Here is a 51736-nt window from a genome sequence, read left to right as displayed (position 1 = left end):
GATAGATTTTGAAGAAAGTAGGGTAAAAATCAAAGACGTTCACCCTACGCAAGCTAACTCAAGGTCGCTTTTATAAATATAAATGTATAAAAAATATTTGGAAGTTAACACAGAATCTAAAGCCAATGGATAATACCTTTTTAAGTATACGGGCTAAAGCCCGTTCCTATTGAATTAAAGCGTAGTATCATAATATTTTACGTTTTTCTGTTGTTGTATGGTATACTATGATATTTAAAAAGAAAACCGTCCTTACAGACGGTTTCATATTTTACCAATTTTTATCAATCATATAAATAATCTGTGTCAAAGCCGTAGCGCCCAGTAAAAGCTCTCTTCGGTTCACCTTTTCAAAAGTATCTTCTTCTGTGTGGTGAATATCGAAATATCGCTGCGAATCCGGCATCAGCTCAGCAGCTGGAATTCCCATGTCGTGAAGCGGATAAAGGTCTGTTCCTGAAAACCGCTCTTCAAAGTTGTAAACTCCGTAGGGAAGAAAAAGATTCGACCAGCTTTTAATCTGATTTCTTTTCGCATAGTCCATATCCAGAGCAATGCCTCTTGGGGCAAAGCCTCCGGCATCGGATTCAATAGCAAAAAGATGTTTTTCGTTTTTCTCTTTTACCGTTTTACCATACTGGATTCCACCTTTTACTCCGTTTTCTTCATTGGCGAAACAGACAACCCTGATGGTGTGGTTATTTTGAATACCCAGCTTTTTAAAGGTTCTTAAAACCTCAATGCTTTGTACAATTCCGGCTCCGTCATCGTGGGCTCCTTCACCTACATCCCAGGAATCAAGGTGTCCACCGACAACAATAACACTCTGGTCTTTTTTACCTGTGATTTCCCCAATAACAGAGTGGGAGAGCTTTTCTCCTTTCATTCCGCAGTTGGAGTTTAGTTTTGCATTAACTTTCTGGCTTTTCAGTAAAGCTTCCAGTTCATCTGCAGTCGTGCTTCCGATGGCTACCGCAGGGATTTTGGAAACTTTGTCTTCATAACGCATTGCTCCGGTGTGAGGTACATCATCAAAAGCAGAGGACAGTGATCTTACGATGGCAAATTTGCCTCCTTTTTTAGCGGTTAAAGCAGCAGCAGTTGTTCTGTATTTGGAAGCATCACCATAGGCTTTGAAAGTCTCTACAAATGACTGGCTGAAAGGGTAGTTGAAGAACACGATTTTATCTTTCACTTTTTCAGGAGGAAGTCTGTCATATTCTTCCATAGATTTTACCATGATGATTTCTCCCGAAACATCTTTTCCTCCTGTTCCTTCAGAATTCCCAAGGGAAAGCATTTTAAGGGTTTTCCATTTTCCGTTGGGAGTCTGGATGTTCAGAGATTCTTTTCCTCTTTCCCAGACAGGAATCATCACTTCCTGAAGCCATACTTTATCAGCTCCGGCATCACGAAGTTTCTGTTCTGCCCATTTTACAGACTTTTCATAGGCTTCGGATCCGCTTAAGCGGTGGCCTATATTTTTTGTAAGCTCTCTAAGCTCTGTATATCCTTTTCCGTTGTTCAGGATTTCTGTAGAGATTTTTCTGAACTGGACTGAATCTTCTTTAGACTGGCCAAATGCAGCCATTCCAAAAAGTAATAATGAAGTTCCTAATATCTTTTTCATTGTTTACCAATTTTTGTCAATCATATAAATAAGTTGTGTCATTACCGTAGAACCCAATAATAATTCTCTCCGGCTGACTTTTTCAAAAGTGTCTTCTTCGGTATGGTGAATATCAAAATAGCGTTGCGGATCAGGAACGAGTTCAGCTGTAGGAACTCCCATTTCGTGAAGCGGGGCAATATCCGACCCTGAATATTTTCCTTCAAAGTTGTAAACGCCATAAGGCAAAAACAGATGTACCCAGCTTTTGATCTGGTTTCTTTGAGGTTCATTCATTTCGAGGGAAATTCCCCGTGGTGAAAAACCTCCGGCATCAGATTCAATGGCGAAAATATGTTTCTCGTTGTTTTCTTTGACCATTTTACCATATTGTTTTCCGCCTTTTGTTCCATTTTCTTCGTTGGCAAAACAAACGGCGCGGATCGTATGATTATTCTGAATCCCTAATTTTTTAAAGGTTCTTAATACCTCAATGCTCTGCACAATTCCGGCCCCGTCATCATGGGCTCCTTCGCCGACATCCCAGGAATCAAGATGTCCGCCGACAACAATAATATTTTGGTCTTTTTTACCTGTAATTTCACCAATAACAGAGTGGGAAAGTTTTTCTCCTTTCATTCCGCAATTGGAATTAAGCTTTGCGGTGACTTTTTGATTTTTTAATACTGCTTCAAGTTCATCAGCTGATGTATTTCCGATTGTTATAGCTGGTATTTTGGAAATACTTTCGTCATAGCGCATGTTACCTGTGTGCGGAACATCATCGAAAGCAGAGGAAAGAGACCTTACGATGGCAAATTTCCCTCCTTTTTTAGCCGTTAATGAAGCGGCAGTTCTTCTGTAGGGGTTTGCATCACGATAAGAAATGAATGTCTGTACATTTTCCTGACTAAAAGGATAGTTGAAAAACACAATTTTATCTTTCACTTTTTCAGCAGGAAGTCTGTCATATTCTTCCAGTGATTTTACCATGATGATTTCTCCGGAAAGATCTTTTCCTCCGGTTCCTTCAGAATTTCCAAGGGAAAGCATTTTTACACTTTTCCATTTTCCATTAGAAGTTTTAATCTGTAATGATTCTTTTCCTCTTACCCAAACCGGAATCATCACTTCCTGAAGCCATACTTTGTCAGCTCCGGCATCACGAAGTTTCTGGGCTGCCCACTGTACGGATTTCTCATAGGCTTCTGAACCACTTAAACGGTTACCTATAGTTTTGGTAAGTTCTCTCAGTTCATTGTATCCTTTTCCGTTGTTCAGAATTTCTGTGGAGATTTTTCTGAACTGGACAGAATCTTCTTTAGACTGACCAAATGCGGACATTCCAAAAAGAAGTAATAAAGTTCCTGTTATCTTTTTCATTGTTACCAGTTTTTATCAACCATAAAAATCATCTGTGTTATGGCGACAGCTCCAAGAAGAAGCTCTCTTTTATTTACTTTGTCAAAAGTATCCTGTTCGGAGTGGTGATAATCAAAATATCGTTGTGTGTCTACCACGAGCTCTGCTAAAGGAATATCGAGTTTTTTTAAAGGTGAAATATCCTGAATGGCTTCTGTCTGGTCAAAATCATAAACGCCATAAGGAAGAAAATATTCTTTCCATGGATACACCAGTCTTCTTCTCTGCGGGGACATATCTAATGAAAACCCACGGGGAGAATATCCTCCGGCATCAGTTCCTAAGGCAAATACGTGTTTTTCGTCTTTCTTTTTTACATATGCTGCATACATCTCACGACCTTGCCCTCCGTTTTCACTGTTGGCATACAAAACTACACGGATGGTGTGGTTATTTTCATATCCAAGTGCTTTGAGCGTTCTTAACACTTCGATGCACTGCACAACGCCAGTTCCATCATCTACTGCACCTTCACCAATATCCCACGAATCCAGCTGAGCACCTAAAACAATTACTTTAGAATCTTTTTTACCTCCAATTTCAGCAATGATATTGGGATTTGTAGTGTCACCTTTTGATTCGGCGGTCATATTGATTTTAGCTGTGACTTTTTGTTTCTTTAAGGTTTTCTCCAATTCGTCTGCAGATCTTACACCAATTGATAAAGCTGGAATTTTAACTTTATCATCTGGTTCGTAGTAAATCATTTTAGCATGAGGAGTATCGTCACTAGCAGTCGTCAGTGACCTTATAATTAATGCTTTTGCACCTGTTTTAGCAATCACAGAAGCGGAAATTAGTTTTGATTTTGCGGCCTGTAAATAGGAATCACTTGTATTAATAATTTTCGGGTCCATAGGAACATTCACAAAAACTATTTTATCTTTTAACTGACCTATTGACATGGCATTCAGCTCTGATGTGGAATTGATTAAAACGATTTCGCCCACCAGATCTTTTCCGCCTGTTCCTTCAGAATTTCCGAAAGAAAGCATTCTGATGTTTTTCCAGTCTCCATTTCCGGCTTTGATTTGTAAAGATTCTTTTCCTCTGATCCAGACTGGTGCTTTAGCTTCCTGTCTCCAGATCATATTAATCCCGATTTCCTTGAATTTTTTTTCTGCCCATTCTACGGCTTTGGTATAACCTGGAGTTGCACTGAAACGTGGACCAATTCTTTTGGTGAGCTCTCCAAGATTATCATAAGCAGTACCGTTAGTCATAATTTCATCTGAAATTTTTCTGAATTCATCGTGATAATTAAATCTGGCAACAGTACCTTTTTTTGCCGGGCCTTTTTGTGGTTTTTTTTGAGAAAATAAAAATCCACTCAAAAAGAGTGGAAGTATAATGAATATTTTTTTCATTTATTATTTACTTATCTTTTCCATTGATAAAAGTAGGAAAAAAATAGTAATTTATTAAGGTTTCATGTCGTACATTAACAAGGCTGTAATTAATTTTGGCTCAATAAATGTACATTTTGGAGGCATGCTTAATTTCAGGTCTGAAATTTTAATCATATCATTAAAACTTACAGGATAAATTCCAAAACCAACTTTACCTTCACCTTTGTCTACTTTTTCTTTTAAAAGATTGATTCCATTGATATTGGATGTTCCTTTCACATAAGAAATAAGCTCAGAGCTGTCCGGATCTTCAATTTTCAGAATGTTTTTGAAAATATACTTATCTAAAAGATGGTGATCCAGATTATCCAGAGACATTTCTTTGGAACGAAGATCATGCTTCACGTGAAGAGAATAGAACTTCCCATCCATATACATTGAAATATGGAATTTTTGAGAAGGATAGTATGATGCTTCTCCTTTTTCGTGAATCAGGAAATATTTCTCAAGTTCTTTGAGGAAATCTGCCGGAGAAATACCATTCAGGTCATGTAAGATTCTATTGTAATCATGAATCTTTATCGACTGGTTGGAAACAATGAAACTGTATACAAAGTTGTAATGCTCTGTACCATTATGTTTCTTGTTTTTCTCCTTATGGTATTTTGCATTGATTGCTGTGGAACCAATTCTGTGGTGTCCGTCGGCAATATAAAACGAATCAATCTGATCAATCACTTCTTTAAATTGCTGTAGCTTCAGACGGTTATCTATTCTCCAGATTTTATGTCTGATACCCATTGAATCAACATGGTTGAAGATAGGAACATTTTTTTCTTCATGATTCATCAGCAATTCAATTTTTGAATTGGCAGGGTAGGTAAGAAGTACAGGTTCTGCCTGCAGATTTACTTTTTCAAGGTAGTGAGCCAGTTTCTCCTTTTTCTGCGGGATGGTACTTTCATGTCTTTTGATTTTTCCATTCCAGAAATCTTCGATACTTGCCAATCCCAGAAGTCCTCTGAACATCTGTTTGTTGGGATAGATCTGCTCATAAAGATAGTAAGACGAATTGTCCTGGACCAATTTCTTTTCTTCCAGAAGTTCTTCAAATGTAGAACGGATCTTTCGCAGGTTCCGGTCAATATCTTTAGATTTACTTACAACATAGGGTTTAATCATATTGATGTAAGTATTTTCAACTTGAGCTTTCTCCGCAATCTCTTCCTGGGTGAAATTATCCAGTGGATGGGTAGGGAAAGTACTCTCAAAGTCTCTATGAGGTCTTATTCCACGGAAAGGTTTAAAAACAGGCATATTTATCTTATAGTTTCTTTTTGTAGCTTAATAATTTGTTCTGCAAGTTCGATACCGATTTTCTCTTGCGCATCCACTGTATTGCCTCCTACATGAGGGGAAAGTGATAATGCAGGATTCATCAGTAAAGGCAGTTCCGGATTGGGTTCGTTTTCAAAAACATCCAGTGCTGCTCCGGCTACTTTTCCTGACTCGATAAAATCGATAAGTGCCACTTCATTGATGACACCACCTCTTGCAGTATTTACAATATAGACTCCATCTTTCATTTTTTCAAACTGAGGGGTGTCTATAATATACTCATTCGTTTTCGGCGTATTGATACTGATGAAGTCTGCATCTTTAAGGAATGCATCCATATCATTGGTGGAAGTGATTTCAAAGTTCACAGACTGTCCGTTGAAGAAGTTCAGCGTAAGAACTTCTGTTTTCGGGCTTCTGGTCAGAACAGTTACTTTCATTCCTAAAGCGATTCCTATTTTTACAACTTCCTGGCCAATACTTCCAAAGCCGATTACTCCTAATGTTTTTCCTGAAAGTTCATACGCATTACTGAAAGACTTTTTCATGGCGTTGAAATGAGTTTCTCCTTCCAGAGGCATCAGTCTGTTGGATTCGTGAAGGAATCTTGCCAGTGAAATAAAGTGGCCAAAAACAAGTTCTGCCACTGATTTTGAGGATGCTGTGGGGGTGTTGATTACTTTAATGCCTTTACTTCTGGCATATTCCACATCAATATTATCCATTCCGATACCGCCTCTTCCAATGATTTTAAGGCCGGGGCACGCATCAATCAGATCCTGTCTCACTTTCGTTGCACTTCTTACCAGAAGAACATCCACATTATTATCGTTGATAAAATTAATAACGTGATCCTGAGCCACTCTATTGTCCAGAATTTCAATTCCGGCTTCTTTTAAAGTGTGTTCTCCTGCTTTTGAAATTCCGTCGTTTGCTAAAACTTTCATGAATTATTTGATTTAAAGATTGAAAGAATTGCCATTTCAACATTTTAAAACTGGGGCGCAAATTAATAAATTTTAATGAACTGCCTTTAATTCTTTCAATCTTTGAATTTTTTACTATTTAATTTATTTGAAAGACTTCATTACATCTACCAAAACCTGTACGCTTTCAATAGGCAGAGCGTTGTATAAACTTGCTCTGTAACCGCCAAGACTTCTGTGTCCGTTTAAGCCGCTGATCCCTGCTGCTTTCCATGCATTGTCAAATTCTTCTTTCTTGCTTTCATCTGTAATTTTGAAAGAAACATTCATTAGCGAACGGTCTTCTTTTACGCAGAAAGTTTCAAATAACGGGTTGCTGTCGATTTCATCATATAAAAGCTTAGCTTTAGCTTCATTTCTTTGTTCTGTAGCAGCGATTCCTCCGTTTCTTTCAAGATACTGAAGGGTAAGCAAAGAGGCATATACAGGAAATACCGGTGGCGTATTGTACATGGATTCCTTAGCAATGTGCTGGGAATAATCCAGAATAGAGAACATATTTTCTCTTCCTGTTTTACCAAGAATTTCTTTTTTAATAACCACTAAAGTAACGCCTGCAGGTCCCATATTCTTTTGAGCACCGGCATAGATCAGGTCAAATTTTGAAAAATCCAGCTGTCTTGAGAAAATATCAGAACTCATATCACATACCATCAGCGTATCCACTTCAGGGAAAGATTTCATTTGAGTTCCGTAGATGGTATTGTTGGAAGTACAGTGAAAATAATCGTATTCTGCACCTACCGTATAATCTTTAGGAATAAAAGAATAATTTTCTTCTTTTGAAGAACCTACCACATCTACCGTTCCTACTTTTTTAGCTTCTTTGATGGCTCCTGCTGCCCATGTTCCTGTATCCAGGTAAGCGGCTTTTCCACCTACTTTCATCAGGTTGTAAGGAACCATTGCAAACTGCAGGCTAGCTCCGCCTCCTAAATAAAGTACCTCATAATCATCACCAAGATTCATCAATCTTTTTACAATGGCACGCGCTTCGTCCATTACCGCAACGAAATCCTTGCTTCTGTGAGAAATTTCAAGAAGAGACAATCCGATGCCGTTAAAGTCAAGGATAGCCTGTGCTGATTTTTCAAATACCTCCTGTGGTAAAATACATGGTCCTGCGCTGAAGTTGTGCTTTTTGTTCATATTTTTATTTTTTGGGTGCTTTGGGATTTCAATATCCTTCAGCTTTATTTTGATTTATTGGATTTTGGGTCAAAAAAACCGCCTCACGGAAATGAGACGGAATTTTTTATTCGCCGTGTAAGAATGCTTTTTTATTAAGAAGAGCTTCTTCAGATTCTACATGATCTTCGTCTGGCACACAGCAGTCTACCGGACATACAGCTGCACACTGAGGTTCTTCGTGGAATCCTTTACATTCTGTACATTTATCTGTTACAATGAAATAGACATCATCACTTACAGGTTCCTGTGGTGCATTAGCATCTACAGTAAGTCCGGACGGCAGAGTAATTGTACCTTGAAGAGCCGTACCGTCAGAAGCTTTCCAATCTACAGCTCCTTCATATATTGCATTGTTTGGGCATTCAGGTTCACAAGCCCCACAGTTAATGCATTCATCAGTTATTTTAATAGCCATCGCTAATTTTTTTTAAATTTGCACAAAATTACAAAATTTTACCCAATTTTACAGTAATTATGAATACCGAAAATCAAGTTTTAGGACTTATTAAATTAAGTGATTATATAAAAGCGTTTTTAGCGAAGAAACCAGAAGATCACAATGAAGATGATTCTGATATTGAATTATTGTTGAAAAGGTCAGAAATAGAGAATCCGTGGTTTACTATTGATAATCAGAAATTTGCTTTACAGCAATGGACAGATCTTCTGACTGAAGAAAACATCAAAAACTGGCTTGGAAATTATTCAATCTCTAAAATTTCAAAAAGAGTTGGACTTATTTTAGCAGGAAATATTCCTTTAGTAGGGTTTCATGATGTAATTTCTGTAATTCTGGCCAACCATATTCCTGTCATTAAGCTGTCTTCAAAAGATAAGTATATGATTCCGTTTTTATTGAAGAAATGGAATGAGTTTTCCAATGAAAATGTAGCTTTTGAGTTTGTTGAAAAATTAGAAAATTTTGATGCCGTTATTGCAACAGGAAGTAATAATACAGCGAGATATCTGGAATATTATTTTAAAAATCACTTAAATATTATCCGTAAGAACAGAACTTCTGTGGCGGTGTTGAAGGGAGATGAAACGGATGAAGAACTGCAGTTTTTAGCAAAAGATATTTTCCAGTATTTCGGATTGGGGTGCAGAAATGTAACGAGAATTTTTATTCCGCAGGATTTTGTGATTGACAGGCTGTTTGAGAACTTCTTAGGATTCCAGGATATTATCAATCATAACAAATATGCCAACAATTATGATTATAACAGAGCGGTTTATCTTTTAAATCAGGATAAATTCTGGGATAATAATTTTGTGATGCTGAAAGAGGATGATAAGCTGTTCAGTCCGCTTTCTGTAATTAATTTCAGCAGATATGAATCGCTGGATGATGTGAAACGTTTTATTGCGGAAAATGAAGAAAATATTCAGTGCGTTGTGGCAAAAGAAGAGTTGGGAATGAATGCGATTCCGTTTGGTGAAGCACAAAATCCGGGACTTGATACCTATGCTGATAATGTAGATACAATGAAATTTTTAGAACTGGTCTGATTTTCGTATCTTCCATCACTTATTTCACCAGAACAAAAATGAATACTATGAAAAAATTATTGCTGGGACTGGCTCTTGTGGGCGCACAGTTGATTTTTGCACAGAAAGTAATGGGTGCAAAGGTTGAAAACAGTCCCAAAAAAGAACAGCAGGCTGCCATAAGTAAGGAAAAGATCAGTTTATATAATGATAATTTCCTGAAATTTGTTGAAGCTTTACAGGCTTCTGACCGCAAGACTATTGACGGGTTACTCTCTGAGAAGGTAAAAGAAATCGTAACGGATGATGTTCTTAAGAAGGTCAAAGACGGTATTGATCCCAATAAAAAGCTTGAAATTTTAAAAGCAGGATATTATAAAACAATGGATGGTACCAGTCATCCAAGTATTAAATATAAATACTCAGGAGAATCTTCCAAAGAAGCGATTACAGCGGTATTTGAAGATGACGGTAAGATTCTGGGTGTTTTACCTGCGAAATAGATGGAATTTATTTTCGATTAACAAAAAAATATTAACTATGATGACAGATGTTTTAGTCGCCCATTCTTCAGATGTGGAGAAGGCGAATTTTTACAAGAAGACGTATTTGCATGTTGCTTTATCGATTCTTGCATTTATTGGAGTGGAAACGATATTATTAAAAACGGTTCCGGTAGAATTGATTGCGATGATGTTTGGTCAGAGATATATCTGGCTATTGATTATCGGGGTTTTCTGGCTGGCTTCTGTTTTGGCTTCTAAATGGTCACTTTCACAGAGCAAATCTACCCAATATTTAGGATTAGGATTTTATATTCTGCTGGAAGCGATTATTTTCATGCCGCTGCTTTTTATTGCTACTAATATTGAAGGTGGAGCGAATGTGATCTTCCAGGCTGCTACGTTAACTCTTGCTATGTTTGCAGGTATTTCTGCGGTGGCATTCACTTCTAAAAGAGATTTTTCTTTCTTAAGAAATATCATTGTAATTGGTGGATTTATTTCCATCGGACTGATTGTAGGAGGGATGATCTTTGGTTTTAACCTTGGACTGTGGTTCTCGGTAGGAATGGTAATTTTAGCTTCAGCTACTATTCTATATCAGACAAGCAAATTAAAAGATTCATTTGGAACTAACCAATACGTAGGAGCAGCATTACAGCTTTTTGCTTCGATTATGCTTTTATTCTGGTATATTCTGAGTATTCTGATGAGCAGAAGAAACTAATTGATAAGTTGTCTTAGCTTTAAAAATATAGTCCCGGTGATTTTTCATCGGGATTTCTTTTTTATTTAAACACAAAATTTAAACACAAAGTTCACAAATGTTTTCACGAATAACACGGATGATTGTGTATAATTTATTTGTGCTATTTGTGAAGGAATATTTGTGTTATTTGTGGTTTTTAAAGATTAAACAGAAAGTTCACAGATGTTTTCACGAATAAACACAATTTAATAAGATCAATAGGAAAGGGCTATAATCCAGAGCGTAGACGAAGGAAGCCCGCTTACTTAAAAATCCATTATCCATTGGCTTTAGCCGAAAACTTATAATAATATTTAAATATATTTTTGCCCACAGATTCCACAGATTAACACGGATTGACACGGATGCTTGCGTGTATTTATTTGTGTTATTTGAGGTTTTTAAAAATTAAACACAAATGTCACAAATGTTTTCACGAATAAACACAATTTAATAATATCAATAGGAAAGGGCTATAATCCAGAGCGTAGACGAAGGAAGCCTGTTTACTTAAAAATCCATTATCCATCGGCTTTAGCCGAAATTTATAAGTATCCACAGATTCCATATTGACACCGGTGCTTGCATATAAATGAATTATAATATTGGTGAAATTTGTGAAAAATATTTGTGCTATTTGTGTTTTAAACTAAAAACCCAAAAAATCCTGATGAAAAATATCACCGGGATTTTAATTGGTTATTCTTTACAATATTGATGCAACTTTCAGCCTCATGTGACCGGTTAAAGTCCTCTGAAGTACATTTTACAGTTGAAAAAAAGATTCTAAAGAATAGAAAAAAGTATAGTAATGAGGAGAACCTCAGGTATTGTATAGTTTGTGTTTTTACAGTCTTTAGATTAAAAATAATCGAAAGAAGTTATTTGTCAATTGATCCTAAAACCTTCTGAGCAAACGAGTTTAAAGCATCTTTCTCGCTCATTCCGTTTTGTACATTGGAGTGAACTTCCAGCGCTCCGCAGATGTTGGTAATCAATTCTCCTGCAACATTCAGATCTTCTTCACTTGTTCCTCTGAACTCGCAGAAACTTTCCAGTACTTCTAATGTTTTTTCAAGGTTTTCAGGAGTCTGATTCTGATAAAACTGTCTGATTACGGGTAATTTCATTATGCTAATTCATTAAAAAGGTTAATTAAACTTTCTGCCTGGTTAGATTGAACCTGGTTCACCAGTTCTCCGTTTTTAAAGATGGCGAAAGTAGGTAAGTTGTCTACTTTTGCTAATTTTCTGCTTTCAGGAAGCTTTTCTGCATCTACATATAAAAATGGAATAGAATCATTTTCAGATGCTAATTTTTTGAATTTCGGCTTCATGATTCTGCAGTTTCCGCACCATGTTGCGCCATATTGAACCACTACTTTTTCGTTTTCGTTAACTATATTCTGTAATGTATCTTCGGTTAATTCTGTGTACATAAGTTTATTTTTTTTAAAAATAAACAATGTAACAATCTAAAAAATTGACCAATCTAACAATTCAAGAAATGACTTTTCAAATTGTTATACTGTTAGATTGTTACATTGTTATATTTAAATTAAGATATTAATTTTTTGCTAAGTATTCTGCAGTAGAATTTCTGTCAGCTTTCATTGCTTCTTTTCCTTCTTCCCAGTTTGCAGGGCATACTTCACCATGTTTCTGTACGTGAGTGTAAGCGTCGATTAATCTTAAGAATTCTTTTACGTTTCTTCCCAAAGGCATATCGTTTACCGCTTCGTGGAAAATTTTTCCGGTTTCGTCGATAAGGTAAGTTGCTCTGTAAGTTACGTTAGAACCTGTGAAAACTTCGTTTCCATCTTCATCATATTCAAAATCCTGATCAACAATTCCTAATGTGTTAGCCAATTGTCTGTGAGTATCAGCTAAAAGCGGGTAAGTTACTCCTTCAATTCCTCCGTTATCTTTTGGTGTGTTCAACCAAGCGAAGTGTACTTCGTTGGTATCACAAGATGCACCGATTACTTTAGTGTTTCTTTTTTCGAACTCACCTAAAGCCTCCTGAAAAGCGTGAAGCTCAGTAGGACATACGAAAGTGAAATCTTTAGGGTACCAGAATAAAAGAACTTTTTGCTGGTTGTTTACTGCTTCATCAAGGATGTTGATTCTTAAATCGTCACCCATCTCAGACATTGCGTCAATTGTTAAGTTTGGGAATTTTTTTCCTACTAAAGACATAATTTTTCTGTTTTTATATTTAAATTTCTTATGCAAATATATAAAAGATTCATCTATCGAACAAACTAAAGTTGATAAATAAAATCTATAATTGTTTTTGACGTGTTGTTAAATAAAAAAGCCCTGTTTAACAGGGCTTTTTGTTTATTTTAATAACCAAATATTTCAGTTAAATTAAGTTTTTTTACTTCGCCTAATTTCTGCATATCGGCCTCATTCACTTTGTCCTGAGAAGCGACAAGGCAGTAGGTGTAGTTTTTATTTTTCATCTCTTTATCGTGGAAAGAATTGATATCTGTGAAAGACAGTTTTGGAGCCTGCTCATAAACATTCTTTCTCATATCAAAGTTGTTTCCAAGCTTTTGAGATTTCAGATAAGAGAAGATGATTCCGTCCTGTGTGATTCTTTCAGAGGCAATAGATTTTTTCAATCCGCTTTTCGCTGTTTCGAATAACTGCTCAGATTTCGGAAGGGTAGTCAGGAGCTCATTCATGGCTGTTGTAGACTCATTGAATTTGTCTGCCTGTGTTCCTACATAGGCCATGATCATATCTTTGTCTGTTTTCTTGCTTGGAAGGGCAAAGTAAGAATAAGTGGAGTAGGCAAGCGCCTTAGATTCTCTGATGGTCTGGAAAACAATAGATCCCATTCCTCCTCCGAAATAGTTATTGAATAAACTTACCGTTGGAGTAGCAGATGGATTGTATTGGTCAGAATTTCTTACCCAGAAGATTTCAGCCTGCACCATGTCATAATGGGCAAACAATACTTTGTTCTTGTCTGTCGGGATCTGTGCAAAAGTTTTAGACTTAGGCAGATCTTTCAGGGTTGCAGGAAGTTTGTGGACAGGTTTCAAAGCTGCTACCACTTCATTTCCTGATTTGGGTCCGTAATACAGTACTTTGTGTTTGAAATTGAACAGATCATGAAGAACATTAATTAAGTCTTCTGCTTTCAATGCATCAAGCTCAGCATCGCTCAGTACATTGTTGAAAGGGTTTTGAGGACCGTATTGGGCATAACTTCTCAATCCGGCCATAATTACTCCTTTATTCTGTTTTGCGTTCGCTCTGGCTTTCTTCAGCCTAACTTTGTAAGCATCAAGAGCTGCCTGATCTGCCTGACAGTTTTTGATTAAATCTTCAAATAAAGAAATGGTTTTATCAAAGTTTTCATTCAGACCTTCCAGTGATACGTAAGTTTCTTCGTTTCCTGCACTTACATTGAAGCTTGAGGCAAGTTTATAGAATTCCTTACTGATGATCTCCGAAGATTTGTCTTTCGTTCCCAGGTACTGAAGATATTCTGCTGCCAATGGAAGAATTTTATTGTTCCATTTTCCTGAATCAAAGTGGTAATACATTCTGAATAAAGCATTGTCTGTATTTTTTACAGAAAGTACATCCACATCAGCTAATTTGTTTTTAGCAATGTCTTTGTCATAATTCAACCATACCGGAGCGATAGGGTTTTCAGGCATCTCGTCGATTTTTTTAAGGAAAGGAGACTGGTCTTCTCTGTTAACGGAAACCGGAGTAATCGTTGGTTTGTCAACTTTTACAATGCTCTTGTCTTCGCCTTTTCTTTTGTAAACTGCAACGTAGTTATTGTTCTGAAGATACTTGGATACGAAATCCATGATATCTTTTTTCGTCAGTTTTGAAATTTCGTCCACATATTCCAGCGATGTTTTGTGGTCAATGTCCGAAGTGAATTCATCCATCAGAATGCTTGCTCTGGTTGAGTATTTTTCATCTTTCTGAATGATCCCTTTCTTCTCATTGTTAACGATAGACTGAATCAGGTCGTCCGAAAACTCGCCCTTTCTCAGTTTATCAATTTCCTGAAGAAGAAGATTTTTTACTTCATCCAGAGATTGCCCTTCAGTGGGTTTACCCTGTAAAAGCAGAACGGAGTAATCCTTCAATGCATAAGAACCAGCATATGCACCCAGTAATTTCTGTTTTTTTACCAGATCAAGATCGATCAATCCTGCTTGTCCATTAGTAAGCATGTTTCCAACAAGATTCAGCATTCTGGCATCTTTGGTAGAAGCTCCAGGAAATCTGAAACCAAGCATTACGTTTTCAGGATTCGGTCCTACCACTTCTTTTACAACCGGAGTAGTGATCGGTTTTTCCTGTCCTACCTTATATTCAGGGATCGCCTTAGGCTTCATATAAGAGAAAGCCTTATCAATTTTTGCAATCACTTCATCCGGATTAAAATCTCCGGACATGATGATTCCCATGTTATTAGGAACATAATAATTGTTATAATATTCTCTGATCGCATGCAGGGAAGGGTTTTTCAGGTGTTCAATGGTTCCGATGGTGGTTTGCTTTCCGTAATTGTTGTTAGGGAAAAGGTTGGCAAACATCGTATCAAAAACTTTATCTCCGTCATCATCAAGAGATCTGTTTTTTTCTTCGTATACGGCCTCGAGCTCTGTGTGGAAAAGTCTCAGAACCGGTTCCCTGAATCTTTCTGCCTGTACTGCAAGGAATTTGTCAAGAACATTCGCAGGTACATCTTCCGTGTACACCGTTTGTTCAAAAGAAGTGAAGGCGTTGGTTCCGTCAGCTCCCATACCAGCCATCATTTTATCATATTCATTGGCGATTGCAAATTTTGCAGCCTCTCCGGAAACCCTGTCAATTTCTTTGTAGATTTCTTTTCTTTTGGCTTCGTCCTTATTCTGATTGTACTTTTCGTAAAGAGCATCAATCTGGTCTAAAAGAGGCTTTTCTTTTGCCCAGTCTTTAGATCCGAACTGATTCGTTCCTTTGAAAAGCATATGCTCCAGATAATGGGCAAGACCGGTGTGGTCTGCAGGATCTGTTTTACTTCCTGCTTTTGTGGCAATATAAGTCTGGATTCTCGGATCCTTGTTGGTAGGACTTAAAATAACCGTTAATCCGTTTTTCAAAGTGTAATACCTTGCAGAAGTAGGGTCATTGGTTACGTACCTGTACTTGTAGCCGTTCGAGGTAGCTTCTTTCCACTGGAAATCCTGGCCAAAAGCATATCCGGCAAAACTTGCAGCGGCAATACTTGTAGCGATGGTTAGTTTTTTTAACAGATTCATTGCTGTCGTTTTATTTGGGGTTATTAGTTTTTTGTTAATTGAATTTCTCCAACAAGTCTTTAATTCGTTTCATAGCTTCTCTTAAATCTTCTTCAGAAGCGGCATAAGAGAATCTGATACATTCCGGACTTCCGAAAGAGAACCCGCCTACACATCCAACATGAGCATTTTCCAGAAGGAACATGGCAAAGTCGTCAGAATTTTTAATTTCTGTTCCATCTAGGGTTTTTCCGATATAGTACGAAATATCAGGGAAGAAATAGAAGGCTGCCTTTGGAAGCACTACTTTGAATCCCGGGATTTCTTTGATCAGTTCATAGACAAGATCTCTTCTTTTTTTGAAGGCATCAATCATGTATCTGTATTCGGAAGGATCTGCTTTCAGAGCAACGATAGACGCTCTCTGTGCTACCGTATTGGCCCCGCTGGTCATCTGTCCCTGTACTTTTTCACAAGCTTTTGCCAGCCATTCAGGACATGCTGAATACCCGATTCTCCATCCTGTCATAGCGAAAGCCTTTGACATTCCGTTGATTACGGCTGTCTGTTCATAGACTTCAGGAAACTGGGCAATCGAAGTGGTATTCGTTTCGTAATTGATGTATTCATAAATCTCATCAGAAATGATCGTTATCTGAGGGTATTTGGCAATTACTTTGGCGATGGATTTTAATTCATCATAAGTGTAGTATCCTCCTGACGGATTACATGGCGAGCTGAAAAGTACCGCTTTGGTTTTCTCTGTAATAGCTTCTTCAAGCTGTTCGGCAGTCACTTTGAAATCGGTAACATACGAGGTAGGAAGTATTACGGAAGTTCCACCCATCATTTTTACCATTTCATCATAACTTACCCAGTAAGGTGCTGGAAGAAGAACTTCATCGCCATCATTGATAATAGCTGCCAGAACATTGATGATAGCCTGTTTGGCTCCGTTGGAAACACAGATCTGGGAAGGTTTGTATTCCAGATTATTATCCCTTTTTAATTTATAAGCAATAGCCTCGCGCAATTCCAGAAATCCCGGAACCGGAGAATAGTGGCTGTAATTTTGATTGATGGCATCGAATGCTGCCTGTTTGATATTGTCCGGAACATCGAAATCCGGTTCGCCAAGAGTTAAACTGATCACATCTATTCCGTTGGCTTTCATTTCTCTGGCTTTGTTTGACATAACAAATGTCTGTGAGTATCCTAATCTTTTTACTCTATCTGAAAGTTTATCCATTGTATTTTTTTGAATTTTAACAAATATATAATAAAAACGTGGTGTGGAGGTAATAAAAATAGGGGTCTTTTAAAGATTTTTATCAGGTTTTTGTCAAATTGTCTTCTGGGTTATAAAAATATTCTATTTTGAAGTAAGAGATTGATTTCAATCTTATTTTAGCCAAAAAATCGTAATTCAAAATAAATTATTGCAGGGAATAATTTTGCAGTGTAGGTTTTGTATCTTTAAACAATCTAAGACCGCTTCTATGAAATATTCTGTTTTTTTATTGCTCATTTCATGTTCTTTTTTCTCTCAAAAACATTCAAAAGATGATGAAGTGAAAAAATATGTCTCGCAGGTGAATGAAGATTCATTAAAATCATATATCGGGAAGTTGGTAAGCTTTGAAACCCGGCATACCTTAAGTTCAACAGATGACCCAAAGCGTGGAATAGGTGCGGCAAGGAACTGGGTGATCAGGAAATTCAATGATTATGCTAAAAATTCAGATGGAAGAATGGAGGTGTATCTACAGCAGGAAGATATTCAGCCGGATGGAAAGCGAATTGATAAAATAGTAAACCTTGGAAATGCTGTTGCCTTTCTGAAAGGAACAGATCCGAATGATAAGAGAATTTTCCTGATCGGAGGGCATCTTGATTCAAGAGTTACTGATGTGATGAACAGAACTTCCAAAGCGCCTGGTGCCAATGATGACGGCAGCGGAGTAAGTGCTGTGATAGAATCTGCAAGAATACTGAGCAAATCTTCATTTCCGGCATCTATCATTTTTGTGGCTTTTTCGGGAGAAGAACAATCTTTGTTAGGTTCAAAGCAATTAGCTGAGAAAATTAAAAGAGAAAATGGGCAACTGGAAGCTGTTTTGAATAATGATATGATCGGTAATCCCAAAGCAGGAGAAACAGGAGAGATCAATACCCGTATTCTTCGTGTATTCAGTGAAGGCCTGCCTTATAAAGATCTGGATAAAAAAGCGATGACGATCAGAAATCTTGGTTTTGAAAACGATAGTGAATCCAGACAGCTGGCCCGCTATATCAAAGAAGTTACGGAAGAATATGTGAAAGGGCTGGAGATCAAACTGATCTACAGAAATGACAGATTTCTGCGCGGAGGAGATCACACCAGTTTTGTGAATAATGGATTTCCTTCTGTAAGACTGACCGAGTATTATGAAAATTACGACCATCAGCATCAGGATATTAGGGTTGAAAACAATAAGCAGTACGGTGATCTTCCTGAATTTATCGATTTTAAATATCTGAAAAAGAATGTAGCAGCCAATATTGCTGTTCTTGCCAATCTTGCAAAATCTCCTTCAAAACCGGAGAAAGTTGACATGGATGTAAAGGAGCTGACAAATTCCACTACTTTACATTGGGAAAAGCCAAAATTCGGAATACCAGCAGGGTATTATGTGCTGGCAAGGGAGACAGACAGTGCGGTGTGGCAGAAAAAGATATTCACCACAGGACTTTCTATGAAGATTCCGCTTTCTAAAGACAATTATATTTTCGCCGTACAGAGCGTGAGCCCGTCAGGAAACCTGAGTGTCCCTGTTATACCGGGAATTGCAAAGTGATGGATTGTGCTGGAAACAAGAATTTACATCAGGACCAGGAAAAGTTGATTTGAATACAAGAGAAATAAAACTTATTTTTGCGGTTTATAATAATTCACATGTCTGCATCGTTACTATTAAAATATTTCCCGGATCTTACTGAAAAACAGAAAGAACAGTTCTCCAAATTGGAAAATCTGTACAATGAATGGAATGAAAAGATCAATGTAATTTCCAGAAAAGATATGGAATCACTGTATGAAAAGCACATTCTGCACTCGTTGGGAATTGCAAAAGTGATGGAATTTGCACCGGGAACCAAAGTTTTGGATATCGGAACCGGAGGTGGTTTTCCAGGGATTCCTCTGGCGATCCTTTTTCCTGAAGTAGAATTTACCCTGATTGATTCTATTGGAAAGAAAATCAGTGTAGTACAGGCTGTGGCAGACGGAGTTGGATTAACCAATGTTACCGCTATTCATGGAAGAGCAGAGAAGCTGAAAGAAAAATTCCACTTTGTAGTCAGCAGAGCAGTAACCCAGATGCCGGAATTTTTAAGATGGCTGAAAGGGAAATTTGAAAAAGAACAGTTTAATCCTAAACATAACGGAATTTTATATTTAAAAGGCGGTGATCTTGCTGAAGAACTTGCCGGAATTAAATGTGAGATATTCAATCTTAAACACTATTTTGATGAAGAATTTTTTGATACCAAGAAAGTAGTTTATGTATCAAAAGGTAATTTTAATTCCTGATTTTTATGTAAATAAGGAATAATTTTTGCTAATATTTGTTAATAATCAGAAAAGTAAAGGTTATGAAAAAACTTTTAAATATTGGATCTTCAGTATTCCTGTTGGGCGTGCTTCTGGTTTCGTGTAATGATGATGATTACCATACCATCGAATCTATTGATAAAATCAAGATAGACAGCGTAAAAATTGTTAATGATACCATGGACGTTTACGCGATACAGAGCATAAAAACGTATTCCACCTATCCGTCTCACTGTGAAGGCTTTTACGGATATGATTATGTTTACAATAATAACCTGGAAAGAACAGTTACTTCCTATAAATATATTACCAACGGCCCTTGTACACAAGGGAAATATGTGGGAGCAAATCAGATTAATTTCAGCCCGCAAAGCAAAGGAACCTATACTTTTAAATTCTGGAATGGAGGAAACAGCTGGATTACAAAAACCATTGTAGTAAAATAATGAAGTTGACTTTCGTATTGTGTTTACTGGCAGCGCAGGTGGTGTACGGGCAGAAAATTTTCTGGGAGGAAGGCAAAAAGCTAACCTGGGATAACTTTAAAAGTCCGGTTAACAAAAAAAAGAATCCTGATGTAGCAGCATATACCCATTGTGGCTGGGAATTTTATGCTGAAAAATCTTCTGATCCGAAGGCTCCGGTTACGATTACCATCAAAACCCTTTTTCATGAGGATAAATCATGGAAAGATGCCAAAAGAATGAATGATTATATTCTCCTTCATGAGCAGAAGCATTTTGATATTGCAGAATTATTCGTGAGAAAATTCAGAAAGGCTGTTGCTGAAAAAATTAAAAATTCTGGAGATTATAATAAATATTTCAAAGCCATTTATGACGGAATCGCTATTGATTATAAAAACTTCCAGATGTCCTATGACGGCGAAACCCGTCATGGAATTGATAAAGAAAAACAAACCGAATATAATCAGTTGATTTCTGAACAACTAGATAACTTAAAAAGCTATAAAACCCTTTGAAATTCCTCAATAAGATCATCCACGAACTGCTGGCACAAAACACTGACCTTTCTGCGTTTAATATCATTCTGCCCGGAAAACGTCCCATTGTGTTTATCAGACAGATCCTGGAGGAAAATAACTATTCGGGGTTTCTCCCCAATTTTTTTACGATTGAGGAGCTTATTAATAAAATAGCAGATCATCAGACGATTCAGGGGATTCCGTTATGGCTTTTCTCGTTTGATGTTTACAGAAGCCTGAATCTTATTCCCAGAGATGATTTTTCCGATTTTCTGAAATGGTTTCCCACCTTACAGAAGGATTGGGATGATATCCTGAAATTCTCAGATAGCGACCAGGCAGTTCTGCAGTATATGTTTGATGAAGAAAGAATCAAAGAATGGGCTCAGGACCTTGGTGAGGATGACGATGTTCCAAGAAAGAAGTTTCTTAATTTCTGGCAGAATATGAATGTTTTTCTCCCGGTTTTAAAGGAGAGACTGCAGGAGAGAAACTGGGCTACTTCCGGAATGATTCATGAGGCGGCTAAAGCCAGAATTGCTGATTTTGCGAAAAATACCAAAGAAGAATTTGTTTTTTGTGGCTTCAATGCCTTTACTCCGGTAGAAGAAAAGCTTGTAAGAAGCCTTTTACAGTGGAATAAAGCGCAGTGTTTCTTTCAGGCAGACCGTTATTATTTTAATGATGAAAGACAGGAAGCCGGAAAATTCCTTAGAAATCATAAAACATGGAAAGAATTTGATGATAACAGAGCTTTTCAATGGATAGAAGACGATTTTAATCAACCTAAAAAAATTAAGGTATACGAAGTGTCCGGGAATGTAACCCAGACCAAAGTACTGCCTGAGATCTTTAAAGAGATCAATAATAAAACCTACTCCAATACGGCAGTTGTACTCCTGGATGAAAACCTTCTTCCAGCCAGTCTTGATGTGATGCATGGTGTTGATAATTTGAATATTACAATGGGATTTCCGTTGAAAAATTTGTCTTTCTCCAATGCAGTGAAACGTCTTTTCTACCTGCAGAAGCAATTGGAAAAAAACAAACTGTCTTATTATTACAGAGATGTCTTTCCTATTTTGGAAGAACTGCCGAAATCTCTAGAAGATGAACAGATTATCAATGAGTTTAAAGCTAAAGTAGAAGAGCGGAATATCGTTTATATTTCCAGAAAACTTTTACATGAACTGCTGAGCGGACTGTCTTATTATGGTCTTCTTCAAAAAGCAACTGGAACCAACGGCTACCTGGATATGCTTATTGAGTTCTGCCAGCAGGTAAAATGGCTCGAAATAGATGATATTCAGTATGAGAATGTCTCTCACTTTGAAAATGCATTCAGAATCATCAAAAACCAGCTGACTCCCTACAATATTGAGATCAAAATGGAAACGCTGGAAATCCTGATCAACCAGCATATCAATTCTGAAAGTATCGATTTTCAGGGAGAACCTCTGAGAGGACTTCAGATCATGGGATTACTGGAAACGCGTCTCCTGAACTTTGAAAACGTTATTCTGCTTTCTGTGAACGAAGGGAAACTTCCTCTTGGAAATTCCCAGAATACCTATATTCCTTTTGATATCCGAAGGTTCTTCGATCTTCATACTTTTCTTGAAAATGACAGCATTTATGCCTATCACTTTTACAGACTGATTCAGGATGCGAAGAATGTACATTTACTATACAATGCTTTAAGTTCCGGAGTCAATACCGGAGAGAAGAGCCGTTTCATTACACAGATCGAAATGGAAAGTTCTCATGAGATCGAACATCTCATTATTGAAAATTCCTCTGAACCTATTGCCACCAAACCGATAGAAATTTCCAAGACACAAATTGTACAGGAACGTCTTCAAAAATGGAAGGAAAAAGTATCTGCTTCCCACCTGACGAGTTATCTTTACAATCCGATTGATTTCTACCTTTCCAAGATTTTAAATACTTCGGAAACGGATGAAATTGAAGAAGAACTATCGATAAAAAATTACGGAAATCTGGTTCATTATTCACTTCAAGAAGTGTATGAGGTGTTAAAGGGTAAGGTTTTAAAAGAAAGTGATTTAAAGAATTCAGTTAAAGCAGTAGATGAATATATAAATATTGCTATTGAAAAACTGAAACACCAGCCGGAATTTTATGAAAAAGGGATGAATTATATCCATAAGGCCATTGCTAAAAAGGTCATTGAAAATGTGCTGAATCATGATCTTGAACTCATAAAGCAAGGTAATAAACTGGAGATTATTGATATCGAAAGAAGGTTTGAAAACATCGATTTTCCTCTTGATGGAAATGATAAAATTTCTTTTTTTGGATTCATTGACCGGATTGATAAACTGAACGGTACTCTGAGAATTATTGATTATAAAACCGCCAGGACTAAAAATCTTACTGTAAAGATAGATCAGGATAACGTAGATGAATATTTCCATAACAGCGACAGGAAGCAGGCCCTTCAGCTTTGTATTTATCATTACGTGGTACAGCACCTTCCTGAGTTTTGGGGTTTCCCGATTGAAACCGGAATCTGGAGTTTTGCAGATGCTAAAAAGGGAATGGTTGCCCTGCAGTTTGATAAAGGAAATATTGATGATGCCATGAAATCAGTTAAAAGTCTTATTCTTGAAATCCTGAATCCGGATATCAATTTCGTGGAAACGATAAAAACATATTAAAAATTTTAGTCTTAGTATATTTTTTCTCTCTGTTTATTCTTAATAAATAAGCTGGCTTAGAATCGTTTACTTCACGAAATGTTGTGATAAAGCAGGTAACTTTTTGTGTATCTTTACTACTTATTAAAAACTTATAAAGTTTAAATCAGATACATTAAGCAGCACCAATGAAAAAGATCCTGATATTTTTAGCCATTGCTTTTTCTCTCATTATCAAATCTCAGCAAAAGAATGATTCCCTGAATATTGTGCTTCAGAATGTAACCAAAGATACTAAGTTTGGCCTTGCGCTCAGTGGCGGCGGTGCGAAAGGATTTGCCCATATCGGGATTTTGAAAATGATCGATTCATTGGGAATTAAAGTAGACTACATTACAGGAACCAGTATGGGAGGAATTCTTGGCGGATTATATGCGATGGGGTATAATGCTGACCAGATGAAGCATACCATTTATAAAATGGACTGGAACAGAATTCTGAGTAATAAAATTCCTTATAACAAAGTCAATATCAGTGAAAAAGATGAATATGACAAGTATATCCTTGAATTTCCTGTAGTTAGAGGGTTTCCGACTCTTCCAAGCTCTTATATTGAAGGGCAGTACATGGGAGAAGTTCTTAATACGCTTACTTTCAACGCAAAGCATATCAACGATTTCAGTAAACTGAGAATTCCTGTGCAGCTTACATCTTCCGATATTGAAAATGGCGGTCTGGTAATGCAGAAAGAAGGATCATTACCACTGGCTATTCGCTCTACGCTGGCTATTCCTGCCGCTTTTGCTCCTGTTTATATTGATGGAAAGCTTTTGGTTGATGGCGGTCTGGATCGTAATTATCCGGCCAATGAAGTTCGTGAGATGGGTGCCGGTTTTGTGATCGGAGGCTACACCGGATTCAGACTTTTTACGAAAAAAGAGATTGAAAATCCGATGAAGATGATCTATCAGACTCATGCCATCCGCTCTGTAGAAGATTTTAAACATCAGAAAGAATTATCAAATATTCTGGTCGACTTTGTAGATCCACTGGGAGAAATTACAACGAAAGATTTTGCCAAATTCAGAAGGATCATAAAAATAGGAGAGATGGAGGCGAGAAAGCATCTTCCTGAGTTTGTCGCCCTGGCAGAAGCTCAGCGCAAAGCCGGAATTAGGTATGAGCATACAATGATTGAAGAAGTGAAACTGCCTACAACAAAATTTACTTTTAACGAAGAAGACGGAACACCCATTACAGATGCTGCAGAAATTGAAGTGCTGAAAAAGCAGATGGGGCTTACGGAAGGGAAGTATTACGATGTAAAAACCATTAATGAGGCTATAGACAGGGTCTTCGGAATGCGGCAGTATGTAAAGGTGTATTATACCTACACGAATGTAGACGACGGTCTTGTGATGAATGTTTTTGTGAAAAGAGCAAAAAAGGGAGCATTTAAACTGGCGTTGCACTATGATACGGAACAGTCCGTCGGAATTATTGTCAATTATACGTACAGAAATATTCTCCTGAACAGATCCAGGTTTCTGGCAACAGTAGATATTTCCGAACGTTTTAAAGCTAAAGTTGCTTACCAGCAGTTTTTAGACAGTGGTGAACGTTTATGGCTGGATCTGGAAGCTAAAATGGTTCATCTTAAAAGTAATGACCTGAACTTCAGGTTATATGATATAAGTGAAGATGGCGGCGACCGTTTTCCGAACCATATGTACCGTAACATAACCGGAAAAATTGCACTGAATTATAATATCAATCCCAATTCTTACCTGTCTCTGGGAACGGAATTCAGTACGGAAAGAATGTACAGCTTACTGGATAAAGTAGATCAGTCAAAAGTAGATAATTATAGCAAAAAGCTCTATAATCACAGCAATTTCAATACTTTCCTGAAATTTGAACAGAATAATCTTAATAAAAGGTATTTTACAACCAGGGGGAATCATCTTCAGGTGAGCACAAGATTTTACTATGGAGATCAGTATGAACTTTATGATCTGAATACAGTACAGCCTCTCCTTTATCTGATTCTTAATCCGAAAGAGTCTTACTATTTTGAACCTAAAAATCTCGTTTCATTTACACTGAATGAGAACTTTTTCTACCCCATCACAAGAAGACTGACAGTAAAAGCGAATGTGTTTCTAGGAACGAGTTTCGGTTCCAAGAAAGAAGATAAGGTTCCGTATTTGTTTTTGAATCAAAAGTATAACCTGGGTGGGAGTGAATATAATTATGATCTGCTAAGCCCCGAATTCAACGGGCTTCGTCAAAAAGAACTTCCGATGACTTCTGTGGCTAAGGCTGCTGTGTCATTTCAGTACAGAATTATGAAAAAACTCTATCTTACTCCTTCATTCAGCTATGGAAAGGTGAGTGAAGAGTTTTCTCCTTTTAATGACAGTTTTGATATGTTTGGGTACGGATTGAACCTGGGCTACGAATCGCTTATCGGTCCTATCAGCATGAATATTTCCAGAAACAGTCAACTTGATTTTTCAAGAATATATTTTAGTGTCGGATTTAAGTTTTAAGGATATGCTCCATTTATAATATTTAAAAAAGGCACTTCATCTGAAGTGCCAAAAATTAACTTGAAATAAAGATATAGAGGAGTGATTGATTTATAGTTTTACTTTTTTACTGATGATTCTTTCATTAGAAAGAGTGACTTGTACAAGATATACTCCTGATTCTAAGTTTCTGGATTCAAACACTGGTTTATTAACGTTCTGCTGAACGATCAGAGAGCCAGATATACTGTAAATAGTAATATTTTTAATATCATTGGTGGATGCAGCTACAATTTGTTGTCTCTGAGTATAAATATTAGTACTGTTTTCCGATGATATTGTTCCTCCCACCGATTTACTGAACTGAAGGTTATAGTATGGAGTAACAACTTCAAACGTATAGTTTTTGCTTTCAAGATTCTGAATATTGATTCCTCCGGTTTCCCGATACTGTTTTTTGGAAATACTTTTGATCAGGGTTTTATTTTCATCAAAAATATGTACAGCAGTAAGTTCCTCCTGATCTACTTTTAATTGCAAAAGGGATGCATTCACAGATTGTACAATTTCGTTTTCGGTAACTTCCTGAGGTGTGTTTTTGATGTATGGAATTATTTTATTTTCATTGTTTTCTGATACTTTCAATAAATAAACTCCATCTTTTAATGTTGATAAATTTTGATCATCGGCTGTTCTGCTCTGTGCTTTTTCTTTATTGAAATCTGTAATTTCAACCAGCTGCATACTGCCCAGGTCCGGTTTTATCTGTGAAGACAGTAGGGAAGGGTTTTCAGAAGTTTTCTCCGGTTGCTTACCGAAAATTGAACCTGCAATAGCCCATTCATTAAGAAGGCCGCCGCTTCTCAGGGTATTGAATTTCGCATTGGAAGCTAAAGTGAAGGGCAGAATTCCTCCTACATGTCCTAATGGGCCCCAATAAAAGGAATCCAGTTTATATTTATTCAGATCCCACCATGGATAATAACCACGCTGAACCTCAATAGTTTTAGAAGTGTTTTCAGGCGGAATCGCTAGATCGACAGTTGAATGACCCAATGTCATAGGCGTTTTATTATACCAGTCGTATACATCCTTAGGTTTCATACATAGCCTTAGCTTGTTATTGGAATTGTTGGTAACATCATTGACGAAACTGGTGGTAAAGAGCTTTCTCCATATAACAGGGCCCCACAAAAGTCCGCCGTTATCCTGAACGACATGATAGTTGTATTTGTCCAGATATTCTGCAGAAATAACTTCTGAAATGTCATTATTATAGGTTTTATATCCCGTATTGTTGCAGGTATGAAGGACATTCGCCAGGAATGAGGTGAAAGGATAAATATCTTTTTCAAGGACTCCTTTATTTAAAGTTACTCCTGAAAAATCATATGGCCCATCACCCATGTAAGCATATTTGAATTTAATATTACCGGGATTTGAAATGCTTAATCTTTTTAAAGTAGACATAGCAGCGTGGGCGCCCTGAGAATATCCGGCTAAGAAATATTCGTCATAACGTTTAATATTGAGTTGTGCCAATACTTTATTCGCTGCGGTTATAAAATCTATGGTAGCACCCGCTTCTGTGGCATAATCTACATAAGGGTGAGTACCATCTCCAGTTCCCATCCCTACGTAGTCGGGCGCCATCAAAATATATCCGTTGAGTACATAGGATAATTCAACAACAAATCCTGCTGTTAAAGCCCCTTTGAAATTAGACGGAACATTGTGCCTGCTGTCTGTAGTTCCATGGTCAGATACTACTGTTGAGAGTTTGAAAGGTACGTTAGGGTACATCAATAGTCCTGTAGCTTTTACAAGAACATTGTTTTCATTTTTGGTGTAATAAGTGATTTTGTATCCTTTCAGCCCGATATTGAAACTGTTCAGGTAATTGGCAAACTCAGGAGCATTCTGATCGCCAAGATTATTGGCTATAAAATTGATGACTCCCTGTGGTGTTAAATCCAGTTTCTGTTCGGCACTTACAACATCACCCGCCTGCTGTGCAAAGTAAAATGGAGCTGTAAGACTTAGTAAAAAAGTTGTGATTTTTTTCATATTGTTTGTTTTTGCGTGGTATTAAAGTAATAAATTTAATAAAACAACAAAAACTTTATAAGATCAATAATTATTCATTGAATATAAAATCCCTGCAAAGTGAGTAAACAAAAGAGTCTGACCATTGGCCAGACTCTTTATTATTTATATTGGTATATTTTTTAGAAAGCGTTGATTCCTGTGATGTCCAATCCAGTGATCAGTAAATGAACGTCATGTGTTCCTTCATAAGTAATTACAGATTCCAGGTTTGCGGCATGTCTCATCATCGGGAATTCACCCATAATTCCCATACCTCCTAGGATTTGTCTTGATTCTCTTGCAATGTCAATTGCCATTTTCACGTTGTTACGTTTAGCCATTGAAATCTGGGCCGGAGTTGCCTTATGGTCGTTTTTAAGGTTTCCTAGCTGAAGACACAGTAACTGAGCTTTTGTAATCTCTGTTAAGAATTCAGCTAATTTTTTCTGCTGAAGCTGGTAAGAACCGATTGGTTTTCCAAACTGTTTTCTTTCTTTGGAATACTGAACGGCAGTACAGTAACAGTCAATAGCAGCACCTATTACTCCCCAGGAAATTCCATATCTTGCAGAATTCAGACAAGATAAAGGTCCTTTCAGTCCTGTTACTCCCGGAAGCAGGTTTTCTTTGGGAACTTTTACGTTGTTAAATACCAGTTCTCCGGTTTTGGATGCTCTCAAGCTCCATTTATTGTGAGTTTCAGGAGTGGTGAAACCTTCCATACCTCTTTCAACGATCAATCCCTGTACTTTGCCTTCCTCATTTTTTGCCCATACTACAGCGATGTCGCATAAAGGAGAGTTGGTGATCCACATTTTTGCCCCATTTAAAAGATAATGATCTCCCATATCTTTAAAATAAGTTTCCATAGAACCAGGATCAGAACCGTGGTTAGGCTCAGTCAATCCAAAAGATCCGATCATTTCTCCCGCAGCAAGCTTTGGAAGGTATTTCTTTTTCTGTTCTTCAGAACCGAATTCGTTAATAGGGAACATCACCAATGAACTCTGTACCGAAGCAGCAGAACGTACTGCAGAATCTCCTCTTTCCAGCTCCTGCATAATCAGACCATAAGAAATCTGGTCTAATCCTGAACCGCCATACTCAACCGGGATATAAGGTCCCAATGCTCCGATTTTCCCCAATTCTCTCATAAGATTAGGAAGATCTGTATGATTTTGAGCGGCCTGATCTATCTGCGGCATTACAAAACTTTCAACCCAGTCTCTCACAGATTGGCGGATTAGTTTATGTTCTTCAGTAAGTAAAGCATCAATTCCATAATAATCAGGGATGCTTGTAAGAGGATAATATGACATGATTTTTTGATTTGGTTAAAAGTAACATTTTTCGTGATGTTCTGAAAATTTTTTTAAAAACTTGTTTTACTATTGATTTTCAGGGGGCTACTGCTACTTTGTTGATAATTTGAGTTAAATTTATATTTTTATGATTCCTCATCATTAGAGATGGGATACTGATTGGTAGAATTATGAACTTTAGTTTTAAATTTATACAGATAAGGAGCTTTATTGGCCGAGCCGTCATAGAGTTTTTCCATTCTGTCCAGAATATTTAAACTTAAAATTTTCCGCTGAAAATTATTTCTTCTGAATTTCTGTCCTAAAATAGTTTCATAAAGAGCCTGAAGATCTTTCATGGTAAATTTTTCAGGAAGCAGGTTACTTGCTGCAACCTCTGTATTGATATTCATTCTCAGGTATTCAAGACCTGTCTCTATAATTCTGTCGTGGTCGAATGCCATTTTAGGCAGGTTGTTGACTTCAAACCATTCACAGCTTTCATTGAAAGCATCAGGGAAAGTATCAGCCAGTGAAAAATCAATGAGGCTGCAGTAACCTACTGTAACAAAACGCTGGAATATCCAGTGATCTTCAGGAACGGTTATTCCTTTATTTTTAAGAAGGATCTGATGTACATTATTCTCCGTACGGTCTATTCTTCCAAAGGTGTGAAACTGTTTCAAAAATAATCCTTTAAGATGGGTTCTTTCAAACAAAACCCTTTCAGCAGCTTCTCTCAGGTCCTCATCATTAAAAACAAAACCACCCGGAAGTGACCATAGATCCAGATCATGATATTTTAAAAGCAAAACTTTCAGAATGTTATTATGAAAGCCGAATATGGTGCAGTCAACGGAAATATGCGCTACGAAATCTTTCGTGTCAATGAGTTCCTGTAGCGTTTCTTTACTTTTTGTGTCTTTAATTTTCATGGCAGTAAAAATAAAACTATTTTCTATTTGTGACAGTAAAATATATAAAACTAATCACAAAAAGCAGAATTACAGAAGATAAGATGTATAATGGATAATAATTCAACAGCTGTTTTTCAAATAAAACAGCCATAATGATAGAGCTTACAGAGCTGCCCAGAGAAGAAAAAATAACAATAAGCGAGGTGAAAAGATTAATCTTGTCTTTATCCACCTGTGCAATCATTTTTGAGTTGATTACAGGGTAGAGGGGGGAAAGAAACAAACCAATAACCGGAAATAAAAAAAGTAAATAGCTGGAATCCTCCGAATCAAAATACTGTATCCCCAGTATAATAATCAGTAAGGTGATAATAAGAGCCATACATGTAATATAATATCTGGGCAATGAAAACCTTTTGATGATATTGGCAGTAACCGTTCGTCCGGCATAAGAAAAGACGGATAGAAAAGAAGTGGCCTGAAGCGCAAAAAAAGAATTGACCTTTAAATGGTTTTTATAAAAAGAAGGAAGCCATGAATTGAATCCCTGCTCTACAAAGACGATAAAAAAGATCACTCCTAAAAATAAAGCTACCGTAGGTGTGGTAAACCCGGAAAGTTCTGAGAGAATGCTTTTGTTTTCCATAGGCCTGGAATCTGCTACTTCTATCTTTGACAGCAGAAAAATGGTAAATGCTGATAATAAAGCAATCATCAGGAAACCAAACTTCCAGAATTCCGAGTACTGGCTGGAAATTATCCACCCAAAACCGGTATTAACCACGAAAATTCCGATCATAAAAGAGGCTTCTACATTATTCATGGTCTTTGCCAGGGATTTTTCATCCGAAATATTATTCCTGATAATTCCAAAAACACAGATTTTACCAATAGCGAAACAGGCTCCTATAATCGCAAACCACAGTTTATAAAACCAGAAAACCTTTACAAAAGGAAGAAGGCAGGAACAGAATCCAACAATGGCCAATGCAAGGATTAATGCCTTTTTAGGTCCTGTCTTATTGATAAAGCTCACTGCAAAAAGCGAGATAAAAGCAATGGGTAGATCTTTAAAAGATTCTAAAAACCCCAGTTCTCCGTAGGTGATTTTCTCTTCAGACAGCTGCAAAATCACCAATCCCATACAGTTTAAAACCATTGAAAAAATGAGAAAGGTAAGTTTTAACGGAAGAGAAATTTTGGATGGCTTGGTGGTCATTTTGGGAGATGAATTTATTAATTTTTTATGATATTTTATGAAATATTGATGCGAAGATAGGGCTTCTAACCCTGAAAAATAAAAGAAAAATTAAAATTTTTATGAATAGAATGTTAATTAATTGAAAAAAAATATATTTTTATTGTCTCAATTTGAGAATTAAACAATAACTGTATATGAATGTAAGAATATCAAGAAGCGTAGGAGTGGTTGCCGTCCTCTATTTTACGGCCAACTTCAGTGCCCAGACCACCAAGTCGAAGGACACAATTGCGAAAGAAAACAAAATAGACGAAGTGGTAGTCATCGGTTACGGTACTCAGAAAAAGAGTAATGTAACGGGAGCTATTGCGAGTATTAAAGCCAGCGACATTGAAAACATACCGGCAGGTAAGCCTGAACAGGTATTGCAAGGTAGAGCTGCAGGGGTTTCTGTTGTTACGAATTCGGGACAGCCTGGTGCTGCTGCTACTGTACGTGTAAGAGGGATTACCAGTTTTGGAGCTGGAAGCAACAGCCCATTGTGGGTAGTAGATGGTATTGTGGTAGACAATATCGGATGGCTTAACCAATCGGATATAGAAAGTATAGAAGTGCTAAAGGACGGAGCATCATCTGCAATCTATGGAGTCTCTGCAGCAAAAGGAGTAATCCTGGTGACAACCAAAAAAGGGAAGAGAGGAAAACTTAGTCTTTCTTATAACGGGTTTTATGGTTTCTCAAATGCATCCAAAAAACTGGATCTCTTAGATGCTACACAATATGCCAAAATTATTAATGAAGGTTTTGTTAATGACGGAAAGGCACCCAGATTTTCTAATCCTGAATCATTTGGGAAAGGTACCAACTGGCAGGATGCTATTTTCGGAACCGGTGAAAAATCGTCTCACGAAGTAAGTATTACCGGAGGGAATGAAAAATCCACCTACTATACCTCTTTCGGATATTTTGATCAGACTGGTATTGTAATGAGTGATATTTCTTATTACAAAAGAATCAATGCAAGATTTAACTCAACCCATAAAGTTACAGATTACCTGACCATAGGGCAAACTTTTGCGTATACCCATGTGAAGTCTCAGGGAGTAAGTGCAAACGAAGAATTTGGAGGACCGTTGGCTTCAGCAGTAAACCTGGATCCTATCACTCCGGTTGTCGTGACAGATTGGTCAATGGTAGATTCGGACGGTTATAAAAGTCCTTATATCATCCGTGATTCTGAAGGCCGTCCATATGGAATTTCCCCATATGTAAATAACGAGATGACCAATCCGCAGGCTTTCCGTCACATACAACAAGGCAATTATAACTGGTCTGATGATTTTGTGGGGAATGTTTTTGCAGAACTCAAGTTTCTTGATCACTTTACATTCAAAACAAGTTTAAATGGTAAAAAATCCTATTGGGGAAGCCGCTCCTTTACACCGAAATATTATTTAAGCCCAAATTTTAATAATACCGGTTTTAACAGTTTGAATAAGGTGGATGAAAATAAGTTCGAATGGAGCATGGAAAATACATTGACCTATCAGAATAAGTTTGGTGATCACAATATCAATATTATGGTTGGACAGGGTGTTTACCGATACAACATTGCCGGCGGTGCCAGTTTGACTTACAGTAACCTTCCTATTGATAACTGGCAGGATGCTTCCTTCAACTTTGATATTCCCAGGGAAAATATTACAGCAAAAGGATGGGACGGTATCGAGACCCGTAAAGCATCTTATTTTGGTAGAATCATTTATGATTATGCAGATAAATACTTATTTACAGGTACAATCCGTAGAGACGGTTCTTCAAAATTTGCTACCAACCAGCACTGGGGAACTTTCCCGTCTATGTCACTGGGATGGAACGTTCATAAAGAAAACTTCTGGCCGGAGAACAATGTCGTTAATAACTTAAAATTAAGAGGAGGTTACGGAGTGTTAGGGAATGATGAAATGGATAACTTCAGATTTGCAAGTTTCATGGTTTCCGGTAGTAATTATACCAACTCCAGTAATAATATTATCATTGGTTATGCGAAAAGTACTCTGGAAAACCCTAATCTGAAATGGGAACAGACCAGCCAGCTGAATATTGCTGCAGATCTGAAATTATTCAACAATTTTACCCTTACAGCAGACTGGTACAAAAAGAAGACTACTGATATTCTCAGACAAATCAATATCCCAGGTTATGTAGGAGTTCCTGTTTCACCTTGGGCAAATGTAGGAGATATGGAAAACTCAGGTGTTGAACTTGAATTAGGCTACAAGAAAAATTGGGAAGATTTCAGCATTTCGGTTAATGGTAACTTCGCAACCATAAAAAATAAAGTTCTTAGACTAGAGGATGATATTGAATACTTCAACCTGGCTTCTTTCCAGACCATGGGAGCGGTTTCCAGAGTAGCAGTAGGGCAGCCCTACGGATCATTTTACGGACAAACATATAGTGGGGTTTTCCAGAATCAGGCACAAATTGACAATTATGTAAATGCCAATGGTGTAAAATTATTACCCGATGCAAAACCTGGGGACTTTATCTGGCAGGATAATAATGGAGATGGTAAAATTGATGACAATGATAAAGTAAACTTAGGAAGCTCTATCCCAAAATATACTTTCGGACTTACCGTGAATATGAGCTATAAGAATTTTGATCTGATGATGTTTGCGCAAGGACAGGCTGGTAACAAGATTTTCCAGGGGTTAAGAAGATTGGATTTGCCTGATGCCAACTACCAGACAAGAATCTTAGACAGATGGACAGGTGAGGGATCTACCAATGATAATCCGAGACTTACCCGCACTGATTCTAACCACAACTATTCATGGATGTCTAATTATTACCTTCAGAAAGGAGATTATGTGCGTCTGAAAATTGTTCAGTTAGGGTATACCATTCCTCAGGATGTTACCCAACGTTTTGGAATGAGTAAAGTAAGACTGTATATCACAGGAGAAAACCTGCTTACCTTCACAAAGTATACAGGATATGATCCGGAAATTGCAGGGAGAAATAACTCTGAGCAGGACATTATCGGGGTAGACAGAGCTTACTATCCACAAGCCAGAACATTCCTTATAGGAGCTAATATTCAATTTTAATGACCAACAAAATGAAAAATAAGAATTTTATATATAAAGGACTTGCCGTTGCGTTTCTGACAGGTCTGAGTTTTACCAATATCGGTTGTAGTGATTCCTATCTGGATGATGTAAAGAATTCAGGATCTTTTAATACAGATTTGTATTTTCAGAATGAGCAGCAGTCTTTCAGCGCATTGATTTCCGTATATGATCCTCTAAGAAAGTATTCGGCTGGATTTGAAAATACCGTTACCTTCTTTAATGCAGGATCTGATGATTTTTATTCCGGTGGGGGAAATTCCAATGACGGAGCGGGTATCCAGGGAATGAATAACTATATGATTAACGCCAATACAATGCCTGCCAGCTACTGGAGGGATTACTATCAGGGAGTTGCACGGGCTAATCTTTTGATAGAAAGAGTTCCTGGGGCAAATATGAATGAGGATCTTAAAAAAAGATATATTGCAGAAGCTAAAGTTCTTCGTTCTTTATATTATTTTGAATTACTAAGAATGTTTGGAAATATTCCTTTGATTCTTAATACCATAAAGTTTGATGATGATTACTGGAACGTGCCACAGGCCAAGCCGAGTGATGTGTATGCACAGATAGAAAGCGATATCGTTGCTGCTATTCCCGACCTTATGATGACGCCAAGTATCAGTGATAAGGGGCGAATCACGCAGGGAACGGCCAGAGCTATATTAGGTAAAATTTATCTTTATGATAAAAAAATGCCTCAGGCAGCCGCACAGTTTGCTGAAGTAAATGGTACGCCTGGAGGAACCAGTCAGTATGGCTACAAACTTGTGACAAATTATGCAGATTTATTTAAAGTTGCATTGGAAACTGACCAGGATCCAAACAAATACAAATTCCCATCAGAATCAATTCTTGAAGTAATGCATACCAATAAAGGAAGTTCTGACTGGGGATTCTGGGGACAGGGAAAAGATGAAGGAAACTCTATCAATGTGATGGTAGGACCTCGTTCTTATTTCTTAAAAGATATCCCGAATAACAATGCTCCGGATATTTATTCAGGTTGGGCATTTAATACTGTAACAGAGAACTTTGTTACTTTTATGCAGGGAGATCCAAGACTGGACGTTACCGTTTTCAATGCAAAAAAACTGGTGACGGAGGGTAAGGTTACTTATACGCCTGCTTTTGCAGATACCGGATACTTCCTTAATAAGTATTTACCTACAAATGCTTTAAAAACATCGCTTCCGGGACCTCCTGAGTTGAATTTCCGTCAGAATTATATTGCTATAAGATTGGCGGATACTTATCTGATGGAGGCAGAAGCATTAGGAGCTTCAGGAGCAAGAGCTCAAGCTTTATTAGATGCGGTAAGAGCAAGAGTTGGGTTACCATCAGTTCCTGTTTCTTTACAGGCTATTAAAGATGAAAGAAGAAGAGAGCTTGCCGGAGAAGGACACAGATGGTTTGACCTTGTAAGATGGGGAGATGCTCCATCAATACTTGCATTCAAAGGATTTAAAGCCAATAAAAATGAAATTCTTCCAATTCCTTTCAATGAATTGCCGAATACAGCTTTAAAACAAAATCCTGGTTACTAAAATATGAAGTTTCACAACTTATATAGTTTCTTTAGAGGTGCCGCACTGCTTAGTGGTGTGGCCCTTTTTTCTTTATCATGTACTTCAGTGGCTTCCAATAAAGGAAATGAGGTGCAGTACTGGCTTACCAAAGGGGATGAAAGTGTAAAATTACAACAGCAGACTTCCGTTAAATTTGCAAATACTACCAACAGCTTTCAGAATATTGAAATTGATGATACTCAAAAGTTTCAATATATTGATGGCTTTGGCTATACATTAACAGGAGGAAGTGTTGAGGTAATCAACCGGTTGTCGCCTTCCAAAAGAAAAGCACTGCTTAACGAACTTTTTGGAAACGATAAAAATTCAATATCCATCAGCTATTTAAGACTGAGTATTGGCGCTTCCGATCTTGATGGAGAAGTATTCTCGTACGATGATCTGCCTGAAGGACAGACTGATCCTTCGCTTTCAAAATTCAGTCTGGCAAAAGACAACGCTTTGATTGGGATGTTGAAGGAAATTTTAGCAATCAATCCTTCCATTAAAATCATTGCTGCCCCGTGGTCTCCTCCGGTTTGGATGAAAGACAACGGTAAATCAAAAGGAGGAAGTTTAAAACCTGAATTCTATGGAACGTATGCTCAATATTTTGTAAAATACATCCAGGGAATGAAAAAAGAAGGGATCACCATTGATGCCGTAACGCCTCAGAATGAACCTTTACATCCCGGAAATAATCCAAGTTTGTATATGCCGTCTGAGCAGCAGGGAGATTTTATTAAGAACCATCTTGGTCCGGTTTTTAAAGCCAACGGAATCACTACTAAAATTGTTGTGTATGATCACAATTGCAACAAACCTGAATATGCTCTTGATATTTTAAAAGATTCTGAAGCTGGCAAATATATAGACGGATCTGCTTTTCACCTTTACGAAGGCGATATTTCTGCATTAAGTACAGTACATAATGCTTTTCCGGATAAGAATTTATACTTTACTGAACAATGGACAGGTTCAAAAGGCACTTTTACCGAAGACCTGAACTGGCATACGAAAAATGTTATCATAGGCTCTATGAGAAACTGGAGCAAAATAGCTCTAGAATGGAATCTAGCCAACGATCCAAAATTTGCCCCTCATACAGATGGCGGATGTACGGAGTGTAAAGGAGCCATAACAGTTTCTGATCGTGAAAACTTCACCAGAAATGTTTCTTACTATATCATTGCACACGCTTCAAAATTTATTCCGGCGGGATCTCAGCGTATCGCTTCCACTCAGACGGATAAGCTTTCAACGGCTGCCTTTAAGACTCAATTTGGGAAAATAGTTTTAATTGTGCAGAACGATAATCAGGCAGATGAAAATTTTAATATTAAATTTGCCGGGAAAACCGCTGCTGTAACAATTTCGGGACGTTCTACAGCAACCTATATTTTTTAATTTGATACTATGAAAAGAGTTTATTTCTTACTGGCATTTTCTGCATTGGGATTGAATGCTTACGGACAGAAGACCATTGATCAGAAAGTAGCGGAGCTATTGTCTAAAATGACTTTGGAAGAAAAAGTAGGGCAGATGGTTCAGTACAGTGGTTTTGAATATGCTACAGGACCCCAGCAATCCAATTCCGCGGCTGTTTTGGAAGAAATCAGGAAGGGAAAAGTAGGTTCTATGCTGAATGTTGCAGGATCAGAGGAAACCAGAGCTTTTCAGAAACTGGCGATGCAGTCAAGGCTGAAAATTCCTTTACTGTTCGGGCAGGATGTTATTCACGGATATCGTACCACATTCCCTGTCAATCTCGGACAGGCGGCAAGTTGGGATCTGGCCATGATTGAAAAGTCAGAAAGAATTGCTGCTACAGAAGCTGCCGCTTACGGTATTCACTGGACGTTTGCTCCGATGGTGGATATTGCCAGAGATCCGAGATGGGGAAGAGTAATGGAAGGTTCAGGAGAAGATACTTACCTTGGAACAAAAATAGGACTGGCAAGAATTAAAGGATTTCAGGGTAGAGGTCTGGGAAGTCTTGATGCAGTGATGGCCTGTGCCAAACATTTCGCGGCATATGGAGCTGCTGTAGGCGGAAGAGATTACAATTCTGTAGATATGAGTCTCAGACAATTGAATGAAACTTATCTTCCTCCTTTCAAAGCCGCTGCGGAGGCAGGAGTAGCCACTTTTATGAACTCCTTCAATGATATTAACGGAATTCCAGCAACGGCCAACCAATATATACAGAGAAACCTCTTAAAAGGAAAATGGAATTATAAAGGTTTTGTGGTGTCAGACTGGGGAAGCATCGGGGAAATGGTTCCTCACGGTTATGCCAAAGATGGAGCTGAAGCTGCTGAAAGAGCAATACAGGGTGGAAGTGATATGGATATGGAAAGCCGTGTGTATATGGCAGAGCTTCCAAAACTGGTGAAAGAAGGAAAAATAGATGCAAAACTTGTAGATGATGCAGCGGGTAGAATTTTAACCAAGAAATTCGAAATGGGACTTTTCGATGATCCTTACAGATTCAGCAATGAAAAAAGACAAAAAGAACAGACCGATAATCAGGAAAACAGAAAATTTGGAAGAGAATTCGGTTCTAAAAGTATTGTTCTTCTTAAAAACCAGGGAAATATTCTTCCGCTTTCAAAAAGTACAAAAACAGTTGCGCTGATTGGTCCTTTCGGGAAAGAAACGGTAGCGAATCACGGTTTCTGGTCTGTTGCTTTCAAAGATGATAATAAAAGAATCGTTTCTCAATTTGACGGAATTAAAAACCAGCTGGATAAAAACGCTACTTTATTATATGCAAAAGGCTGCAATGTTGACGATCAGGATAAAAGCCAGTTTGCCGAAGCAGTAGAAACAGCGAAAAAAGCAGATGTTGTCATCATGACGCTGGGTGAAGGCCATGCGATGAGCGGAGAAGCAAAAAGCAGAAGTAATATTGGTTTTACAGGTGTTCAGGAAGATTTATTGAAAGAAATTGCCAAAACAGGTAAGCCCATCATTCTGATGATCAATGCCGGAAGGCCTCTGATTTTCAACTGGGCATCAGACAATATTCCTGCCATTATGTATACATGGTGGCTGGGAACAGAAGCAGGAAACTCTATTGCAGATGTTTTGTTCGGGACAGTGAATCCCGGTGGAAAGCTTCCAATGACTTTCCCAAGAACAGAAGGGCAGATTCCTGTGTACTACAATCATTACAATACAGGAAGACCTGCAAAAAATAATACAGACAGAAACTATGTTTCCGCGTATATAGATCTTGATAATGATCCCAAATACCCATTTGGATATGGTTTAAGCTATACGGATTTCAAATATTCTGATATGGTTTTAAATTCCACAAACCTTACAGGAAATCAGACCTTGAATATCAGCGTTACGGTTTCCAACACAGGAAAATATGACGGAGAAGAAGTGGTACAGCTGTATATCAGGGATCTTTTCGGGAAAGTAGTCAGACCGGTAAAAGAATTGAAAGGCTTCCAGAAAGTATTCATCAAAAAAGGAGAAAGCAAAAAGATCGATTTTAAACTGACTCCCGAAGATCTGAAATTCTATGATGATAACTTGAATTTTGATTGGGAAGGCGGGGAATTTGACATTATGGTCGGGACGGATTCTCAACATGTTCAGACCAAAAGAATCACCTGGACAAAATAAATTGAATTCAATTCAATAAGAGTGGGCTTTAGCCCGCTTAATCAAAAGTCAGAAAAAAATGGCTTTAGCCAAAACTTAAATCTACTTATGTATGAATCTCAAAGCTAAAAATATCATCAAAATATGCGCAGCAGGAATTTTTTTCCTTACTGTTTTGAATTGCGCTTCGCAAAAACCTGAAGCCCGCAGAACGCTGATATGGAGTGATGAGTTTAACGGTAAAGGGCTACCTGATTCATCAAAATGGAATTACGATGTAGGAGGAGGAGGTTTTGGAAATGAAGAAGCTCAGTTTTATACCAAAAACAGACCTGAGAATGTCAGAATGGAAAAGGGAAACCTTATCATTGAAGCCAGAAAAGAAAATTGGGAAAATAATAAATACACTTCTGCCAGGCTTTTAACCAAAGGAAAATTTGCCTTTCAGTATGGAACAGTAGAAGTTAGAGCAAAGCTTCCCAAAGGACGTGGAACATGGCCTGCCATCTGGATGATGAGTGAAAATATGAAGAAATGGCCGGATGACGGTGAACTGGATATTATGGAACATGTAGGATACAATCAGGGATTTATACATGCTTCTGTTCACACCAAAAAATACAACCATATCCAGGGAACACAGAAAACAGATACCTTGTTTGTAAAAGATGCCAGCGAAAAATTCCATGTCTATAAGGCAGACTGGACTCCTGAAAAGATTGATGTTTATGTAGATGATAAAAAATTTTTCACGTATGTGAACAGAGAGAAAAACGATGAAGCATGGCCTTTTGACAGACCTTACTTTATCATTTTAAATCTGGCAGTAGGTGGATTTTGGGGTGGGAAAGAAGGCATTGATGATGCTGTATTTCCACAGAAGTATTATATAGACTACGTAAGAGTCTATCAAAATAAATAATGAAAATGAGGACCAGAAGGGTCCGGAAACAGAAAAAATCATGAGAAAATTAATTGTAAGTTGTTTTGTAGTAGGCGTTTTCATCAATGTTAATGCTCAGAATTACTGGAAGAAGAATGCAGGAAAAACAGCTAAAGTAATCCTTACCAACTCGAAAGTGAATGAGAAGATGGCGGATAAAGGAACCGTTACATTTGAACAGTTCGGACAGCCTAAAGAAACTGAGGCCTGTATTTTTGTGGCTCCCCGTTTTAAATATCAGAAACTGATAGGAATCGGAGGTGCTATTACAGACGCTTCAGCAGAGACTTTTTATAAAATGCCAAAGAATAAGCAGAAAGAAATTCTGGATGCTTATTTCGGAAAAAACGGATTGGGATACACAGTGGTTCGTACCAATATGAATTCCTGTGATTTCTCCAGCGATTCGTATACCTATGTAGAGGATAATGATACTTCTCTGAAGACATTTAACGTTGTTCATGATGAGAAGTATAAAATTCCGATGATTAAAGAAGCTCAGAAAGCCATTGGTAATAACTTCACATTCTATTTCTCGCCTTGGAGCCCGCCAGCCTGGATGAAATCCAACAAAAGTTTGTACAAAGGAGGAAGATTGGAAAATCAATACTACCAGACATGGGCAGATTATTATATCAAATTCATCAAAGAATACGAAAAGAGAGGAATCAACATCTGGGGGTTAACCGTTCAGAATGAACCAATGGCTACCCAAAGCTGGGAATCATGCATCTATACTGCCGAAGAAGAAGGAGAATTCCTGAAAAAGAACCTGGGGCCAACGCTTTGGAAAAACGGTTACAAAGATAAAAAAGTTATGATCTGGGACCACAACAGAGACCTTATTTATCAAAGAGCAACCACTACATTAAGTGATCCTGAAACCTCAAAATATGCCAGCGGTATTGGGTATCACTGGTATGAAACATGGAATAATAAAACGCAGCTTTTTGACAATCTGGCAGAAACACACAGAGCATTTCCTGATAAATTCCTGGCTTTTACGGAAGGATGTAAAGAACAGTTCAATATGGATAAAATCTATGATGTAAGTCTGGGGGAACTTTACAGCAAAAATATGCTGAACGATTTTAACAAAGGAAATGCTTTATGGACTGACTGGAATATTCTATTGGATGAAACCGGAGGACCTAACCATAAGGGAAACTTCTGCTTTGCCCCGATTATTGCAGATACCAAAACCGGTGAGGTTTTCTATACCTATGAATACTATTATATAGGCCATGTTTCAAAATATATCAAACCCAATGCGCAGAGAATCGGAAGCTCTTCCAACAGAGCAGCGCTTACATCTTCTGCTTTTATGAATGAAAACGGCCAGCTGGTAACCGTTATCATGAACGATTCAGACAATGATATTGAAACGAATCTATGGATAGAAGGTATGGCTGCCAAACTGAATGCTCCTGCGCACTCTATACAGACCGTAATTTTGTAATATCATATTAATATTATTTTTGACAGATCCGGCGGCCTCAAAGAGGCCGCCGGATTTTTATTTGTCTTCAGATGATAAAAATAGAAAACCCATGAAAAAACTTCATGGGTCTTATGTATTGTAAATGAAACTTTATCAGTTCATTATTTTTCAGCGTCATATTTACTGATCACTTTCTGAGTAACTCCTGAGCTGCTGAAACCTCCGTCATGGAACAGGTTCTGCATCGTTACCTTTTTAGTAAGATCAGAGAATAACGTTACACAGTAGTCTGCACATTCAAGAGCAGTAGCATTTCCCAGTGGAGACATATCTTCTGCATATCCAAGGAATCCTCCGAAACCTTTCACACCGCTTCCGGCAGTAGTCATTGTAGGAGACTGAGAAACTGTATTTACACGTACTTTTCTTTCTCCCCAGTAGTTTCCGAAAGTTCTTGCAATACTTTCAAGGTACGCTTTGTTATCAGACATATCGTTGTAATCCGGGAATGTTCTCTGAGCTGCAATATAAGTAAGCGCCAAAATGCTTCCCCATTCGTTCATACAGTCTTTTTCCCATGCTACACGCATTACTTTATGGAAAGAAACAGCGGAAATATCCCAGCCTTTTTCCAACCAGTCGTAATTCATTTCTGTATAGTGTTTTCCTTTTCTTACGTTGATAGACATACCGATAGAGTGAAGGATAAAGTCGATTTTTCCAAATTTTGCAACAGCGGCATCAAAAAGTTTTTCAAGATCTTCTACAGAAGTAGCATCAGCACCTATTACTTCAGAACCTGTTTTTTCTGCTAAACCATTAAGTTCTCCCATTCTTAATGCTATAGGAGCATTAGATAAGATAAATTCAGCACCTTCCTCATGGCATCTTTCAGCAACTTTCCATGCGATAGATTGTTCATTAAGGGCTCCAAAAATAATTCCCTTTTTGCCTTTAAGTAAACCGTATGACATAATTTTTTAATGTTTATTATAATACAAATGTAACAATAATTGTGCTTATGGCATAATAAAAAATGGAGCCTTATCAATTTAAGACTCCATTTTATTGAAAATATTTATATGACTGAAATACTAATTGGTTTTCTTATTCCATTCTGCCTTTACATCTTCCGCCGCATCTTTGGTTTTTTCCCATGCCTCATCTGCTTTATCCTTAATATCTTCCCAAGCATCGGATACATTAGCTTTTACCCTGTCTAGCCAGTCTTCCTGGCTGGCTTCCTGATCATTATTCCTTTTCTCATTAATATAATCTTTAGCCTTATCTGCCAATTCATCGATTTTCCATTTGGCTTTGTCCGTTGCATTCTGTAAAGAATTTTCTACATTATTTACTGCATTTTCCGCTTTGTTGTACTCTGAATTGTTCATAATAGTATAAATTTTAATTTGGTATGAATAATTAAACAATAACCATTCCTAAAACTGAAGGTCATTGTTAAACTTTTCATAATATTTTGTTATACTTTTCAAAATCAATAGTAACTTTAACCTGTAAAATATGATAATTATGGAAAAAATCCGGTGTGGCTGGTGCGAAAAAGATGATCTCTACAGAAAGTATCATGATGAAGAGTGGGGAAGACCTGTTTATGATGATGAAACAATATTTGAGTTCCTGATTCTGGAGAGCTTTCAGGCCGGCTTGAGCTGGTACACTATTTTATCTAAAAGGGAAAATTTCAGAAAAGCCTTTGACCATTTTGATTATAAAAAAGTAGCAGCATACTCTGACAAAAAGATTGAAGAATTCATGAACAACCCCGGAATTATAAGAAACAGGCTTAAAATTCTGGCAGCAGTTACCAATGCTCAGAGATTTATGGATGTTCAGAAAGAATTTGGAAGCTTTTCCCAATATATCTGGGATTTTATCGATGGGAAACCCATTGATAACAATCCGGAGAAATTGTCTGAAGTTCCTGCTACGACAGAGATTTCTGACCGTATTTCTAAAGACCTTAAAAAGAGAGGATTCAAATTTGTTGGTTCTACAGTAGTTTATGCCCATATGCAGGCCACCGGAATGGTTAATGATCACGTAAGGGATTGCTTTACAAGGAAATAAATGTAGGATGTTAACTTTAATAACGTTTTACACAAAATACCCTTTAAAATAATTGCAAAATATAAAAACCCTGAAAGGTTTATCAATACCCTGTTTCATAACTTATTGATATTTTTGTAGGATTAAAAATGAAAACCCCTGTTGAAATATGAAGAAAATAGGAATTATAGGCTATGGCTGGCTGGGAGAGAGACTTGCATCTTCCTTATCCGGAAAATATAACCTGTCCGCAACGACCACTACAGAAAATAAAGCAGAAGATCTCAATAATAGAGGAATCAATGCTGTAATAGCTTCTTTCCCGGACTATCAGTTGACAGAACCTCTTTCCCAATGGCAGGAAATTAAAAATATGGATGTCTTGATTATTACCATTCCTGTCTCTGAGAAAAGCTGTTGTGTAAGTTCTTTGTATAACAGAATTCAAAATTTATCAGCTTTTATCGGTGATTTTAAAGGACAGATGTTTCTGATGAGCTCTACAGGTGTTTATCCGGATGTATCCAAAGACTTTACAGAGGAAGACATTCCATTAGTGAGCGTATCAGGGGAAAGAATGCTTAGAAATAAATATCCTCAGCTGAATATTCTGAGACTTGGAGGGCTGATGGGAGATAACAGGCTTTTAAAAAATTATAATGTGAGCAATCTGGACCATGCGGTAAATCATATTCATTATGCTGATATCAGCGGGATTATCTCAGAAATGATTGAACAGAAAACTGAATCAAAACTTTATAATGTTACGGCTCCTATTCATCCGGCAAAAAGCCAGGTGATCAATGCGCAGAAAAATATTGCAGATGACGAAGTATTGGAGGTAAAAGGAAAAAAGGTTCTGTCATCAAAGCTGGTTTCAGAACTGGATTATGTATTTCAGCATCCGGATCCGAGAACATTTCATTTGTAACCATGGTATTTGTATCATTGATTATTGGCCTTTAACCTATTTTACTTACAAGATTTCCATTGACAACTCTGTCGTTCCGCAGGAATCTCTTCTATATTTGGATCTCTACGGAATGAGAAAGGTGAGTGGTAATTTTATTCATCATGAAAAAAAATATTTTCAGCAAGATACAATTCAATAGCAACGGGTTAACATCCTGAGCGTAGACGAAGGGAGCCCGTTTTCAAAAAAGATAAAATTCCATCGGCTTTAGCCAAAATCTAATAAAAAACCTCCGGAAAAAGTTTCCGGAGGTTTTGTGTTTATTATTAATAAAGTAATTATTTAATAATTCTTTCCAATACCCATTCAATAAGGTTTTTCTCGGAAGCATGGTGGTCCGCAGAGAACTCACCGCGTCTTCTGTTGGCAATAACGTTATTCACGGTAATGGCTTTGTGCCCTAATAATTTTGAAAGGGCATAGATTGCAGAAGTTTCCATCTCAAAATTGGTAATTCCAAGATCATTCAGCGTTTCCAGGAATTGATCATCTACCGCTTTCAAACGAAGCTGTCTTCCCTGTGGAGCATAGAATCCCGGGAATGTTGCCGTATTTCCGTGGTATTTGGCATCTTTATAATATTCACCCATTTCTTCCGCCCAGTCTGAGAAATAAAGCATCGGCTTGATTTTTTCGTAAGGGAATTTTTCCATGAAGCTTTTAGAAAAATCATTTTCGAAGTTGTAATCCTGGTAGAAATGCATCAGCCCGTCTAATCCAACTACATTTTGAGTCACCAGCATATTGTCAACCTGTACATCAGGGTTTACACTTCCACAGGTTCCCATACGGAAAAGTTCAAGAGTTTTGTGCTCAGTTTTAAATTCTTTGTTCTGAAGATCAATGTTCACCAAAGCGTCCAGTTCGTTCATCACGATATCGATGTTTTCAGTTCCGATCCCTGTAGACATCACGGTGATTCTTTCTCCACGAAGCGTTCCTGTATGCGTATAGAATTCTCTTTTATTTTTCTTGATTTCTACGGTATCAAAGTATTTTGAAACCTTTGCCACTCTGTCCGGATCACCCACAAGGATAATTTTGTCAGCGATATCTTCAGGTAAAAGATTCAGGTGGTATACACTTCCGTCTTCATTCAGAACAAGTTCCGAGGCAGCAAGTTTGTTTAGCATAATATGTATATTTTTTGTTTTTTAATTAATCATAATGGCTTCTTTATAAGGAGATGCCATCACCTCGTAGATGTCATTGTATTCTTCTACAATTCTTTTCTGGCCGTTCATTACTTCATATACGGTAACAACGGTTTTTTCAATATTTTTAGGATCTTTCCTCTGTGAAGTGATTTCATAGAAGTGATCGTCTTTTTTAAGAATAGAAATCAGTTCTTCCTTTGTTGAATTGTTGGAAGTCATCATTCCCGGAAACTCCGTAACAATGTCTTTCAGGTCAGAATAATTTTTATAAGGCTTGGTTACCCCATTGGAATGTACATAGACATTGGGAATATTTTTATCTTTTTCCAGGCGGACCAAATAATAATCAGAACCTCTTTTCTCAGCATAAACAGCCATTTCCTGTTTCTTTTCAGGTTGTTTTTCCTGCTGCTTTTTCTTTTGGGAAAATGCTGCCACAGAAAGGAAACTTGCTGCCACAGCAAACCATAGTTTTGTTTTCATACTCCTATTTAGTTTTTTTGATGTGTTGAATTTAATGTAAAAAATCCTCTCCCAATAATCTTCCGCCATTATTTTCCGGTATTTTGAAGAACCGTTCTCTTTAGAATAATGAATTTGATTTCGGGGTTTAAAATTAGTGAAAAATATAATATCAGAAATATAAACATTATTTAATCTCTTATTAAAACTCAGATAACATCAGATGAATAGTTTTGCAGCTAAAAATTCATGAGATCTTATCCACTGCTTATAATCATCCTTCTGACAGGATTTGCAGTAATGTCCTTTAATCCTGTTTATAAAGGAAAAGAAAGCGAAAATACATTTATCAATAAAGGGTTGTCCGACTTTAAAACCAATCTTGAACAGCTGAAATCAGATGTTGATAAGTTCTCTGAAGACCGTATTTCCCTGGAAGAGCTGCAAAAATCACTAAGCAGAACAAGAAATTCATTTAAAGAAGTTGAATTCTATATCGCTTATCATTATCCTGAATTTACCAAAACCCATCTTAATGCAGCGCCATTGTTTCACATCGAAGCAGCAGGAACTTCCGCCTATACACTTCCTCCCGAAGGATTGCAGGTACTGGATGAACTGATATTTTCCGACGAAGCAATACATGAAAAAGAAAAGATCAAAACCATCACTAACTTTTTGTATAACAGCTATTCCGGGTTTTATTTAAGTGCTTTAAAAAATGGGTTGAGCAAAGGAAATAACAAAACACTGCCTTTACGAATAGAGTTGATCAGGATCTACTCACTGGGTGTTTCAGGTTTTGATACACCAGGATCTTTGAATATTTCCGAAGAAACCAGTCATGCACTTGCAGGAATTCAGAAGTACATTAATGATGATCTTTATTTTAAAAATTATAATACTCAGAAAGCCAATCAGATTTTAACAGAAGCCATCAGTTATCTTTCAAAAAACACCGACTTTGAAACCTTTGACAGGATTGAGTTTTATAAAAAATACGTGCAGCCTTTATATGAAGAACTTGGGAAGTGGGATGGAAGACCGGATGACCTTAAAGAATTTTCAGGCTGGAATGTGGGGAATAAGAACTTTTTCAGCAGTGATTTTTTAGATCCTTATTTTTATACCTTATTGAAATCTTCGGAAGACAGTCCGGAACTCCGAAATCTTGGAAAATCCATTTTCTACGATCAGAACTTAAGTGGTAACGGGAAAATGAGCTGTGCCACATGCCACCTTCAGGAAAACGCTTTTACAGACCTTAAAGCCAGATCACAAAGCAATGTGGAAGGAAAAACGGTTTTGAGGAATTCCCCATCTTTATATAATGCTGTTTTTGCCAGGAGATTTTTCTATGACCTTCGTGCTTTCTATCTTGAACAGCAGGCAGAACATGTTATTTATAATGAGCAGGAATTCAATACCAGCTATGAAAGCATTATCCAGAAATTAAAAACAAAACCTGAGTATAAAAAAGCGTTCCGTACTGCATTTAAAGACGGAAAAATCAGTAAAGAAAACTTCTCCAAAGCATTAAGTTCTTATGTGGCTTCATTGTATTCATTTGACAGCGATTTTGACCGTTTTATGAGGAATGAAAAAAATGTTTCCGATGATGTGAAAAAAGGATTCAACCTCTTTATGGGAAAAGCCAATTGTGCAACCTGCCATTTTGCACCTACCTTTTCCGGATTGGTACCGCCGTTTTTTAATGAAAATGAATCCGAAGTACTGGGAGTAACTACCACGCCGATCAAACAGTTTCCGGTAGAACTTGATCAGGACTTAGGAAGAGGAAACAGCCCGGTGAAAAAAGAAAAGTCATGGATTTATGATTACTCTTTTAAAACCGTGACAGTGAGAAATATCGCACTTACAAAGCCCTATTTCCATAACGGAGCTTTCAACACCCTGGAAGAAGTTCTTGATTTTTATAATGAAGGCGGAGGAGAAGGTTTAGGATTAAAAATGAAAAATCAGACGCTGGCACCCGATAAATTGAACCTCACCGAAGCAGAAATAAAACAGATCATCGCCTTTCTGAATGCTCTTACGGATGTGAGTAAAGCGAAATAGGCGGGATGCGGGGTTTGAGGGTTGGAGCGTGGGAGAGTTTGAGAGTAAGAGTGTAGAGATTCGGGGTTCGGGATTTCGGGTTTGTGAGAACCAGGATTCGGTAGGAATGATAGGTTTTAATAAAAATAGGCTAAATTTTGAAACTTGTGTAAATGTGATCTACGAAGGTTTCAGAATTTAGCCTAAAGTTTTACAGATCGGATCAACCTGTCTGTTTATTTGTTTTGGATCAGCTTTTCCAGCTTATCAATCATTTCCTGCTGTTGTTTTAGCATACGCTCATAAAGTTCAATCATTTTGTCAAGGGGATTGAAAGTGGGTTGATTATTAAAAAAAGCCGGTTGTTGACAATTATCAAAAGAGGCCGTATTAGAAATAATGTTTATCGCTTGTTCTTCATCAAAATTTTCAATTGCTTCTGCAGGAACTTTAAGAATCTGAGCCACCTGAGCGAGAATATTAGATTCTACTGTTTCTTTTTGTTCTAAAAGAGAGATTTTCTTCTGATTCCAGTCGTCACCTAATTCGAAAGCTAAGGCCTCCTGCTTGATACCCAGCATTTCACGGAAACGTTTAATATTTTTGCCTTGATGTATTTTTTTATTTTGCATAGCTGTGTCAATCATAATAACAAATATAAAGTTTTAAGAGATAAGAATAAAACTCGTTTTTAAAATAAATTACCTTCTAAAATATTCTTGTTTCTAAATAAAATTTCTCTTTTCCGACTGGTTTAGCTTACTGAATATGACTTGTTTTGAATCAATTAACAAATTTAATAAAGATAAGTATCCAAGAAGAATATGAAATAATTGTGCCTTACATCACATATCCGAACCCTGAAACCCGTAGTATTTGTTCATTTTCTTTACTATTATCAAATTTCTTTTTCTTTAATTGTTCTTTTTTTACATAAAATGTTCTTAGACTTTTGTATACCTTAAATCTATTGAAGCTTGTCTAGGTGCAAGATAAACAACTGAAGAGCCAATGTTATATATTTTTATTGTATTAATTGAAAATGTAAAATATTAGTAAAATATTCGTATTTTATATAGGTATTATTGTTATTGTTTAAATTTACTTCATTAATATTAATGTAATATTTAAATAATAATAATGATGAAAATAAAACGACTTCTTTTACCTACATTGCTGATCTCAGCACTTTACCATACCCAAAATCTTCCGGCAGCAAGAAACGAGACTGAGGAGGATGAAGACATTGAATACGAATTAAGGCACAAGTCTCAGCCCTGGTTTTCTGAAATGAAAGACAATGCCGATTACTTTAAAGTAAAAGCCAGTTTCGACAAATATTTTGGGAATCACAGATGGGAAAAAAGCAAGCCGAGAAGCATTGGTGAAGACTGGCTAAGAACAAAATTGTTTTATTTGGACAATCAAGGGAAAGTTACCCCAGAACCTTTATTGTTTAATCAACCTAAAGTAAAAAATATTGCCTTATTACCCACACAAACACAAGTTGGTGATTGGACAATAATAGGGCCGGTGAATAGTGCGAGTACAAATTATTCCAACAAGTATAATCACGGAGGGTATGTATTTTTAACCAGGATAGATCCTACCAATGCTCAAAAGATGTTTGTATCCTTCGTAACCGGAGGGCTATGGCGTACCATAGATGGAGGAACGTCCTGGAATCTGGTAGACAATGGTTTTCCTGATTCTAAATATAATGACATTGACGTATGTATTGCCAACCCGCAAACAGTGTATGCATTAAGCAATACCCAGCTCATTAAATCTATAGATGGCGGACTTAACTGGACTGCCACCACGATGACTTCCGCAAACTATTCCGGAAAAGCTTATGATATTGCAGTTTCTCCTTCAAATGCCAATATTGCTGTGGTTCACTGGGGAACCTCATTGTACAGAACGAGTGATGGCGGAAATACCTGGAGTGCCGTTCAAACCGGTCTTCCTGCAGATTATCAGATTGGGGATTCTTCAACGCAGAGTGAATCTTTGGAATGGGATCCGAATGATGAGAATTCGGTTTATTTTGGCAGTTCATCAAACAATAATATTTTCAAAGTTTATAAATCAACTAATAAGGGAGTTAGCTTTACCCAATTAAATTCTACTACCCTGGATACTACTGCCAATGGGCAAATTATTGGCTGGGTTAAAGTCTTTTTGCCCACAAATAATACTTCTTCGTTCTATGTAGCAGCAGGTAGCGGTGCTAATGCTTATGGGCATCAGGCGGTTCATCTTTATAAATTTAATAAGACAACCGGAGCAGTTGAAAATTCCAGAATCAATATGGTTCCCGGTTCCGGAGGAATTAACAGTCTGCATCATGGCGACATACAAATGGACCGTAATGATGAAAATAAGATTGTATATGGAACTTATGGAGTGGATCAAATCAGGATTTCCACAGATAATGGAGTTACCTTTACTACTCCTGCGTCATATACCCATCCTGATATCAGATCCATGGATTTCGTGAACGGAAAATTTGTAACAGGCAGTGATGGGGAAATGGCAGCATCCGGCAATTTGGGAGTCACAATAACTACTTTAACCAACAGTATTGGTAATCATGAGCTTTGGGGTTTCGGAAGTGCTTTCAAAACCAATCTGGTTGCATCGGGAAATAATCATGGCCCCGTAATGATTAAGGAAAGTGCCAATGGTTTTGATTGGTATAACGGAACAGGGGCAGATCAAGGGAATACAGACGTTAATCCGTTAGATGACCGGTATATTTACAGCCAGGGATATAGTAATTACCGGTATTTCAGGACCGGCGTGAATACACTGATTAATGAACCTAATTTTCTGGATTTAGGAGGAATTTATGCTTATTTTAATTCCATAGAATTCCATCCCAATAAATACTATACCATGATTACCCATCATGCAGGTCAATATCCGACAGGCAACCCGAATTTGGCAACATGGAAAAATTCTCTTATTAAAACCGAAGACAACGGAAATAGTATATCTATTGTAAAAACCTTTGGCAATCAGGTATTCAGAGAAAAGATTTCTGCTAAAAATCCCAATGTAATGATTGTTGTTGAAGGTTTAACCAATAATAAACTTTGGAAGACGACAGACGCCGGGCTTACGTG

At 37.3% G+C, this 51736-nt stretch carries 40 protein-coding genes (1 of these 40 running past the window's edge); 19 read left to right on the top strand and 21 right to left on the bottom strand.

Annotation, left to right across the window (positions count from 1 at the left end):
• Window positions 1–271 precede the first annotated feature (271 nt).
• The 7 genes from ACLI50_RS05260 to ACLI50_RS05230 form a co-directional block, all read right to left on the bottom strand.
• Complete coding sequence (locus ACLI50_RS05260) at window positions 272–1630, bottom strand: M20/M25/M40 family metallo-hydrolase (RefSeq protein WP_411413311.1); 1359 nt, start codon at window positions 1628–1630, stop codon at window positions 272–274.
• A 3-nt stretch (window positions 1631–1633) separates the two neighbouring features.
• Complete coding sequence (locus ACLI50_RS05255) at window positions 1634–2992, bottom strand: M20/M25/M40 family metallo-hydrolase (RefSeq protein WP_411413310.1); 1359 nt, start codon at window positions 2990–2992, stop codon at window positions 1634–1636.
• Between the two features lie 2 nt (window positions 2993–2994).
• The gene (locus ACLI50_RS05250; RefSeq protein WP_411413309.1) at window positions 2995–4398 is read right to left on the bottom strand and encodes a M28 family peptidase; all 1404 of its coding nucleotides are present in this window, start codon (window positions 4396–4398) and stop codon (window positions 2995–2997) included.
• Window positions 4399–4452: 54 nt separating this feature from the next.
• Window positions 4453–5697, bottom strand: a complete 1245-nt coding sequence (locus ACLI50_RS05245) for a DUF1015 domain-containing protein (protein WP_411413308.1) — start codon at window positions 5695–5697, stop codon at window positions 4453–4455.
• A gap of 2 nt (window positions 5698–5699) precedes the next feature.
• The gene (locus ACLI50_RS05240) at window positions 5700–6665 is read right to left on the bottom strand and encodes a D-2-hydroxyacid dehydrogenase (RefSeq protein ID WP_137903954.1); all 966 of its coding nucleotides are present in this window, start codon (window positions 6663–6665) and stop codon (window positions 5700–5702) included.
• A 123-nt stretch (window positions 6666–6788) separates the two neighbouring features.
• Complete coding sequence (gene serC, locus ACLI50_RS05235) at window positions 6789–7853, bottom strand: 3-phosphoserine/phosphohydroxythreonine transaminase (protein ID WP_411413307.1); 1065 nt, start codon at window positions 7851–7853, stop codon at window positions 6789–6791.
• Between the two features lie 106 nt (window positions 7854–7959).
• Window positions 7960–8310 carry a 4Fe-4S binding protein gene (locus ACLI50_RS05230; protein ID WP_002980006.1) on the bottom strand — a complete coding sequence of 117 codons (351 nt, stop codon included), beginning with the start codon at window positions 8308–8310 and terminating at the stop codon, window positions 7960–7962.
• 59 nt (window positions 8311–8369) lie between these two features.
• On the opposite strand from ACLI50_RS05230, the gene ACLI50_RS05225 reads away from it, so the two are divergent.
• Genes ACLI50_RS05225 through ACLI50_RS05215 form a run of 3 tightly spaced genes read left to right on the top strand, consistent with a single transcriptional unit; the run spans window position 8370 to window position 10613 of the window.
• A complete protein-coding gene (locus tag ACLI50_RS05225) occupies window positions 8370–9404 on the top strand; it encodes an acyl-CoA reductase (protein WP_411413306.1) in 1035 nt (344 codons plus the stop codon).
• Window positions 9405–9451: 47 nt separating this feature from the next.
• Window positions 9452–9886 (top strand): peptidylprolyl isomerase, encoded by a 435-nt coding sequence (locus tag ACLI50_RS05220; RefSeq protein ID WP_411413305.1) that lies wholly within the window; start codon window positions 9452–9454, stop codon window positions 9884–9886.
• 37 nt (window positions 9887–9923) lie between these two features.
• Entirely contained in the window at window positions 9924–10613 is a 690-nt protein-coding gene (locus tag ACLI50_RS05215) for a Bax inhibitor-1/YccA family protein (RefSeq protein WP_411413304.1), read from the top strand.
• Window positions 10614–11515: 902 nt separating this feature from the next.
• On the opposite strand, the gene ACLI50_RS05210 is transcribed toward ACLI50_RS05215, so the two are convergent.
• The 5 genes from ACLI50_RS05210 to ACLI50_RS05190 all read right to left on the bottom strand — a co-directional run bounded on the left by ACLI50_RS05210 (window position 11516) and on the right by ACLI50_RS05190 (window position 17149).
• Window positions 11516–11764, bottom strand: coding sequence for a DUF6952 family protein (locus ACLI50_RS05210; RefSeq protein WP_047495508.1), 249 nt, complete (start codon window positions 11762–11764; stop codon window positions 11516–11518).
• On the bottom strand, window positions 11764–12072 hold the full coding sequence (locus tag ACLI50_RS05205; RefSeq protein WP_062670320.1) for a thioredoxin family protein: 309 nt from the start codon (window positions 12070–12072) through the stop codon (window positions 11764–11766). Before ACLI50_RS05205 ends, ACLI50_RS05210 begins: the two co-directional genes overlap by 1 nt.
• A 127-nt stretch (window positions 12073–12199) precedes the next feature.
• Window positions 12200–12832 carry a peroxiredoxin gene (locus ACLI50_RS05200; protein ID WP_202842725.1) on the bottom strand — a complete coding sequence of 211 codons (633 nt, stop codon included), beginning with the start codon at window positions 12830–12832 and terminating at the stop codon, window positions 12200–12202.
• A gap of 149 nt (window positions 12833–12981) precedes the next feature.
• Window positions 12982–15921, bottom strand: coding sequence for a M16 family metallopeptidase (locus ACLI50_RS05195; RefSeq protein WP_411413303.1), 2940 nt, complete (start codon window positions 15919–15921; stop codon window positions 12982–12984).
• 34 nt (window positions 15922–15955) lie between these two features.
• Window positions 15956–17149, bottom strand: a complete 1194-nt coding sequence (locus tag ACLI50_RS05190; protein WP_227941425.1) for a pyridoxal phosphate-dependent aminotransferase — start codon at window positions 17147–17149, stop codon at window positions 15956–15958.
• Window positions 17150–17399: 250 nt separating this feature from the next.
• Between ACLI50_RS05190 and ACLI50_RS05185 the strand changes: the two genes are divergently transcribed.
• The 6 genes from ACLI50_RS05185 (at window position 17400) to ACLI50_RS05160 (ending at window position 25689) form a co-directional block, all read left to right on the top strand.
• Entirely contained in the window at window positions 17400–18737 is a 1338-nt protein-coding gene (locus ACLI50_RS05185) for a M20/M25/M40 family metallo-hydrolase (RefSeq protein WP_411413302.1), read from the top strand.
• A gap of 98 nt (window positions 18738–18835) precedes the next feature.
• Window positions 18836–19471, top strand: coding sequence for a 16S rRNA (guanine(527)-N(7))-methyltransferase RsmG (gene rsmG, locus ACLI50_RS05180; RefSeq protein ID WP_110008640.1), 636 nt, complete (start codon window positions 18836–18838; stop codon window positions 19469–19471).
• 62 nt (window positions 19472–19533) lie between these two features.
• Complete coding sequence (locus tag ACLI50_RS05175) at window positions 19534–19938, top strand: hypothetical protein (RefSeq protein WP_202842708.1); 405 nt, start codon at window positions 19534–19536, stop codon at window positions 19936–19938.
• A complete protein-coding gene (locus ACLI50_RS05170; RefSeq protein ID WP_343643463.1) occupies window positions 19938–20474 on the top strand; it encodes a DUF922 domain-containing protein in 537 nt (178 codons plus the stop codon). The genes ACLI50_RS05175 and ACLI50_RS05170 overlap by 1 nt, the downstream gene beginning before the upstream one ends.
• Window positions 20471–23158, top strand: coding sequence for a PD-(D/E)XK nuclease family protein (locus tag ACLI50_RS05165; RefSeq protein ID WP_411413301.1), 2688 nt, complete (start codon window positions 20471–20473; stop codon window positions 23156–23158). The genes ACLI50_RS05170 and ACLI50_RS05165 overlap by 4 nt, the downstream gene beginning before the upstream one ends.
• 167 nt (window positions 23159–23325) lie before the next feature.
• Window positions 23326–25689, top strand: coding sequence for a patatin-like phospholipase family protein (locus ACLI50_RS05160; RefSeq protein ID WP_411413300.1), 2364 nt, complete (start codon window positions 23326–23328; stop codon window positions 25687–25689).
• Between the two features lie 90 nt (window positions 25690–25779).
• On the opposite strand, the gene ACLI50_RS05155 is transcribed toward ACLI50_RS05160, so the two are convergent.
• The 4 genes from ACLI50_RS05155 to ACLI50_RS05140 all read right to left on the bottom strand — a co-directional run bounded on the left by ACLI50_RS05155 (window position 25780) and on the right by ACLI50_RS05140 (window position 31193).
• Window positions 25780–27735: a T9SS type A sorting domain-containing protein gene (locus tag ACLI50_RS05155; protein WP_411413299.1), complete on the bottom strand. Its 1956-nt coding sequence runs from the start codon at window positions 27733–27735 to the stop codon at window positions 25780–25782.
• A gap of 161 nt (window positions 27736–27896) precedes the next feature.
• A complete protein-coding gene (locus ACLI50_RS05150) occupies window positions 27897–29075 on the bottom strand; it encodes an acyl-CoA dehydrogenase family protein (RefSeq protein WP_110008646.1) in 1179 nt (392 codons plus the stop codon).
• Between the two features lie 128 nt (window positions 29076–29203).
• On the bottom strand, window positions 29204–29992 hold the full coding sequence (locus ACLI50_RS05145) for an NUDIX hydrolase (protein ID WP_110008647.1): 789 nt from the start codon (window positions 29990–29992) through the stop codon (window positions 29204–29206).
• 16 nt (window positions 29993–30008) lie between these two features.
• Complete coding sequence (locus ACLI50_RS05140) at window positions 30009–31193, bottom strand: MFS transporter (RefSeq protein ID WP_343644038.1); 1185 nt, start codon at window positions 31191–31193, stop codon at window positions 30009–30011.
• A gap of 176 nt (window positions 31194–31369) precedes the next feature.
• On the opposite strand from ACLI50_RS05140, the gene ACLI50_RS05135 reads away from it, so the two are divergent.
• The 6 genes from ACLI50_RS05135 to ACLI50_RS05110 all read left to right on the top strand — a co-directional run bounded on the left by ACLI50_RS05135 (window position 31370) and on the right by ACLI50_RS05110 (window position 41903).
• Window positions 31370–34291: a SusC/RagA family TonB-linked outer membrane protein gene (locus ACLI50_RS05135; RefSeq protein WP_411413298.1), complete on the top strand. Its 2922-nt coding sequence runs from the start codon at window positions 31370–31372 to the stop codon at window positions 34289–34291.
• A gap of 11 nt (window positions 34292–34302) precedes the next feature.
• A complete protein-coding gene (locus ACLI50_RS05130; RefSeq protein WP_395973339.1) occupies window positions 34303–35862 on the top strand; it encodes a RagB/SusD family nutrient uptake outer membrane protein in 1560 nt (519 codons plus the stop codon).
• 3 nt (window positions 35863–35865) lie between these two features.
• The gene (locus ACLI50_RS05125; protein WP_411413297.1) at window positions 35866–37290 is read left to right on the top strand and encodes a glycoside hydrolase family 30 protein; all 1425 of its coding nucleotides are present in this window, start codon (window positions 35866–35868) and stop codon (window positions 37288–37290) included.
• A gap of 9 nt (window positions 37291–37299) precedes the next feature.
• Window positions 37300–39522 (top strand): beta-glucosidase BglX, encoded by a 2223-nt coding sequence (bglX, locus tag ACLI50_RS05120; RefSeq protein ID WP_395973343.1) that lies wholly within the window; start codon window positions 37300–37302, stop codon window positions 39520–39522.
• A 91-nt stretch (window positions 39523–39613) separates the two neighbouring features.
• A complete protein-coding gene (locus tag ACLI50_RS05115) occupies window positions 39614–40423 on the top strand; it encodes a glycoside hydrolase family 16 protein (protein ID WP_395973345.1) in 810 nt (269 codons plus the stop codon).
• A gap of 40 nt (window positions 40424–40463) precedes the next feature.
• Window positions 40464–41903 carry a glycoside hydrolase family 30 protein gene (locus ACLI50_RS05110; protein ID WP_202842681.1) on the top strand — a complete coding sequence of 480 codons (1440 nt, stop codon included), beginning with the start codon at window positions 40464–40466 and terminating at the stop codon, window positions 41901–41903.
• Between the two features lie 143 nt (window positions 41904–42046).
• On the opposite strand, the gene ACLI50_RS05105 is transcribed toward ACLI50_RS05110, so the two are convergent.
• Window positions 42047–42859, bottom strand: a complete 813-nt coding sequence (locus tag ACLI50_RS05105; RefSeq protein ID WP_202842680.1) for an enoyl-ACP reductase FabI — start codon at window positions 42857–42859, stop codon at window positions 42047–42049.
• A gap of 120 nt (window positions 42860–42979) precedes the next feature.
• Window positions 42980–43279 carry a hypothetical protein gene (locus ACLI50_RS05100; RefSeq protein WP_114821904.1) on the bottom strand — a complete coding sequence of 100 codons (300 nt, stop codon included), beginning with the start codon at window positions 43277–43279 and terminating at the stop codon, window positions 42980–42982.
• A gap of 139 nt (window positions 43280–43418) precedes the next feature.
• Between ACLI50_RS05100 and ACLI50_RS05095 the strand changes: the two genes are divergently transcribed.
• Window positions 43419–43976: a DNA-3-methyladenine glycosylase I gene (locus ACLI50_RS05095; RefSeq protein ID WP_411413296.1), complete on the top strand. Its 558-nt coding sequence runs from the start codon at window positions 43419–43421 to the stop codon at window positions 43974–43976.
• A 148-nt stretch (window positions 43977–44124) separates the two neighbouring features.
• Window positions 44125–44886 carry an NAD-binding protein gene (locus ACLI50_RS05090; protein WP_343643082.1) on the top strand — a complete coding sequence of 254 codons (762 nt, stop codon included), beginning with the start codon at window positions 44125–44127 and terminating at the stop codon, window positions 44884–44886.
• Window positions 44887–45206: 320 nt separating this feature from the next.
• Here the strand turns inward: ACLI50_RS05090 and ACLI50_RS05085 are convergent, their stop codons facing one another.
• Window positions 45207–46061 (bottom strand): nucleoside phosphorylase, encoded by an 855-nt coding sequence (locus tag ACLI50_RS05085; RefSeq protein WP_343643083.1) that lies wholly within the window; start codon window positions 46059–46061, stop codon window positions 45207–45209.
• A gap of 21 nt (window positions 46062–46082) precedes the next feature.
• On the bottom strand, window positions 46083–46568 hold the full coding sequence (locus ACLI50_RS05080) for a hypothetical protein (RefSeq protein WP_330746173.1): 486 nt from the start codon (window positions 46566–46568) through the stop codon (window positions 46083–46085).
• 228 nt (window positions 46569–46796) lie between these two features.
• Between ACLI50_RS05080 and ACLI50_RS05075 the strand changes: the two genes are divergently transcribed.
• A complete protein-coding gene (locus ACLI50_RS05075) occupies window positions 46797–48626 on the top strand; it encodes a cytochrome-c peroxidase (protein ID WP_411413295.1) in 1830 nt (609 codons plus the stop codon).
• A 215-nt stretch (window positions 48627–48841) separates the two neighbouring features.
• On the opposite strand, the gene ACLI50_RS05070 is transcribed toward ACLI50_RS05075, so the two are convergent.
• Window positions 48842–49252 (bottom strand): XRE family transcriptional regulator, encoded by a 411-nt coding sequence (locus ACLI50_RS05070; protein WP_411413294.1) that lies wholly within the window; start codon window positions 49250–49252, stop codon window positions 48842–48844.
• Window positions 49253–49745: 493 nt separating this feature from the next.
• Between ACLI50_RS05070 and ACLI50_RS05065 the strand changes: the two genes are divergently transcribed.
• Window positions 49746–51736, top strand: the 5' portion of a protein-coding gene (locus ACLI50_RS05065; RefSeq protein WP_411413293.1) for a LamG-like jellyroll fold domain-containing protein. 2068 nt of this gene lie beyond the right edge of the window; 1991 of the gene's 4059 nt are visible here — the first part of the coding sequence; its start codon is at window positions 49746–49748; its stop codon lies beyond the right edge, outside the window.

Origin of the sequence: Chryseobacterium cupriresistens (assembly GCF_046614675.1) — a bacterium.
GTDB lineage: Bacteria > Bacteroidota > Bacteroidia > Flavobacteriales > Weeksellaceae > Chryseobacterium > Chryseobacterium cupriresistens.
The sequence above is the reverse complement of the archived record's forward strand: the minus strand, read 5'-3'. Positions and strand labels throughout refer to the sequence as shown.

Bases quoted from the DNA above. Each gene is read 5' to 3' on its own strand.
- ACLI50_RS05255 (WP_411413310.1), bottom strand. From the start codon at position 2,992: ATGAAAAAGATAACAGGAACTTTATTACTTCTTTTTGGAATGTCCGCA.
- ACLI50_RS05085 (WP_343643083.1), bottom strand. From the start codon at position 46,061: ATGCTAAACAAACTTGCTGCCTCGGAACTTGTTCTGAATGAAGACGGA.
- rsmG (WP_110008640.1), top strand. From the start codon at position 18,836: ATGTCTGCATCGTTACTATTAAAATATTTCCCGGATCTTACTGAAAAA.
- ACLI50_RS05150 (WP_110008646.1), bottom strand. From the start codon at position 29,075: ATGTCATATTATCCTCTTACAAGCATCCCTGATTATTATGGAATTGAT.
- ACLI50_RS05195 (WP_411413303.1), bottom strand. From the start codon at position 15,921: ATGAATCTGTTAAAAAAACTAACCATCGCTACAAGTATTGCCGCTGCA.
- ACLI50_RS05080 (WP_330746173.1), bottom strand. From the start codon at position 46,568: ATGAAAACAAAACTATGGTTTGCTGTGGCAGCAAGTTTCCTTTCTGTG.
- bglX (WP_395973343.1), top strand. From the start codon at position 37,300: ATGAAAAGAGTTTATTTCTTACTGGCATTTTCTGCATTGGGATTGAAT.
- ACLI50_RS05070 (WP_411413294.1), bottom strand. From the start codon at position 49,252: ATGATTGACACAGCTATGCAAAATAAAAAAATACATCAAGGCAAAAAT.
- ACLI50_RS05245 (WP_411413308.1), bottom strand. From the start codon at position 5,697: ATGCCTGTTTTTAAACCTTTCCGTGGAATAAGACCTCATAGAGACTTT.
- ACLI50_RS05140 (WP_343644038.1), bottom strand. From the start codon at position 31,193: ATGACCACCAAGCCATCCAAAATTTCTCTTCCGTTAAAACTTACCTTT.
- ACLI50_RS05095 (WP_411413296.1), top strand. From the start codon at position 43,419: ATGGAAAAAATCCGGTGTGGCTGGTGCGAAAAAGATGATCTCTACAGA.
- ACLI50_RS05175 (WP_202842708.1), top strand. From the start codon at position 19,534: ATGAAAAAACTTTTAAATATTGGATCTTCAGTATTCCTGTTGGGCGTG.
- ACLI50_RS05100 (WP_114821904.1), bottom strand. From the start codon at position 43,279: ATGAACAATTCAGAGTACAACAAAGCGGAAAATGCAGTAAATAATGTA.
- ACLI50_RS05230 (WP_002980006.1), bottom strand. From the start codon at position 8,310: ATGGCTATTAAAATAACTGATGAATGCATTAACTGTGGGGCTTGTGAA.
- ACLI50_RS05225 (WP_411413306.1), top strand. From the start codon at position 8,370: ATGAATACCGAAAATCAAGTTTTAGGACTTATTAAATTAAGTGATTAT.
- ACLI50_RS05105 (WP_202842680.1), bottom strand. From the start codon at position 42,859: ATGTCATACGGTTTACTTAAAGGCAAAAAGGGAATTATTTTTGGAGCC.
- ACLI50_RS05125 (WP_411413297.1), top strand. From the start codon at position 35,866: ATGAAGTTTCACAACTTATATAGTTTCTTTAGAGGTGCCGCACTGCTT.
- ACLI50_RS05240 (WP_137903954.1), bottom strand. From the start codon at position 6,665: ATGAAAGTTTTAGCAAACGACGGAATTTCAAAAGCAGGAGAACACACT.
- ACLI50_RS05260 (WP_411413311.1), bottom strand. From the start codon at position 1,630: ATGAAAAAGATATTAGGAACTTCATTATTACTTTTTGGAATGGCTGCA.
- ACLI50_RS05130 (WP_395973339.1), top strand. From the start codon at position 34,303: ATGAAAAATAAGAATTTTATATATAAAGGACTTGCCGTTGCGTTTCTG.
- ACLI50_RS05250 (WP_411413309.1), bottom strand. From the start codon at position 4,398: ATGAAAAAAATATTCATTATACTTCCACTCTTTTTGAGTGGATTTTTA.
- ACLI50_RS05200 (WP_202842725.1), bottom strand. From the start codon at position 12,832: ATGTCTTTAGTAGGAAAAAAATTCCCAAACTTAACAATTGACGCAATG.
- ACLI50_RS05220 (WP_411413305.1), top strand. From the start codon at position 9,452: ATGAAAAAATTATTGCTGGGACTGGCTCTTGTGGGCGCACAGTTGATT.
- ACLI50_RS05115 (WP_395973345.1), top strand. From the start codon at position 39,614: ATGAATCTCAAAGCTAAAAATATCATCAAAATATGCGCAGCAGGAATT.
- ACLI50_RS05215 (WP_411413304.1), top strand. From the start codon at position 9,924: ATGATGACAGATGTTTTAGTCGCCCATTCTTCAGATGTGGAGAAGGCG.
- ACLI50_RS05190 (WP_227941425.1), bottom strand. From the start codon at position 17,149: ATGGATAAACTTTCAGATAGAGTAAAAAGATTAGGATACTCACAGACA.
- ACLI50_RS05170 (WP_343643463.1), top strand. From the start codon at position 19,938: ATGAAGTTGACTTTCGTATTGTGTTTACTGGCAGCGCAGGTGGTGTAC.
- ACLI50_RS05075 (WP_411413295.1), top strand. From the start codon at position 46,797: ATGAGATCTTATCCACTGCTTATAATCATCCTTCTGACAGGATTTGCA.
- ACLI50_RS05145 (WP_110008647.1), bottom strand. From the start codon at position 29,992: ATGAAAATTAAAGACACAAAAAGTAAAGAAACGCTACAGGAACTCATT.
- ACLI50_RS05135 (WP_411413298.1), top strand. From the start codon at position 31,370: ATGAATGTAAGAATATCAAGAAGCGTAGGAGTGGTTGCCGTCCTCTAT.
- serC (WP_411413307.1), bottom strand. From the start codon at position 7,853: ATGAACAAAAAGCACAACTTCAGCGCAGGACCATGTATTTTACCACAG.
- ACLI50_RS05110 (WP_202842681.1), top strand. From the start codon at position 40,464: ATGAGAAAATTAATTGTAAGTTGTTTTGTAGTAGGCGTTTTCATCAAT.
- ACLI50_RS05185 (WP_411413302.1), top strand. From the start codon at position 17,400: ATGAAATATTCTGTTTTTTTATTGCTCATTTCATGTTCTTTTTTCTCT.
- ACLI50_RS05160 (WP_411413300.1), top strand. From the start codon at position 23,326: ATGAAAAAGATCCTGATATTTTTAGCCATTGCTTTTTCTCTCATTATC.
- ACLI50_RS05205 (WP_062670320.1), bottom strand. From the start codon at position 12,072: ATGTACACAGAATTAACCGAAGATACATTACAGAATATAGTTAACGAA.
- ACLI50_RS05155 (WP_411413299.1), bottom strand. From the start codon at position 27,735: ATGAAAAAAATCACAACTTTTTTACTAAGTCTTACAGCTCCATTTTAC.
- ACLI50_RS05210 (WP_047495508.1), bottom strand. From the start codon at position 11,764: ATGAAATTACCCGTAATCAGACAGTTTTATCAGAATCAGACTCCTGAA.
- ACLI50_RS05090 (WP_343643082.1), top strand. From the start codon at position 44,125: ATGAAGAAAATAGGAATTATAGGCTATGGCTGGCTGGGAGAGAGACTT.